This is a genomic window from Pseudooceanicola sp., from assembly GCF_041987405.1.
Classification (GTDB): Bacteria; Pseudomonadota; Alphaproteobacteria; order Rhodobacterales; family Rhodobacteraceae; genus Pseudooceanicola.
Map to the genome: position 1 here is coordinate 115,344 of NZ_JBHIWR010000003.1, position 57,025 is coordinate 172,368.

Annotated in this window: 51 protein-coding genes and 1 pseudogene (2 of these 52 only partly in view); 30 read left to right on the plus strand and 22 right to left on the minus strand. The window is 66.2% G+C overall.

Features of this window, described 5'->3' with window-relative positions:
• A pseudogene (gene arsH, locus ACFC2Y_RS08540) lies at positions 1-617 on the minus strand (arsenical resistance protein ArsH); it reaches 34 nt to the left of the window's first position.
• A gap of 183 nt (positions 618-800) precedes the next feature.
• Between arsH and ACFC2Y_RS08545 the strand changes: the two are divergent.
• The 7 genes from ACFC2Y_RS08545 (at position 801) to ACFC2Y_RS08575 (ending at position 11,891) form a co-directional block, all read left to right on the plus strand.
• Entirely contained in the window at positions 801-1,388 is a 588-nt protein-coding gene (locus ACFC2Y_RS08545; protein ID WP_375174910.1) for a thymidine kinase, read from the plus strand.
• A 43-nt stretch (positions 1,389-1,431) separates the two neighbouring features.
• Positions 1,432-2,388, plus strand: coding sequence for a putative zinc-binding metallopeptidase (locus tag ACFC2Y_RS08550; protein WP_375174909.1), 957 nt, complete (start codon positions 1,432-1,434; stop codon positions 2,386-2,388).
• Positions 2,389-2,657: 269 nt separating this feature from the next.
• Positions 2,658-6,092, plus strand: coding sequence for a DUF2126 domain-containing protein (locus ACFC2Y_RS08555; protein ID WP_375174908.1), 3,435 nt, complete (start codon positions 2,658-2,660; stop codon positions 6,090-6,092).
• Positions 6,093-6,111: 19 nt separating this feature from the next.
• On the plus strand, positions 6,112-8,523 hold the full coding sequence (locus ACFC2Y_RS08560) for a circularly permuted type 2 ATP-grasp protein (protein ID WP_375174907.1): 2,412 nt from the start codon (positions 6,112-6,114) through the stop codon (positions 8,521-8,523).
• Between the two features lie 4 nt (positions 8,524-8,527).
• Positions 8,528-9,406, plus strand: a complete 879-nt coding sequence (locus tag ACFC2Y_RS08565) for a transglutaminase N-terminal domain-containing protein (RefSeq protein WP_375174906.1) — start codon at positions 8,528-8,530, stop codon at positions 9,404-9,406.
• 61 nt (positions 9,407-9,467) lie between these two features.
• On the plus strand, positions 9,468-11,060 hold the full coding sequence (locus tag ACFC2Y_RS08570; protein ID WP_375174905.1) for an FMN-binding glutamate synthase family protein: 1,593 nt from the start codon (positions 9,468-9,470) through the stop codon (positions 11,058-11,060).
• Positions 11,061-11,279: 219 nt separating this feature from the next.
• Complete coding sequence (locus ACFC2Y_RS08575; protein ID WP_375186133.1) at positions 11,280-11,891, plus strand: hypothetical protein; 612 nt, start codon at positions 11,280-11,282, stop codon at positions 11,889-11,891.
• A 113-nt stretch (positions 11,892-12,004) separates the two neighbouring features.
• Here ACFC2Y_RS08575 and ACFC2Y_RS08580 read toward each other — a convergent pair whose 3' ends face one another.
• From ACFC2Y_RS08580 to ACFC2Y_RS08605, 6 genes are all read right to left on the minus strand, one after another.
• Positions 12,005-12,958, minus strand: coding sequence for a 2-hydroxyacid dehydrogenase (locus ACFC2Y_RS08580; RefSeq protein ID WP_375174903.1), 954 nt, complete (start codon positions 12,956-12,958; stop codon positions 12,005-12,007).
• A complete protein-coding gene (locus ACFC2Y_RS08585) occupies positions 12,955-13,293 on the minus strand; it encodes a tRNA-binding protein (protein ID WP_375174902.1) in 339 nt (112 codons plus the stop codon). Before ACFC2Y_RS08585 ends, ACFC2Y_RS08580 begins: the two co-directional genes overlap by 4 nt.
• On the minus strand, positions 13,286-14,098 hold the full coding sequence (gene proC, locus ACFC2Y_RS08590) for a pyrroline-5-carboxylate reductase (protein WP_375174901.1): 813 nt from the start codon (positions 14,096-14,098) through the stop codon (positions 13,286-13,288). The genes ACFC2Y_RS08585 and proC overlap by 8 nt, the downstream gene beginning before the upstream one ends.
• A 54-nt stretch (positions 14,099-14,152) precedes the next feature.
• A complete protein-coding gene (locus ACFC2Y_RS08595) occupies positions 14,153-14,653 on the minus strand; it encodes a YbjN domain-containing protein (RefSeq protein ID WP_375174900.1) in 501 nt (166 codons plus the stop codon).
• Between the two features lie 343 nt (positions 14,654-14,996).
• Positions 14,997-15,404, minus strand: a complete 408-nt coding sequence (locus ACFC2Y_RS08600) for a DUF805 domain-containing protein (RefSeq protein WP_375174899.1) — start codon at positions 15,402-15,404, stop codon at positions 14,997-14,999.
• A gap of 271 nt (positions 15,405-15,675) precedes the next feature.
• Positions 15,676-15,915 (minus strand): accessory factor UbiK family protein, encoded by a 240-nt coding sequence (locus ACFC2Y_RS08605; protein ID WP_375174898.1) that lies wholly within the window; start codon positions 15,913-15,915, stop codon positions 15,676-15,678.
• Between the two features lie 96 nt (positions 15,916-16,011).
• Between ACFC2Y_RS08605 and lgt the strand changes: the two genes are divergently transcribed.
• From lgt to ACFC2Y_RS08630, 5 genes are all read left to right on the plus strand, one after another.
• The gene (gene lgt / locus ACFC2Y_RS08610) at positions 16,012-16,893 is read left to right on the plus strand and encodes a prolipoprotein diacylglyceryl transferase (RefSeq protein ID WP_375174989.1); all 882 of its coding nucleotides are present in this window, start codon (positions 16,012-16,014) and stop codon (positions 16,891-16,893) included.
• A complete protein-coding gene (locus ACFC2Y_RS08615; RefSeq protein WP_375174988.1) occupies positions 16,890-17,972 on the plus strand; it encodes a class I SAM-dependent methyltransferase in 1,083 nt (360 codons plus the stop codon). The genes lgt and ACFC2Y_RS08615 overlap by 4 nt, the downstream gene beginning before the upstream one ends.
• Complete coding sequence (pgeF, locus tag ACFC2Y_RS08620) at positions 17,969-18,724, plus strand: peptidoglycan editing factor PgeF (RefSeq protein WP_375174897.1); 756 nt, start codon at positions 17,969-17,971, stop codon at positions 18,722-18,724. Before ACFC2Y_RS08615 ends, pgeF begins: the two co-directional genes overlap by 4 nt.
• Before the next feature lie 188 nt (positions 18,725-18,912).
• Positions 18,913-19,053: a hypothetical protein gene (locus ACFC2Y_RS08625; RefSeq protein ID WP_375174896.1), complete on the plus strand. Its 141-nt coding sequence runs from the start codon at positions 18,913-18,915 to the stop codon at positions 19,051-19,053.
• Positions 19,054-19,406: 353 nt separating this feature from the next.
• Positions 19,407-20,147: a Hint domain-containing protein gene (locus ACFC2Y_RS08630; RefSeq protein WP_375174895.1), complete on the plus strand. Its 741-nt coding sequence runs from the start codon at positions 19,407-19,409 to the stop codon at positions 20,145-20,147.
• 65 nt (positions 20,148-20,212) lie between these two features.
• Here the strand turns inward: ACFC2Y_RS08630 and ACFC2Y_RS08635 are convergent, their stop codons facing one another.
• Complete coding sequence (locus ACFC2Y_RS08635; RefSeq protein ID WP_375174894.1) at positions 20,213-20,713, minus strand: Lrp/AsnC family transcriptional regulator; 501 nt, start codon at positions 20,711-20,713, stop codon at positions 20,213-20,215.
• A 180-nt stretch (positions 20,714-20,893) separates the two neighbouring features.
• On the opposite strand from ACFC2Y_RS08635, the gene trxB reads away from it, so the two are divergent.
• From trxB to ACFC2Y_RS08650, 3 genes are all read left to right on the plus strand, one after another.
• Positions 20,894-21,877, plus strand: a complete 984-nt coding sequence (gene trxB, locus ACFC2Y_RS08640) for a thioredoxin-disulfide reductase (protein WP_375174893.1) — start codon at positions 20,894-20,896, stop codon at positions 21,875-21,877.
• Between the two features lie 57 nt (positions 21,878-21,934).
• Positions 21,935-23,590: a hypothetical protein gene (locus tag ACFC2Y_RS08645; RefSeq protein WP_375186431.1), complete on the plus strand. Its 1,656-nt coding sequence runs from the start codon at positions 21,935-21,937 to the stop codon at positions 23,588-23,590.
• A gap of 238 nt (positions 23,591-23,828) precedes the next feature.
• A complete protein-coding gene (locus ACFC2Y_RS08650; RefSeq protein ID WP_375174891.1) occupies positions 23,829-25,544 on the plus strand; it encodes a bifunctional sulfate adenylyltransferase/adenylylsulfate kinase in 1,716 nt (571 codons plus the stop codon).
• A 328-nt stretch (positions 25,545-25,872) separates the two neighbouring features.
• On the opposite strand, the gene ACFC2Y_RS08655 is transcribed toward ACFC2Y_RS08650, so the two are convergent.
• Complete coding sequence (locus ACFC2Y_RS08655) at positions 25,873-26,646, minus strand: 23S rRNA (adenine(2030)-N(6))-methyltransferase RlmJ (RefSeq protein ID WP_375174890.1); 774 nt, start codon at positions 26,644-26,646, stop codon at positions 25,873-25,875.
• 174 nt (positions 26,647-26,820) lie between these two features.
• Between ACFC2Y_RS08655 and ACFC2Y_RS08660 the strand changes: the two genes are divergently transcribed.
• From ACFC2Y_RS08660 to ACFC2Y_RS08685, 6 genes are read left to right on the plus strand one after another with little or no spacing between them, the layout of a single operon-like run.
• The gene (locus ACFC2Y_RS08660) at positions 26,821-27,867 is read left to right on the plus strand and encodes a rod shape-determining protein (RefSeq protein ID WP_375174889.1); all 1,047 of its coding nucleotides are present in this window, start codon (positions 26,821-26,823) and stop codon (positions 27,865-27,867) included.
• 21 nt (positions 27,868-27,888) lie between these two features.
• Positions 27,889-28,806, plus strand: a complete 918-nt coding sequence (gene mreC / locus ACFC2Y_RS08665; protein WP_375174888.1) for a rod shape-determining protein MreC — start codon at positions 27,889-27,891, stop codon at positions 28,804-28,806.
• On the plus strand, positions 28,799-29,347 hold the full coding sequence (locus ACFC2Y_RS08670) for a rod shape-determining protein MreD (RefSeq protein WP_375174887.1): 549 nt from the start codon (positions 28,799-28,801) through the stop codon (positions 29,345-29,347). Before mreC ends, ACFC2Y_RS08670 begins: the two co-directional genes overlap by 8 nt.
• The gene (mrdA, locus tag ACFC2Y_RS08675; protein WP_375174886.1) at positions 29,344-31,287 is read left to right on the plus strand and encodes a penicillin-binding protein 2; all 1,944 of its coding nucleotides are present in this window, start codon (positions 29,344-29,346) and stop codon (positions 31,285-31,287) included. Before ACFC2Y_RS08670 ends, mrdA begins: the two co-directional genes overlap by 4 nt.
• A complete protein-coding gene (gene rodA / locus ACFC2Y_RS08680; RefSeq protein ID WP_375174885.1) occupies positions 31,284-32,423 on the plus strand; it encodes a rod shape-determining protein RodA in 1,140 nt (379 codons plus the stop codon). Before mrdA ends, rodA begins: the two co-directional genes overlap by 4 nt.
• Positions 32,423-33,355, plus strand: a complete 933-nt coding sequence (locus ACFC2Y_RS08685; RefSeq protein ID WP_375174884.1) for a 2-hydroxyacid dehydrogenase — start codon at positions 32,423-32,425, stop codon at positions 33,353-33,355. Before rodA ends, ACFC2Y_RS08685 begins: the two co-directional genes overlap by 1 nt.
• A gap of 202 nt (positions 33,356-33,557) precedes the next feature.
• Here the strand turns inward: ACFC2Y_RS08685 and ACFC2Y_RS08690 are convergent, their stop codons facing one another.
• Genes ACFC2Y_RS08690 through ACFC2Y_RS08710 form a run of 5 tightly spaced genes read right to left on the minus strand, consistent with a single transcriptional unit; the run spans position 33,558 to position 37,603 of the window.
• Positions 33,558-34,298, minus strand: coding sequence for an N-acetylmuramoyl-L-alanine amidase (locus tag ACFC2Y_RS08690; RefSeq protein ID WP_375174883.1), 741 nt, complete (start codon positions 34,296-34,298; stop codon positions 33,558-33,560).
• 2 nt (positions 34,299-34,300) lie between these two features.
• A complete protein-coding gene (locus tag ACFC2Y_RS08695; protein ID WP_375186135.1) occupies positions 34,301-35,071 on the minus strand; it encodes a hypothetical protein in 771 nt (256 codons plus the stop codon).
• A 54-nt stretch (positions 35,072-35,125) separates the two neighbouring features.
• Positions 35,126-36,616, minus strand: a complete 1,491-nt coding sequence (gatA, locus tag ACFC2Y_RS08700) for an Asp-tRNA(Asn)/Glu-tRNA(Gln) amidotransferase subunit GatA (protein ID WP_375174881.1) — start codon at positions 36,614-36,616, stop codon at positions 35,126-35,128.
• A 5-nt stretch (positions 36,617-36,621) separates the two neighbouring features.
• Positions 36,622-36,909, minus strand: a complete 288-nt coding sequence (gene gatC / locus ACFC2Y_RS08705) for an Asp-tRNA(Asn)/Glu-tRNA(Gln) amidotransferase subunit GatC (RefSeq protein WP_375174880.1) — start codon at positions 36,907-36,909, stop codon at positions 36,622-36,624.
• Positions 36,910-36,949: 40 nt separating this feature from the next.
• Positions 36,950-37,603 carry a ceramidase domain-containing protein gene (locus tag ACFC2Y_RS08710; protein ID WP_375174879.1) on the minus strand — a complete coding sequence of 218 codons (654 nt, stop codon included), beginning with the start codon at positions 37,601-37,603 and terminating at the stop codon, positions 36,950-36,952.
• Positions 37,604-37,665: 62 nt separating this feature from the next.
• Between ACFC2Y_RS08710 and ACFC2Y_RS08715 the strand changes: the two genes are divergently transcribed.
• A complete protein-coding gene (locus tag ACFC2Y_RS08715; RefSeq protein WP_375174878.1) occupies positions 37,666-38,349 on the plus strand; it encodes a metal-dependent hydrolase in 684 nt (227 codons plus the stop codon).
• A gap of 534 nt (positions 38,350-38,883) precedes the next feature.
• Here the strand turns inward: ACFC2Y_RS08715 and ACFC2Y_RS08720 are convergent.
• The 5 genes from ACFC2Y_RS08720 to ACFC2Y_RS08740 all read right to left on the minus strand — a co-directional run bounded on the left by ACFC2Y_RS08720 (position 38,884) and on the right by ACFC2Y_RS08740 (position 44,733).
• Positions 38,884-40,905 (minus strand): M3 family metallopeptidase, encoded by a 2,022-nt coding sequence (locus ACFC2Y_RS08720; protein ID WP_375174877.1) that lies wholly within the window; start codon positions 40,903-40,905, stop codon positions 38,884-38,886.
• A 23-nt stretch (positions 40,906-40,928) separates the two neighbouring features.
• Positions 40,929-42,005, minus strand: coding sequence for a ThiF family adenylyltransferase (locus ACFC2Y_RS08725; protein ID WP_375174876.1), 1,077 nt, complete (start codon positions 42,003-42,005; stop codon positions 40,929-40,931).
• Positions 42,005-42,463 (minus strand): dUTP diphosphatase, encoded by a 459-nt coding sequence (gene dut / locus ACFC2Y_RS08730; protein WP_375174875.1) that lies wholly within the window; start codon positions 42,461-42,463, stop codon positions 42,005-42,007. The genes ACFC2Y_RS08725 and dut overlap by 1 nt, the downstream gene beginning before the upstream one ends.
• 41 nt (positions 42,464-42,504) lie before the next feature.
• A complete protein-coding gene (gene coaBC / locus ACFC2Y_RS08735; protein ID WP_375174874.1) occupies positions 42,505-43,698 on the minus strand; it encodes a bifunctional phosphopantothenoylcysteine decarboxylase/phosphopantothenate--cysteine ligase CoaBC in 1,194 nt (397 codons plus the stop codon).
• A gap of 156 nt (positions 43,699-43,854) precedes the next feature.
• Positions 43,855-44,733 carry an RNA polymerase factor sigma-32 gene (locus tag ACFC2Y_RS08740; protein WP_375174873.1) on the minus strand — a complete coding sequence of 293 codons (879 nt, stop codon included), beginning with the start codon at positions 44,731-44,733 and terminating at the stop codon, positions 43,855-43,857.
• Positions 44,734-44,859: 126 nt separating this feature from the next.
• Here ACFC2Y_RS08740 and cobU point away from each other — a divergent pair, with 126 nt between their 5' ends.
• From cobU to ACFC2Y_RS08760, 4 genes are all read left to right on the plus strand, one after another.
• Entirely contained in the window at positions 44,860-45,381 is a 522-nt protein-coding gene (gene cobU, locus ACFC2Y_RS08745; protein WP_375174872.1) for a bifunctional adenosylcobinamide kinase/adenosylcobinamide-phosphate guanylyltransferase, read from the plus strand.
• Positions 45,378-45,956: a histidine phosphatase family protein gene (locus ACFC2Y_RS08750; RefSeq protein WP_375174871.1), complete on the plus strand. Its 579-nt coding sequence runs from the start codon at positions 45,378-45,380 to the stop codon at positions 45,954-45,956. Before cobU ends, ACFC2Y_RS08750 begins: the two co-directional genes overlap by 4 nt.
• A gap of 76 nt (positions 45,957-46,032) precedes the next feature.
• Positions 46,033-46,902, plus strand: a complete 870-nt coding sequence (locus tag ACFC2Y_RS08755; protein WP_375174870.1) for a glutathione S-transferase — start codon at positions 46,033-46,035, stop codon at positions 46,900-46,902.
• 142 nt (positions 46,903-47,044) lie between these two features.
• A complete protein-coding gene (locus ACFC2Y_RS08760; protein ID WP_375174869.1) occupies positions 47,045-48,574 on the plus strand; it encodes a YifB family Mg chelatase-like AAA ATPase in 1,530 nt (509 codons plus the stop codon).
• Here ACFC2Y_RS08760 and gshB read toward each other — a convergent pair.
• The 3 genes from gshB to rsmI all read right to left on the minus strand — a co-directional run bounded on the left by gshB (position 48,571) and on the right by rsmI (position 50,956).
• Entirely contained in the window at positions 48,571-49,506 is a 936-nt protein-coding gene (gene gshB / locus ACFC2Y_RS08765) for a glutathione synthase (protein ID WP_375174868.1), read from the minus strand. The genes ACFC2Y_RS08760 and gshB overlap by 4 nt on opposite strands.
• 81 nt (positions 49,507-49,587) lie before the next feature.
• The gene (locus ACFC2Y_RS08770; RefSeq protein ID WP_375174867.1) at positions 49,588-50,049 is read right to left on the minus strand and encodes a YraN family protein; all 462 of its coding nucleotides are present in this window, start codon (positions 50,047-50,049) and stop codon (positions 49,588-49,590) included.
• Positions 50,050-50,095: 46 nt separating this feature from the next.
• Complete coding sequence (gene rsmI / locus ACFC2Y_RS08775) at positions 50,096-50,956, minus strand: 16S rRNA (cytidine(1402)-2'-O)-methyltransferase (protein WP_375174866.1); 861 nt, start codon at positions 50,954-50,956, stop codon at positions 50,096-50,098.
• Positions 50,957-51,052: 96 nt separating this feature from the next.
• Between rsmI and ACFC2Y_RS08780 the strand changes: the two genes are divergently transcribed.
• From ACFC2Y_RS08780 to ACFC2Y_RS08795, 4 genes are all read left to right on the plus strand, one after another.
• Positions 51,053-52,225, plus strand: coding sequence for a penicillin-binding protein activator (locus ACFC2Y_RS08780; protein WP_375174865.1), 1,173 nt, complete (start codon positions 51,053-51,055; stop codon positions 52,223-52,225).
• Between the two features lie 109 nt (positions 52,226-52,334).
• Complete coding sequence (locus ACFC2Y_RS08785; RefSeq protein ID WP_375174864.1) at positions 52,335-55,094, plus strand: [protein-PII] uridylyltransferase; 2,760 nt, start codon at positions 52,335-52,337, stop codon at positions 55,092-55,094.
• Positions 55,091-56,629, plus strand: a complete 1,539-nt coding sequence (gene murJ / locus ACFC2Y_RS08790; protein ID WP_375174863.1) for a murein biosynthesis integral membrane protein MurJ — start codon at positions 55,091-55,093, stop codon at positions 56,627-56,629. Before ACFC2Y_RS08785 ends, murJ begins: the two co-directional genes overlap by 4 nt.
• A 36-nt stretch (positions 56,630-56,665) precedes the next feature.
• Positions 56,666-57,025: the beginning of a phospholipase D family protein gene (locus tag ACFC2Y_RS08795; protein WP_375174862.1), read on the plus strand. The gene runs 1,218 nt beyond the window's last position; only the first 360 of its 1,578 coding nucleotides appear in the window; the start codon lies at positions 56,666-56,668; its stop codon lies off the right edge, out of view.

Sequence of the window (57,025 nt, forward strand, 5' to 3'; positions counted from 1 at the left end):
GCGCGCTCAACCCGCTCCGAATACCGATCGACCATGTAGTCGGCCCGCCCGCGCAGCAGCCAGGTGAATTTCACCAGCTCCTCCATCACATCGACGACACGGCGATAGAACGGCCCCTCCTGCAGGCGCTCGCCCTCGTCGTATTCTAGCGACGCGCGCGGGATCTAGGACTGGTTGGGCACCGTCACCATCCGCATCCAGCGCCCCAGGATCCGCATCTGGTTCACCGCGTTGAACGACTGCGACCCGCCGGAAACCTGCATCAGCGCCAGCGTCTTGCCCTGGGTCGGGCGGATGCCGCCCAGGCTCAGCGGCAGCCAGTCGATCTGCAGCTTCATCGTGCCTGACATCGTCCCGTGCAATTCGGGCGAGGACCAGACCATCCCCTCCGCCCAGATCGCCAGCTCGCGCAACTCCTGCACCTTGGGGTGGTCCTCGTTCTCCGGATCGAAGAGCGGCAGGCCCTTCGGGTCGAAGATCCGCGTCTCGCAGCCAAGCGCGGTCAGGATACGCGCGGCCTCCTGCACGGTCTTGCGCGAATAGCTCTGCCGTCGCAGCCCGCCATAAAGCAGCAGGATACGCGGCGGATGGCGCGGATCACCCGGCGCGGCGAGCATGTCGATGTCAATATCGGGAAGCCGGTCGGCATCCAGCGCGGGCAGATCAGGGTCGGACAATGGGCGCTCCGTTGGCAGCAACTGATCCCCATCTAGGGCGACACGGCTCCGGGTGCACCCCCAAAGGCCACGCCCGGCGGATTGACCTCTGGACAGGCTGCGCCAACCCGGCCTAATTCCCCCATGGCCAAGCTCTACTTCCACTACTCCACCATGAACGCAGGCAAATCGACCGTCCTGCTTCAGGCATCGCACAACTATATCGAACGCGGCATGCAGACCTATCTGCTGACCGCCCGCCTCGACACCCGCGCGGGTGAAGGCCGCATTGCCAGCCGCATCGGCATCGGCGCGGCGGCCGATACCTTCGATCCCGACACCGACCTCTTCGCCCGGATCAAAACGCGGCTGGAGGAGGGCCCCTGCAACTGCATCTTCCTGGACGAGGCGCAGTTCCTGACCCGCGAGCAGGTCTGGCAACTGGCCCGCGCTGTGGACGACCTGAACGTGCCGGTGATGTGCTACGGGTTGCGGGTCGATTTCCTGGGCCACCTCTTCGAAGGGTCCGCTGCCCTGCTAGCCCTGGCCGATGAAATGCGCGAGGTCCGGACTATCTGTCATTGCGGCAAGAAGGCCACGATGGTCGTCCGCCGCGGCCCCGACGGCAAGGCCCTGCGCGAAGGGGCGCAGGTGCAGGTCGGGGGCAACGAAACCTATGTCTCGCTCTGTCGTCGCCACTGGCGCGAGGAGATGGGCGACCCGACTGTGTGACCGACCGCCGGACCCCGGCCAGCCAGAAGGCAGACCCGCGACCATGCAAATCTTCCGCTGCCCCGCCTGCGCCGCGCCGGTCTATTTCCACAACCTCGCCTGCAGCTGCGGTCAACAGCTGGTCTTCGACCCCGAGGCCCAGGTCATGGCGGCGGCCGGGGCCACCTGCGGCAACCGCGCCGATATAGACTGCAACTGGATGGCGGAGGCAGACGGCCTCTGCCGATCCTGCGCCATGACCGAAACCGTGCCCGACCTGCGCGAGGCCATGAATCTGCCGCTTTGGCAGACCAGTGAACTGGCCAAGAGATGGGTGATCGCCAACCTCGGCAGATGGGGCTGGTTCACCCGCGCCGATCCCGGGCCCCGCCCGACCTTCCGAATGCTCTCGGAACAGACCCTCGCCGGGCAGGAAAACGTCACCATGGGTCATGCAGAAGGCACGATCACGATCAATGTGAGCGAGGCCTCCGACGCCCTGCTGGCGCAACGGCAGGAAGACCTGGGAGAACTCTACCGCACCATGACCGGCCATATCCGGCATGAGATCGCCCATTTTCTCTTCCTGCGGCTCGGTCAGAGCGACGCTTTCCTCGCCGATTTCCGGGCGCTCTTTGGCGATGAAACGACGGATTACGCCGCCGCACTCCAGGCCCATTACAGCGACCCCCGGCCAGCGGATCACGATCATATCACCAGCTATGCCACCGCCCATCCGCACGAGGACTGGGCCGAGACCATTGCCCATCTCCTCCATCTCGTCGATCTGATCGACAGCGCGGCAGCGGCACGGCTCTCGCTGCCCGACGGGGTGGTCCCCGGCTATGACGCCTATGCCGATCCCGACACGGACACCGTGATCTCCCGCGCGGTCGATGTCTCCATAGCCGTGAACCACGTAAACCGTGCGCTCGACCTGCCGGATGTCTATCCCTTTGTCCTGCCCGACGGGGTGCGCCGCAAATTTGCCTTTGCGCACGGGCACCTGCGCTTGACGTGACCATGGGGATCAGAAAGCCCCGTCACCCTCGGGCTCGCCCCGAGGGCCTCCCGCCACATGCACCTGCCGCAGGAGATCCTCGGATCAAGTCCGAGGATGACTTGCGCGCCCGTGTCCCGCCCCCGCCCCCAACCCTGCCGAAAAAACCGGCACAGTTGCAAAGACGCGTATGACCTCTATCGTTTCCTGCACTGCCCCCGTGGCGTCGTTCCCCGCCTGGCCTAATCTGGCAGACGCATCCGCGGCCCCAAGCGAAAGACGAAGACCCCATGGCGATCCACGCAAGCATCTACCACCTGACGCATTACAAATACGATCGCCCGGTGACGCTCTCCCCCCAGATCATCCGCCTGCGCCCCGCCCCGCATTCGCGCACCCGCGTGATTTCCCATTCGCTCAAGGTCAGCCCCGGCGGGCATTTCGTGAACCACCAGCAGGACCCCTACGGCAACTGGATGGCGCGGTTTGTCTTTCCGGAACCGGTGCGCGAGTTCAAGATCGAGGTCGATCTGGTCGCGGACATGACGGTCTACAACCCCTTCGATTTCTTCGTCGATGAGAGCGCCGAAACCTGGCCCTTCGACTATCCCGCCGAGCTTTCCGAAGACCTCTCGATCTACCGCAAGCCCGAACATGTCACGCCGAAACTGCAGGAGTTTCTCAACACCATCGACCGGACGGAGGCGCGGACGGTCGATTTTCTGGTGGAGCTGAACCGCAAGGTCTCCCAGGCCGTCGATTACACCATCCGGATGGAACCCGGCGTCTATTCGCCGGAGGACACGCTGACCATCGGGTCCGGCTCCTGCCGGGACAGCTCCTGGCTGCTGGTGCAGGTCCTGCGCAGCCTCGGCTTCGCGGCGCGGTTCGTGTCGGGCTACCTGATCCAGCTGAAACCGGATCTGGAGGCGCTGGACGGCCCCTCGGGCACCGATCACGACTTCACCGACCTGCACGCCTGGTGCGAGGTCTACCTGCCTGGCGCGGGCTGGATCGGCTTCGACCCCACCTCCGGCCTGATGACTGGCGAGAGCCACATCCCCCTCGCCGCCACGCCGCATTACCAGAACGCGGCCCCGATTGCGGGCGGCTATGCCTCTGCCGGGACGCCGCAGGTCGACTTCAATTTCGACATGCAGATCAAGCGGGTGGCGGAACATCCCCGGATCACCAAACCCTTCTCGGACGAGGCCTGGGATCGGCTGAACGCCCTTGGCCGCCATGTCGATGAACGTCTGACAGCCGGCGACGTCCGTCTGACCATGGGGGGCGAGCCCACCTTCGTCTCCATCGACGATTTCGAGAGCGGCGAATGGAATACCGATGCCGTCGGGCCGCAGAAACGCGGGTTGGCTGACACGCTGATCCGCCGTCTGAAGGACCGTTTCGCGCCGGGCGGCTTCCTGCACTACGGTCAGGGCAAGTGGTATCCGGGCGAGAGCCTGCCGCGCTGGACCTTCTCGCTCTACTGGCGGACGGATGGGCAGCCGGTCTGGAAGAACACCGATCTGATCGCGAAAGAGACGGACGACCAGAAACCGACCGCCGAGGATGCGGGCAAATTCATGGGCCGCTTTGCGGAGGCGCTTGGCCTGGACGCCGACTATGCACAGCCCGCCTACGAGGACCCCGCCGAATGGATCCTCAAGGAGGGCAACCTGCCCGCCAACGTGACGCCCGAGAACTCCAAGCTGAAGAACCCCGAGGACCGCGCGCGCTATGCCCGTGTCTTCAACCGCACCCTGACCGAGGCCGCGGGCTATGTCCTGCCGATCCAGCGATGGCAGGGCAAGGCGTCGAAATGGCAGTCCGAACGCTGGAAACCCCGGCGTGGCAAGCTCTTCCTCGTGCCCGGGGACAGCCCCGTGGGCTTCCGCCTGCCGCTCGGCTCTCTGCCCTATATCGCGCCCGCCTATTACCCCTATTCCTACCCCGCCGACACAACGCAGGACCACGCCCCCCTGCCCGATTTCCACGCCGAGGTCGCCGCCCGCCGCAAGGCCGTCGAGGAGGAGATCGCCAGGATCGAGGCGGAAGAGGTCGAGGAACGCGCCCGCCTCCTGCCCGAGGAATCGAAGGACCACGCGCAGAAGGCGGAAACCAAGTCCCAGCCAGAGGGCGAGCGTCAGACCATCATCCCGCAGGGCGCCGAGGTGCCCGAGGGGGAACAGGGCCTTGGCGCGGTCCGCACCGCCATCGCTATCGAACCGCGCGACGGTCGGCTCTGCCTCTTCATGCCGCCCTGCGACCGGCTGGAGGATTACCTGGAACTGATCGCGGCGGCCGAGGAAACCGCCGCCGATTTGGGCCTGCCCATCCATATCGAGGGCTATTCACCCCCCTCCGACCCGCGCCTCAACGTGATCCGCGTCGCCCCCGACCCCGGCGTGATCGAGGTGAACATCCACCCCGCCTACACCTGGGACGACTGCGTCGCCACGACCGAAGCGATCTACGAGGAGGCCCGCCAGTCCCGCCTTGGCGCCGACAAGTTCATGATCGACGGGCGCCACACCGGCACCGGCGGCGGCAACCATATCGTCTTTGGCGGCGCCTCCACCAACGACAGCCCCTTCCTGCGCCGCCCCGATCTGCTGAAGTCGCTGATCCTGATCTGGCAGCGGCACCCCTGCCTCAGCTACCTCTTCTCCGGCCTCTTCATCGGCCCGACCTCCCAGGCCCCCCGGATCGACGAGGCGCGGCACGATACGCTCTACGAGCTGGAAATCGCGCTGTCCCAGATCCACGCCCCGGGCGACGGCACCCCGCCGCCGCCGTGGCTGGTCGACCGCCTGCTGCGCAACATGCTGACCGACGTCACCGGCAACACGCACCGGGCCGAGATCTGCATCGACAAGCTCTATTCCCCCGACGGCCCCACGGGACGCCTGGGGCTGATCGAATTCCGCGGGTTCGAGATGCCGCCGGATCCGCGCATGTCCCTGGCCCAGCAGGTCCTGCTGCGCGCCATCATCGCGCGGTGCTGGGAGGCCCCGGTGAAGGGCAAGCCAGTCAGATGGGGCACGGTCCTGCACGACCGCTTCATGCTGCCACATTACCTGTGGGACGACCTGCTCGACCTGCTCAGCGATCTGCGCGATCACGGCTATGACCTGGACCCGACCTGGTTCGAGGCGCAGGCCGAGTTCCGCTTCCCCTTCTGCGGCCAGATCGAGGCCGAGGGCGTGCATCTGGAGGTCCGTCAGGCGCTGGAGCCCTGGCACGTGCTGGGCGAGATGGGGGCGATCGGCGGCACCGTGCGCTACACCGACAGCTCGGTCGAGCGTCTGCAGGTCAAGCTGACCACTCTGCATCAGGACCGCTACCGCGTGATGTGCAACCGCCGCCCCGTGCCGATGACCCGCACCCTGACCTCCGGCACCGCCGTCGGCGGCATCCGGTTCAAGGCGTGGCAACCGGCGGAGGCGCTGCACCCGACTCTGCCGGTCAGCGCACCGCTGACCATCGACATCTACGACGACTGGACGGGCCGCGCCCTGACTGGCTGCACCTACCACGTCGCCCACCCCGGCGGGCGCAATTACGACACCTTCCCCGTCAACGGGTACGAGGCCGAGGCCCGCCGCCTGGCTCGGTTCGAACCGCACGGCCATGCCCCTGCGCCCTACCGGCCACAACCGGAAACTCCGCATCCGGAATTCCCGATGACCCTTGACCTCCGACGGCCAACAGGATTGGGATAACCACTCTACCGGAGGGGTCATGGACAAACCGACCAAGACCGGCGCGGACAGCCCTCTGCTGCAGGACTACGCGCCGACTGATGGCGTGGCGGACGAGCTGTTCGACCGCGACGGCGCCATGCGTCCGGTCTGGCGCAAGTTCATCGACACCCTGTCCAATTTCTCCGAAGAGGAACTGCGCGGGAAATTCGAACGCGGCAAGCAGTACCTGCGCGATGCCGGCGTCTACTTCCGCCAGTATTCCAGCGATCCGCTGAACGAACGCGAATGGCCGCTGGCCAATATCCCCGTCCTGCTGCACGAAAAGGAATGGGAGACGATCTGCGCGGGCCTCAGCCAGCGGGCAGACCTGCTGGAACAGGTGATGGCCGATCTCTACGGTTCGGCCACCCTTCTGTCTGGCGGCCAGTTGCCGCCCCGGCTGATCACCGAAAACACCCATTTCAAACGCCCCATGGTCGGCGTCCCCCCGCGCGGCGGGCATTACCTGCATTTCCTCGCGTTCGAGCTGGGCCGCTCCCCCGATGGGAGCTGGCTGGTCCTGGGGGACCGCACGCAGGCCCCTTCCGGCGCGGGCTTTGCGCTGGAAAATCGCATGGCCATGCGGCGGGTCTTCCCCGAGGATTACCCCCGCGCCTATACGCACCGCGTTGTCGGCTTCTTCGAAGGCTTCCGCGCCGCGCTCCAGAAACTGGCCAGCGACAATCGCAGCCAGCCGCATCAGTTTGGCCTGCTGACGCCGGGCCGGGCCAATGACGCCTTCTTCGAACACCTCTACATCGCCCGGTACCTCGGCCTGCTGCTGCTGGAGGGCGAGGACATCATCGTGCAGAACGGCCAGGCCATGGTTCGCACGATCGAGGGGCCGGTGCCCCTTGGCCTGCTCTGGCGGCGGATCGACACCAGCTTCTCCGACCCCCTGGAATTCAACCCCGAAAGCCGCATCGGCGTGCCCGGGCTGATGGACGCGGTGCGCAGCGGCAACCTGGCCATGGTCAATGCGCTCGGCTCCGGCATTCTGGAAACCCGCGCCCTGATGGCCTTCCTGCCGCGCATCTGCAGGACCCTGACCGGTCAGGCGCTGGCCCTGCCCAATATCGCGACCTGGTGGTGCGGCGACGACACCGCCCGCACCTATGTCCGCGACAATGCACACCGCATGATGATAGCCCCGGCCCTCTCGGTCGATCTGCCCTTCGACAGCAATTCCGAAACCGTCCGCGGCGCGGAGCCGGAGATCTTCGACCTGCTGGACGGCCCCGCGCCGGATCTCGTCGGGCAGGAGGCCGTGGCCCTATCGACCACCCCCGCATGGATGGAAACCGAGGAGGGCCCCCGCCTCGCCCCCTGCCCGATGACGATCCGCGTTTTCGCCGCCCGCACCGATCAGGGCTGGACCTTCATGCAGGGCGGATATGCCCGGATCGGCCCGCCGGGCGATGCCACCGCCCTCGCCATGCAGCGCGGCGGCAGCGTGTCCGACGTGCTGATCCTGTCAGACAAACGCGTGCCCGAACCCGGTAGCCTGCAGGCCACCCATGACGCCACCGGCCGCCGCATGGTCCGGACAGAGGCCGTCGCCCTGCCCGCCCGCGCCGCCGACAACCTGTTCTGGCTGGGCCGCTACATCACCCGGTTCGAGGACGCCGCCCGCCTGCTGCGCGCCTACCACCTGCGCCTGGCCACGACCGACAGTGCAGATGATCCGATCCTGTCGCTCATCGCCAACTACCTGGAACCGGTCGGCATCGACGTCGAGGATGCCATCCCCCAGGGCCTGACCGACCGTCTGCTCTCGGCCCATAACTGCGCCGCGCGCATCCGCGACCGGTTTTCCACCGATGCCTGGTTTGCCCTGAACGACCTGGTCAAGACCGTGCGCCAGATGACCGAAACCGCCCGCCCCGGCGATGATGCCGCCCGCGCGATGAGTGTCCTGCTGCGCAAGACTGCGGGCTTCTCCGGCGTGGTGGTCGAAAACATGTACCGCTTCTACGGCTGGCGGTTCCTCAACATCGGGCGGTCGCTGGAACGCTGCGACACCCTGGCCTCGATCCTGCAGAGCTTCGCCGACCCCGACGCGCCGGACGGCGCGCTGGACATTGCCTTGGGCGTGGCCGACGGCGCCATGTCACACCGCCGCCGCTATGCGCTGGAACCCTCGCGCGACACGGTTGTCGACCTGCTGGCCCATGACGCCGGCAACCCGCGCTCGCTGCTGTTCCAGCTGCGCGAGTTGCAAGGCTTTGCCGAAGGGCTGCCCGGCGCGACCGGCTCCGCCCGCCCCTCCGCCCTGGTGCGCGAACTGCTGCCCCTGCGCACCCGGCTGGAGGTCGAACTGCCCGAGGATGTTTCGACCGAGGCGCTGACAGATTTCCGCGCGGCGCTGTCGCGCATGTCCGATCGCCTGGCCGAGGCCCATCTGCGGTGATCCGATGAAATACGACGTCACCCTCAAGATCGACTACAGCTACAGCCAGCCGACCAGCCACACGCGCAATCTGCTGCGCCTGCTGCCGCGCGACTTGCCGGGGCAACAACAGATCGAGGACTGGACGCTGGCCCTGTCGCCGCGCCCCTCCGAACAGACCTGGTTCACCGATTTCTTCGGCAACTCCGTCACCTCCGCCGCCTGGCACAGCCCGATAGAAGAGGTGAAGATCACCCTGACCTTCCGCGCCGAATGCCACGGCGACGCCCCGCGCCTGGCCCTGTCCAGCCCGCTGGAAAAGCTGCCCGCCGATCTCATTGCCTGCCGCGATCCGGGGCCGGACTCGCCCCTGCATTTCACCGCGCCCTCACGCCGCGCGCCCGTCCTGCGCGACATCACCGCCTTCGCCCACGACCTGCTCACCCCGAACATGTCCACGCTGGAGGCGGTGCAGACCATCGGCCACGCCATCCACGAGACCATGACCTTTTCGACCAAGGCCACCCATGTGGACACCCCGGTGCAGGAGGCCTTCGCGGCCCGCGCCGGGGTCTGCCAGGATTTCGCGCATATCATGATCTCGGCCCTGCGCGGGGTCGGCATCCCGGCGGGGTATGTCTCGGGCTTCCTGCGGACCTTCCCCCCGCCCGGCAAGGAGAAGCTGGTCGGCGTGGACGCCATGCACGCTTGGGTCCGCGCCTGGACCGGGCCGGAAATGGGCTGGGTCGAGTTCGACCCCACCAACGACCAGCCCGCCGGAACGGATTACATCGTGATCGGCTACGGACGCGACTACGACGACATCGCCCCGGTGCGCGGCGCCATGCGCGGCGCGGGCGAACAGGACAGCGATCAGAGCGTCGACGTAGCCACCGTCGCGTGACCCGGAACGCTTGACCCCGCGGCAGACCTTCGTGCTAGACCTGTTTCAGGGAGTGAGGGTTATGCGGTATTTACCCCTGATTGTCGCCCTGTTGACGATACCTGTCGGGATGATCCTCGCGGCATGGGTTCCGTTCTGGGGTGGGGTGGTGACCGGTCTTGCGGCGCTGATGGCGGCCGTGGGGCTGTATGATGTGGGCCAGACCACCAGCGCGGTGCGCCGCAACTATCCGATCGTCGCCCGCCTGCGCTTCCTCTTCGAACACTTCCGGCCAGAGATCCGGCAGTATTTCCTGGAAAGCGATCACGAGGAGACGCCGTTTTCCCGCGAGCAACGCTCGCTCGTCTACCGCCGCTCCAAGGGGATGGAGGGGGTCCGCCCCTTCGGCACCCTGCGCAACGTCAACGACATCGGCCACGAATGGATCAACCATTCCATGGCCCCGGTCCATCTGCCGGACGCGCCCTTCACCACCACCTTCGGCGGACCGGACTGCAAGAAACCCTACGAAGGCTCCGTCCTCAACATCTCCGGCATGTCCTATGGCGCCCTCTCGCCCAATGCGATCGAGGCGCTGAACAAGGGGGCCAAAATCGGTGGCTTTGCCCATACCACCGGCGAAGGCTCCATCTCCGTCTTTCATCGCAAACATGGCGGCGACCTCGTCTGGCAGATCGGCAGCGGATATTTCGGCTGCCGCACCAGCGATGGTCGCTTTGACCCCGAAAAATTCGCCGAAACCGCCGCCGATGATCAGGTCAAGATGATCGAGATCAAGCTCTCCCAGGGGGCCAAGCCCGGTCACGGTGGCATCCTGCCCGGCCCCAAGGTGACCAAGGACATCGCCGAGGCCCGTGGCATCCCGCTCGGCGTGGATTGCATCAGCCCCGAGGCCCACAGCGCCTTTTCCACCCCGCTGGAGCTTTGCGCCTTCATCAAGCAGCTGCGCGACCTGTCGGGCGGCAAGCCCGTCGGCTTCAAGATGTGCGTCGGCCATCCCTGGGAATGGTTCGCCATCGCCAAGGCGATGCTGGAGACCGGGATCAAGCCCGACTTCATCACCATCGACGGCTCCGAAGGGGGCACCGGCGCAGCCCCCGCGGAATTCGCCGACCACAAGGGCGCACCGCTGCGCGAGGGCCTGATGCTGGTGCACAACACGCTGGTCGGGCTGGATCTGCGCGACGACATCCGTCTCATCGCCTCGGGCAAGCTGATCAGCGCCTTCGATCTCTGCCGCATGTTCGCCCTGGGCGCGGATGCCTGCAACATCGCCCGCGGCTTCATGTTCGCCCTGGGCTGTATCCAGGCCCAGGCCTGCCACACCGGCAAATGCCCGACCGGCGTCACCACCCAGGACCCCGGCCGCTACAAGGCGCTTGAGATCGGCAACAAGAGCGACCGGGTCGCCAATTTCCACCGCAATACGCTGATCGCGCTGAAGGAGGGGGTCTCCTCCTCCGGCCTGACACACCCCTCCCAGTTCACGCCGCACCACCTGGTCATCCGCATCAACAGCCGCGAGGCCCGCTCCGCCGCAAGCCAATACCTCTGGCTGGAAAAGGGCGAGCTGCTGTCGAACGAGGCCATGCACCCCGCCTTCGCCAAATACTGGAACCGCGCGCAGACCGGGTCTTTTGCTGAAGTGGCTTGAGTGCCGGGGCCGTGGTTTGGTCGGGTTGGGCCTGGGGGGTGTGAGAGAGTGTGGGGGTGGGAAGCAGGGGCCGCTTTGCGCCCATTATAGCTGATCGTGCGACGTACGGTGAACCTCGAAAGGAGCAATGCTCTTTGGCACAAGGCAGTTCTTTCGTAGGAACGTACGCGTTAAAACGCCGCTGTTGGTGTTTGGAAAATGACCAGGGGATATGAGTAAATGCAAAGCAAGTTCCGAGGAATTTTCCATCGGCCCGATGAGGACCCCGGGAATAGAAGCGCAAAGTTTCTCTCCCGAATGTTCGGTATCTTTTCCGAAAAGATCGTCGATGTCTGGGCTCGTGATACACGCGCACCGTACGTGGGCCTCGGACGGCCAACGCTCCGCTTCCCCGGCGATGTGCGTGGTCACACCCTCGACTTTACCCTGCTACATCGGAATTCCGAATTGATCTTCGCCGCCGAAATGAAGTGTGAGATCGAGTATATGAATTTTCGTTACTTCGTGCTTGAGAGCGCGCAGCAGCTCGACCATCACTCCAAGCCAGCCTTCGAGGCATTCCTGAAAGCGGCTAAGACACCGGAGTTGGCGGCTGCAAAAGTGGCACGGAAGCCGATCCGGATTGATGGTGCAATACTGGTATGGGGGGCAATCGACGCCGACGCCGTCGAACAGATCAAACAAGAGGTTGGCTTTTACGACATTTTGTCAATCGAGGAGATCTGCCGAGACTTGGCTACATGGGAAAATAAGGAATACCTCGATCTCATCGAGCAATACCGGTCTTGGTCCAACCGACTCTTCGATGGCCTCATTACCGGGACAAGCTAACCGACTGAAAGTCCACTAAATTGGCGCGCGGCAAGTCGGATGAGGCAAAGGTTTGCACGTCACCAGACAATTCCAGCCCGCGCTCACCTCTCCCCCCCTCATCTCCCCCCCCATCAAGCAACCTTGTTCGGCACCTCTTCCCCGGCGAAATAGGCGCGGAGGTTGGAGACCGCCATCAGCCCCATGTCCTCTCGCACCTCCAGCGACGAGGTTCCGAGGTGCGGCAGCAGGGTGACATGCTCCATCTTCAGCAAGCCGGGGCTGACCTTCGGCTCGTGCTCATAGACGTCCAGCCCCGCCCCGCCGATCGCCCCCGATTGCAAGGCCGCCACCAGCGCCGCCTCGTCGACGATATTGCCGCGCGCCACGTTGACCAGGATCGCATGGCCCTGCATCGCCTCCAGCACGGCGGCGTCGATCAGATGCTCCGTCTCCGGCCCGCCCGGCGCGGTGACGACCAGGACATCGGCCTTCGCGGCAACCTCCGTCAGGGGCATCTGCTGCGCCGGGAAATCCACCGTCTTCTCCGAGCGGTTGGCATAAAGCACATCCATGCCGAAGCCGAAATGGCAGCGCCGCGCCACCGCCTGGCCGATCCGGCCCATGCCGACGATGCCCACGGTCCGCCCGCTCAGATGCAGGCCCAGCAACTGCGTCGGATGCCAGCCCTCCCAGGCGCCCGATCGGACCAGCCGCTCGCCCTCGCCCGCGCGGCGCGCGGTCATCAGCATCAGCGTCATGGCAATATCGGCGGTCGCATCCGTCACGGCGCCCGGCGTGTTGGAGACGGTCACCCCATGCCCGGCACAGGCCTTCACGTCGATATGGTTGAACCCCACCCCGAAGTTCGCGACCATCCGGCAGCGGGGGCGCCCGAAATCGGCCAGGATATCGGCCGAAATCACATCGCCAAGCGTCACCATCATCCCGTCATAGACGGCAAACCCGGCGCGGATTTCGCCCGCTGTCATCGGCTTGTTCGATCTGCGGACCTCCACGTCGAACAGCTCCTCGGCGGCGGCCAGCGTCTGCGGCGGCATCGGGCGGCTGATCAGTACGCGTTTCAATGCATCCGCTCCCCTGGTGCAACGTCCTTGTCCGGGCTTACCAGCACGATCCCGCCCTCGGCATCCGACACGCCAAGCGTCAGCACCTCGGACATGAACCGGCCGATCTGGCGCGGCGGGAAGTTGACCACGGCCATGACCATCTTGCCGACCAGCGCCTCCGGCTCGTAATGCGCGGTGATCTGGGCGGAGGTCTTCTTCTCCCCGATCTCCGGCCCGAAATCTATCCAGAGCTTGATCGCGGGCTTGCGCGCTTCCGGGTAGGGTTCGGCCTTCACCACACTGCCCGCACGGATATCAACCTTGAGGAAATCGTCATAGGTGATCTCAGCCACGGCTCAGCTCCTTCGACCGGTCGGCCGCGGCCTTCACCGCGCGCCGCAACAGCGCCGGGAAGCCCGCGTCCTCGTCCATCAGAACCTCCAGCGCCGCCTGCGTGGTCCCGTTCGGCGAGGTCACGTTCACCCGCAATTGCGCCGGGTCCTCCTCCGCCTGTTCGGCCAGATCGCCAGCCCCGCCGACCGTCGCCTTGGCCAACGCCATGGCGAGGCCCGGGTCCAGCCCCTCGGCCTCCCCCGCGGCGGCCAGGGTTTCGATCAGGTGGAACACATAGGCCGGGCCGGAGCCGGAGACGGCCGTGACCGCATCCATCTGGCCCTCATTCTCCAGCCTCACCACCTGCCCCACGGCCGACAGCAGATCTTCGGTCAATGTCATATGCGCCTCGGTCACCGCCGAATTTCCGATAATGGCGGTGATCCCGCGCCCGATGGCGGCGGGTGTGTTCGGCATGGCCCGGATCACCGGCGTGCCCGGCCCGAAGACCTCCTCGAAAGTCGAAATCGGCGTCCCGGCGGCGACCGAAATCACCAGCGTCCGCCCCCCGCCAAGCGCTGCGACAGCAGGCAGCGCATCGCCCATCATCTGCGGTTTGACCGCGATCAGCGCCACGGCGGGCGCCTCGGGATAGTCAGCGTTGATGTGAACCCCCGCCCCGGTCAGCCAGTCGGCGGGATAGGGGTCCGTGACCCAGACGCTGGCAGGCGGCAGACCGCCCTTCAGCCAACCGGAGAGCATCGCGCCCCCCATTTTTCCGCATCCCATCAGGACCATGCCCTGACGGGCCACAGTATCCAACATGCCTTGCCTCCTGTGTCAGGGGCGCTTCAGGGCGCGCCCCCGTTCACCGGGACACTAGGCGCGGCCGTAGGCCTCTGCAATGGCCACCTGCAACGCATCGGCAGGGCTCTGCCCGCCCCACAGATGCAACTGCATCGCCGGGTAATACCGCTCCGCCGATCCGACGGCGGCGGCGATCATCGTGTCGATCTGCTCGGGGCTGGCCATCTGCTCGCCCCCCAGGATCAGCCCGTAGCTATAGACGCAGAGTTTGTGCTCGGTCCAGTAGGTGAAGGACCCCGCCCAGCACTGGTCATTGACCAGGTTGAGAAGCTCGTAGAGCCCCGGAAGCTTGTCCTCCGGCGGCTCCATCTCGAAGGTGCAGACCAGACGCAGGGTCTCGTCATAGGGCGACCATGCCAGCGTCACCGAATAGGTCCGCCACTGCCCCTCGACAGCCATCGCGATCTGGTCATCGGCGATCCGGTCGAAGTCCCACTCATGGTGCTCGGCCAGGTGTTCGACGATGTCGATAGGATGAAGCTCTTCGGTCAGAAACTGCTCGGACAATGCCATTGCGCCACCTCTTTTTGGTTGTAGCGCGAAGGGCGGATAAGCGCCCCTAGCGCTAGGTGCCTGCTCTAGGGGCTGGGCGATTTCCCGGTGCCCCTACGAGATATGGTGAGGGGACCGGGGCCATGTGGCAAGCAATTTGTTGGGGATATCTGCAAGTAATTGTGGATTAGCCCAAGAACATCACAAGAATAGTTCCTGGACACACTGGATATGACAAGTACATGACAAGATCAAACAGCGTTTGCCTCGAATCCCGGAGCTTGCATAGGCGCATGACGCCGTCGCCCCGCCAGGGGCGCGGCCTGCGGATGCGCGAAGCACCTACACTCCAGCCAAACGGCGATTACGCCTGCGGATCTTCGCCGTATTTGTTGCTGCCGGTGGTTCCCTTGCTCGCGAACCAGACGATCAGGATGATGATACCGACCAGCGGAATCAAACCGAGCCAATACCACCACCCGCTACGACCGGTGTCGTGCAGGCGACGGACTGCGACCGAAATATAGGGGAGCAGGATCAGCAGACCGAAGATCGTGGTGAAAGGTGTGAAATCGGTTTCCGATCCCACGCTTGCGCCCGTGTCCGTCACCGCCGTTGTCGATTCACCGAAGAGGACGAGGTCGATCACGCCTCCGATGACAATGACCAGGAAAAAGAACAGAACAAACCACCAGAATTCCGGTCGGGTGGCGCGCCCCGAAAAGGTAACGTATTTCCGAAGGCAGGTCTTGACCGCTTCACTAAATCCCATGGCACTCGCTCCTGTCAGGTCCATTGGATCTTACCGCAAATACCGAAGATGTCGCAAAAAAATTCTCAGCCTCGGCCTCTCAACGGCCAGACTGCGGGGGACGTGCTATGCCACTCCGTCATTTGTGCGCTTCTTACAGCAGCGCCACCAAAGCTCACGCGTCACTCTGAACGGGCTGACGAAAAGCGCACACCGCCCATAGGCTTCGCGTCGGTGCAAACGGCCAGCGCGACGGAAGTCGCCCGGGCAAGGGCACGACACGAGGGTCGTGTCACTTGCCTTCCAGCGCCTCGATCCGGGCCTTCAGCGCCTCGTTCTCCTCGCGGGCTTTCTGCGCCATGGCGCGCACGGCGTCGAATTCCTCGCGGGTCACAAAATCGCGATCCGCCAGCCAGCGGTCCAGCATGCTTTTGAAGGCCGTTTCGGCCTCGTCCTTGGCCCCCTGCGCCACGCCCATTGCGTTGGTCATCAGTTGCGACATGTCGTCGAAGAACTTGGAACGGGTCTGCATCTCGGTCTCCCTTCTGGGTTTCCCCCTATATGGGCCGGATCATGGCCGCTCACAAGGTTGACTTCCCCCCCGCGCCCCGGCCAAGTCACGCCCATGATCACCGCCGTCCTGCCCTTCCCCGACATCTCGCCCGAGATCTTCTCGATCTCGCTCGGCGGGTTCGAATTTGCCCTGCGCTGGTATGCGCTGGCCTATATCGTCGGGCTGGCCCTCGGTTGGCTGATCGCCCGGACCGCGCTGAACCGCCCGCAGCTCTGGCGCGCCGACAGCGCGCCGATGAGCCAGCCCCAGATCGAAGACCTGCTGACCTGGATCATCCTCGGCGTGGTGCTGGGCGGACGGCTTGGCTTCGTCCTTTTCTATCAACCGGGCTATTACCTCTCCAACCCGCTGGAGATCCCGATGATCTGGCAGGGCGGCATGTCCTTCCACGGCGGGTTCCTCGGCGTGGTCGCGGCCACCTGGATCTGGTGCGCGCGCAATGCCGTGCCGAAACTGCCGACGGCGGACCTGCTGGCCCTGGCCGCGCCCGTGGGCATCCTGCTGGGCCGCATTGCCAACTTCATCAACGGCGAGCTCTGGGGCCGCCCGTCGGATGTCCCCTGGGCCGTGATCTTTCCCGGCCGTGGCGCGATGTGCGACGGGCTGCCCTGCGCCCGCCATCCCTCGCAACTCTATGAGGCGGGGCTGGAGGGGCTGGTGCTGGGCCTGATCCTGCTCTGGCTCGCCTTCGCCCGGGGCGCGCTGAAGAAACCGGGGCTGATCGCCGGGCTGTTCTTCGCCGGATACGGGCTGGCCCGCGCCTTTGTCGAGTTCTTCCGCCTCGCGGATGCGCAATACATCACCCCCGACAACCCCTATGGCCACGTCCTGCGCCTGACAGACGGCCTGGGTCTGACCATGGGGCAGATCCTTTCGCTGCCGATGGTGGCGATCGGGGTGGTCGTCATCCTGATCGGCCGCCGCCAATGGCGATGACCCCGCTCAAGGAAAAGCTCCTGCGCCGGATCGCCGCAACCGGTCCGATGACCCTGGCGGATTACATGCAAAGCTGCCTGCTGGATCCCGAGCATGGCTATTACACCACCCGCGACCCCTTCGGCCGCACCGGGGATTTCATCACCGCGCCGGAAATCAGCCAGATGTTCGGCGAGCTGATCGGCCTCGCCCTGGCGCAGAGCTGGCTGGATCAGGGTGCGCCCAGCCCCTTCACTCTGGCCGAAGCCGGGCCGGGCCGGGGCACCTTGATGGCCGATATCCTGCGCGCCACCCGCGCCGTGCCCGGCTTCCACGCCGCCGCCCGGATCACGCTGATCGAGGCCTCCCCCACCCTGCGGGACATCCAGCGCACGGCCCTGGCCGATTACGACGTCACCTGGATCGACACCGCAGCCGATCTGCCCGACGCCCCCCTCTGGTTCATCGCCAACGAGTTTTTCGACGCCCTCCCGATCCGCCAGTTCCAGCGCGCGGGCGATGGTTGGGCCGAACGCGTCGTCACGGCGCAGGGAGAGGCGCTCACCTTCGCCCTCGCCGCCCCGCAGCCCTATCCCGCCCTGGACCACAGGCTGGCCGACACCCGGGAGGGCGATGTCGTCGAAACCTGCGCCCCCGCCCTGCCGATCGCCGCCACCCTGGGCGCGAAGATCGCCGAACACGGCGGCGCGGCGCTGATCGTGGATTATGGCGGCTGGCACTCCCTCGGCGACACCTTCCAGGCCCTCACCGCCCATGAACCGGTGGACCCGCTGGCGGCCCCCGGACAGGCCGATCTGACCGCCCATGTCGATTTCGAACGCCTCGCCCAGGCCGCCGCCCCGGCCCGCGCCGCGCCCTTGACCCCGCAGGGCGTTTTCCTTGAACGGCTCGGCATCACGGCCCGGGCGCAAGCCCTCGCGACGCAATTGCGGGATGACGCCCTTGCGTCCCATATCGCCGCACATCGCCGCTTGACCCACCCCGAGGAAATGGGGACGCTCTTCCATATCCTGGCCCTCACACCGCCTGATGCGCCGATGGTGCCGGGAACCGCAGACCCCGGACGAGCAGCCGAATGACCCTGGAAATCATCACATCGCCGCTCCTCGATCCCCTGCGCCACGGGTTCTTCACCCGGCGCGGCGGTGCCTCCTCGGGGATATTCGCCGGGCTGAACTGCGGCCCCGGATCGTCCGACCAGACCGAGATTGTGGAGATCAACAGAACCCGCGTCGCCCGCGCGATGGAGGTCGAGGACCGCGATCTGATCACCGTCAGCCAGGTGCATTCCGCCACCGCGCTTCCCCTGACCGCGCCGCCCGAGGGCAAGCCCGAGGCCGATGCCGTCGTCACCGCCACCCCCGGCCTGGCCCTCGCCATCCTCACCGCCGATTGCCAGCCCGTGCTCTTTGCCGATGCGGAGGCCGGGGTGATCGGCGCCGCCCATGCCGGCTGGCGCGGCGCCCTCGACGGGATCCTGGAGGCGACGATCGACGGCATGGAATCCCTCGGCGCCAGACGCGCGCGGATCCGCGCCGTCATCGGCCCCACGATCAGCCAGCGCGCCTATGAGGTCGGGCCCGAATTCCTGGACCGCTTCCTGGAGGAAGACCCCGAGAACGCCAATTTCTTCGCCGGGGGGGACGGCGACCGGGTGCATTTCGATCTCCCGGCCTATGGTCTGCATCGCCTGCGCGCCGCCGGGATCGCAGAGGCCGACTGGACCCGCCACTGCACCTACAGCGACCCCCACAGATTCTATTCCTTCCGTCGCACGACCCACGCCGGCGAAGCGGACTACGGACGGCTGATTTCTGTCATTCGTTTATAAACGCCCGGATTTCGCCCCGATTGTTTCCAAAAACACTGTAAGCCCCGCCTTTTCGGCGGGATTGCCCGCCAGAAAATACACAGAAGTTAACGCTAAATTGCCCTTATTTGCCCCGCCCCCGCCCAAAAGCAGGGGGATAGTCAGCCTATCGCCGAACTACGGTGAAGCAGACCGCAAAGGACAAAGCGATGACCGCAAAGCAGAAACGCTGGATCAAGTCCCTGGTGGACACCGCCCGGAAGACCGAGACCAAGCTGCCCTACCAGCGCGGCCAGCGCACCGAGGTTGCCGCCCGCCTGCGCGCCGCTGCAAAACGCCAGGCAGCGTGAAGAGATATCGAATTCGGCGTCGTCGTGCCTGAGACGCCGTGGCGGCGGCTTTCATCCCCGTAGCCGCCGCAAGGGGAGAGACTGCATCTGCTCGCGCAGTCTCTCCCTCCCCCTTCCGGACAAGGCGCCGTTTGATTCGCCTTTCCCCCGCCGCAATTGTGGCCCCACTCTCCCCCTCCCGAGAACAATCCAGCCGTCTCTGGGCCGATTACCCGCAGGCCACGACCAATCGATGCGGATTTTTGACAAGTCCACCTCCGAACGTGCACATTTTCCCCATCTGATCCACAGAGTCCGTCTCGTGTTGTCGGTGGGGGCCGACGCAGATGTGACGCCATTAAGAGGTGTTGCTGATGTCTGGTCCTTTCTCGCCCAACCCGGGCGATTTTTCTGCTATTTCGAGTGTCAGCCAGTCGCTGCCGACCATGCGGCGGTACATGACCTCTTATCTCACCCCCGAGGGAGACGTCTGGTACGATGACGTGCGCGCGCCCGCGACGCCCGAATTCCAATGTGCATTCAACGCCCTGGCCCATGGCTCTCTGATCGCCACCACCGAAGGCGAGGTCGCGATCGAGGATCTGCGCCCCGGCATGAAGGCCATCACCATCGAACACGGCGCGCAACCGATCCTCTGGATCGGCTCCATGACCCATATGCCCGACCCGAACGGCGCCCGCTTCCTGACCCGCGTCACCGCGGACCGTTTCGCCGCCGGCGCCCCGCCGATGGATCTGCTCTGTGGTCCCGGCGCGCGGCTACTGCATCGCCCGGCCCGCCTGCGCAGCCTGGCAGACCACAGACCGGTCTACACGCCGCTGCGCGATTTCATCGACGGCGACAGCGTCATCGCCATCGCACCGCGCATGGCCATCGACACCTACCACATCGCGCTGCAGCGCCATGCGACGATCCGTGTCGGCGGGCTGGATCTGGAGACCTTCCACCCCGGCATGACGGTGCTGGACCAGATGGGCAACAACACCCGCGATCTCTTTGTCTCGATGTTCCCGCATATCCGCCGCGCGACGGATTTCGGCCCGCTGGCCCACCCCCGCGTGACCATGCGCTCGATCGAGGATGCGGCGGCCTGAGCCAGCGCCAAACATGTCAATGAAAGCAAAAGGGCAGCGGCCACCCCGGGCGCTGCCTTTGTCGGTCAGGCGGTCCGGCTTAGCCGTTCTTCGAGGATGTCGAAGGGCACGCCTGGATCATCCTTGGCACAGCGGATGACCAGAGAGGTCTTCACGCTGGCCACGTTGTCCGCCGCCGTCAGCTGCCCGGTGAGGAAGCTCTGAAAGGTCGACAGATCCGGCGCGACGCATTTCAGGATGAAATCCACCTCGCCGTTCAACATGTGACACTCCCGCACCAGCGGCCACTCCTTGCAGCGCGCCTCGAAGGCCGACAGGTCCGACTCGGCCTGGCTCACCAGCCCGACCATGGCAAAGACCTGCACCTCGAAGCCCAGCTCCCGGCTGTCCACCTGCGCATGATAGCCCTTGATGAACCCCGCCTCTTCCAGCGTGCGCACCCGGCGCAGACAGGGCGGGGCCGAGATGCCGACCCGCTTGGCCAGCTCCACATTGGTCATCCGACCATCGGCCTGCAATTCGGCCAGGATTTTTCGATCGATCGCGTCCAGACGGGTGCCCGCCATACTCGCCTCCCAAATTTGCGTTTGTTATATCAGCGCCGCCAGCCTGCGCAATAATCTTTCGCGTGCGCGCAACATCCGGTCGCGACGTCAGCCGCAAACGAATGCTTTGCCACTTGGTTGCAGCCCCTTGCCACGCGGCTTACATACACTCAACCATCCGTCACCCCGGGGAGCAACGCCATGTCCGACACCCGCCACACCAAGGTCCTCATCATCGGCTCCGGCCCCGCGGGATACACCGCCGGCGTCTATGCCAGCCGCGCCATGCTGAACCCGATCCTCGTTCAGGGGATCGAGCCGGGCGGCCAGCTGACCACCACGACCGAGGTCGAGAACTGGCCCGGCGATACAGAGGTTCAGGGCCCTGATCTGATGGTCCGGATGGAGGCCCACGCCAAGGCCATGGGATGCGAGATCGTCGGCGACATCATCATTGATCTCGACCTCTCCAAACGTCCCTTCACCGCCAAGGGGGACAGCGGCACGACCTACACCGCCGACGCCGTGATCCTCGCCACCGGCGCCCGTGCCAAGTGGCTGGGACTGGACAGCGAAGAGGCCTACAAGGGCTTCGGCGTCTCCGCCTGCGCCACCTGCGACGGTTTCTTCTATCGCGGCCAGGAAATCGTGGTGATCGGCGGCGGCAATACCGCCGTGGAAGAGGCGCTGTTCCTCACCAACTTCGCCACCAAGGTCACCCTGATCCACCGCCGCAACGAGTTGCGCGCCGAAAAGATACTGATTGACCGCCTGATGAAGAACCCCAAGATCGAACCCCTCTGGGATCATGTGCTCGAAGAGGTCGTGGGCGAGGACAACCCCAAGGGCGTCTCCGGCGTGAGGGTCAAGAACGTGAAGACCGGCGAGATCAGCGAGATCTCGGCCAAGGGCGTCTTTATCGCCATCGGACACGCCCCGGCCAACGAACTGGTCATGGACCAGCTGGAGCTGCACAACGGCGGCTATGTGAAGGTCGAACCCGGATCGACCCGCACCTCCGTCCCCGGCGTCTTTGCGGCCGGCGACCTGACCGACCATGTCTATCGTCAGGCCGTGACCTCGGCCGGGATGGGCTGCATGGCCGCGCTGGATGCCGAACACTGGCTCGCCGCGCAGGTGGACGAGGCGCCCGCCGACCTGAACGTCGTGACCGCCAACGCCTGATCGCGCGCGATCATGGGCCGCCCCGGATACCCCCGCCCCGCCGCCAGGTCCCGCCTGGTGGCGCTGCCGGGTCTCCTGGCCCTGATCCTCGCCCTGCTGGCCTCCCCGGCGCTGGCCCAATCCCGACTTGCGGGCGGCATGCCTGGCGCCCTGCCTGTCGATGGCGTCCTCACCCCGGACGGTCCCAAGATCAGCTGGACGGATGCGACCCCCAAATTCGCCGGATCGGTGGAGGTCAGCCGCCGCCCCCTCGGCGCCAATGGCACCGCCAGTTGGCAGGTCATCGCCCCCGGCCTCGGACCAGTCCAGGCCTATCTGGATCGCACCGCGACCGACGGCACAGCCTGGGAATACCGCGTCCGGCGGTTTGGGCGCGAGGTCGTCGATCAGGGCTACTGGACCGGAGGGCGCGACGTGGCCACCCCCGATCACCGCGGCCTCGCCGTTCTGGTGATCGAAGACGCCATCGCCGCCCCCCTTGCTGCGGAGATCGACCGTTTCACCGACGATCTGACCGGTGACGGCTGGCTGGTCCGGCACCTCTCCTCCCCCGCTGCGCGCGACGAACAGGGCCCGGTCCGCCTGCTTAGCGCGCTGGAATTGAAATCCGCCCTCCGCCAACATCGCGCCGATCATCCCGACGGCGATATGGCGATCATCCTGCTCGGCCGCGTGCCCATGGTGGCCAGTGGCCTCGTCGCCCCCGACGGGCACAAGCGCATGCCCCATTCGACCGATCTCTTCTATGCCGATCTCGATCAGCGCTGGCCCGCCACTGCCGAGGGCCTGCTGACCCCGCACCAAATCCCCGACGGCCGGATCGAGGCGATGATCGGGCGCATCGACCTCTCCAATATGGGCGCACTGGACCGGGAGACCGAACTCGACTGGCTGCGCGACTACCTGACCCGCAATCACGACTGGCGCCATGGCCGGATGGGCGATCTGCGCAACGGCTACGCCGCCCATGCCAACCACCTGTTCGTCGAACACCACGGGCTGGCGGCGATCATCGGCAAAACGGCGATCACCGAAGGCGGCCATGCGCAGGCCGGGCAACAGGGCCAATGGCTCTTCGGTCTGGATTTCGGCCCGGCGGGGGGCGACGCCTATTTCAACGACTTCTCCGCCAATCCCGTCTTCGCGATCAACTTCGGCAGCCACAAGCAAAAGATCGCCCGCTTCCGCAATCCGATGAACGCGCTGATGACGCCGCCGAACGGCGCCCTCGCCGTGGCCTGGGGCGGCCGCCCGGCCTGGCGCCTGCATGGCATGGCCATGGGGGAAACGATCGGCGCCGCACAGATGCGCAGCGTCAACAACGGCCCCGCCCGGGGCAACGACCTCTCCACCACCGATTACCTGCCGACGGGGCGCTACCCCTTCCTGCATCCAATTTGGGGCAACCTTCTGGGCGACCCGACCCTGCGCGCCTTCCCGATCCAGCCGCCCGGCCCGGTCACCAGCAGACCCGAGGCAGACGGCCAGCGGATCACCTGGCAGGCCAGCCCCCAGCCCGGCGCGCGCTACCGGGTCTATCGCCTGGCCGAAACCGGGCCGACACAGCTGCTGGCCGAAACGCCGGACCACGCCGCCGGTGTCCTCGACCCCGATGGCACGGAAGACAGCCGCTACATGGTCCGCACCCTCGCCCCGCTCGACGTCCCCGCCGGCAGCCTGATGACCCTCTCCCAGGGGCGCTTCACCGACTGAGTCTCTCGACCGGCCCTCCGCGCAGCTCCAACCCGTTCTTCAACCATCGCCCGATCCGGAACAATCGCGCCGAGGGGCCGGAATTATCCGGGATGACATCCGCCAAAACCGACGGAATGCACCAATATCTCCTCGTTTTTGCGGAAAACTGACCTACGGCTTGCCTTTTCACCGCCACAATCGTTAGGGAAACCGCACTTGCTGCCCCGCAGCGAATTTCCGTCCCGAGGTAAACCCGATGTCCACCGCCAATCTCGCTCCGATCCCCGAGCTGTTTGTTTCCTATGACTCCGCCCAGAAGCTGAAAGTCGAAGCTGCTGACCTGACCAGCTGGGATCTCTCCCCGCGCCAGATCTGCGACCTCGAACTGCTGATGAACGGCGGCTTCAACCCGCTCAAGGGGTTCCTCTCGGAAGAGGACTACAACAGCGTGGTCGAGACCATGCGCCTTGCCGACGGCACCCTCTGGCCCATGCCGATCACCCTGGATGTGTCGGAGAAATTCGCCGAAAGCATCGAGATCGGCGAGGACATCGCCCTGCGCGATCAGGAAGGCGTGATCCTGGGCACCATGACCGTCACCGACCGCTGGACCCCGAACAAGGCCATCGAGGCCGAAAAGGTTTTCGGTGCCGACGATCAGGCGCATCCGGCCGTCAACTACCTGCACAACACCGCTGGCAACGTCTACCTCGGCGGCCCCGTTACCGGCATCCAGCAGCCCGTGCACTATGATTTCCGCGCCCGCCGCGACACCCCGAACGAGTTGCGCGCCTATTTCCGCAAGCTGGGCTGGCGCAAGGTCGTGGCCTTCCAGACCCGCAACCCGCTGCACCGCGCGCATCAGGAACTGACCTTCCGCGCCGCGAAAGAGGCTCAGGCCAACCTGCTGATCCACCCCGTCGTCGGCATGACCAAACCGGGCGACGTCGACCACTTCACCCGCGTCCGCTGTTACGAGGCCGTGCTGGACAAATACCCCGGCTCGACCACCGCGATGTCGCTGCTGCCGCTCGCCATGCGCATGGCCGGCCCGCGCGAGGCCGTCTGGCACGGGCTGATCCGCAAGAACTACGGCGTGACCCACTTTATCGTCGGCCGTGACCACGCAGGCCCCGGCTCCAACTCCCAGGGCGAAGACTTCTACGGCCCCTATGACGCACAGGACCTCTTCAAACAGCACGAAGAGGAAATGGGCATCACCATGGTTCCGTTCAAACACATGGTCTACGTGCAGGAACGCGCCCAGTACGAACCCAATGACGAGATCCTCGACAAGGACGACGTCACCATCCTGAACATTTCCGGCACCGAACTGCGCCGCCGTCTGGCCGAGGGGCTGGAGATCCCCGAATGGTTCTCCTTCCCGGAGGTCGTCGCGGAACTGCGCAAGACCCGCCCCCCGCGCGCCAAGCAGGGCTTCACCGTCTTCTTCACCGGCTTCTCCGGCTCCGGCAAATCGACCATCGCCAACGCGCTGATGGTCAAGCTGATGGAGATGGGCGGCCGTCCGGTCACCCTGCTCGACGGCGACATCGTGCGGAAGAACCTCAGCTCCGAGCTCGGCTTCTCGAAAGAGCACCGCGATCTGAACATCCGTCGCATCGGCTATGTCGCGTCGGAGATCACCAAGAACGGCGGCATCGCCATCTGTGCCCCGATCGCGCCCTACGCCGCGACCCGCCGCGCCGTGCGTGAGGATGTCGAACAGTTCGGCGCCTTCATCGAGGTCCACGTCGCGACCACGATCGAGGAATGCGAACGCCGGGACCGCAAGGGGCTCTACAAGCTCGCACGCGAAGGCAAGATCAAGGAATTCACCGGGATCTCCGACCCCTACGACGTGCCGGCCAACCCGGAACTGCGGGTCGAAACCGAAGGCACCGATGTCGACAACTGCGCGCATCAGGTGATCCTGAAGCTCGAAAGCATGGGCCTGATCGCCGCGCACTGATCTGAATGACTTACGGAAACGGCCCCGGTTTCGGGGCCGTTTTTTGTGCGGCAGATGCCGTGGCGGCGCGTCACCTTATCCGGTTTCAACGAAGAGCAGCGCCGTCCCGCGGGGTGGCGCTATAGCGCCGCCCGTCACGCCAGAGGCGTGCCAGACTATTCCGGCGCACCTTTGGTGCGACGGGGGCGGGCCCCTCCCGGTGTTTGCCTGCAAACATCTGCCGGTCAATGCGGCGCTGCCCGGCGAGCCGCCGGGCGGTACACTCGATCAACGCCCCAGAAATTATTTATTCAACCCAGAACACCGCCGCCCGACGTACACCCAGCATCTATTCCGCAAACATCCCCGCGATCCGCTCCGCCTCCTCCGCCAGGCCGAAGGGCGCGTTCACCACATACAGGCCAGAGCCGACCATCCCGTGCCCCTCGCGCACCGGCGGAAAGCTCACCTCGCTGCGCACCACCCTGGGCAGTTGCAACGCCTCTAGCCCCCGCAGCATCCCGCGGTGCCGCCCGTCCTTCAGGATCGGATACCACAGCGCGATCACACCTACGTTCCAGGCCCGGTGCAACTTGCCAATGAACGGCGGCAGCGCCTCATACTCCGTCTTGATCTCGTAACTGGGGTCAATGACCAGCACCCCCCGCCGCGGCTCCGGCGGGCAGAGCGACATGGCCAGCTCCAGCCCGTCCGCCCGATGCACCCTGGCCCGCCCCCGCATCGCCACGCGCAGCGCCTCGTGCTCCTGTGGATGCAACTCTGCCAGATGCAGCTGATCGTCGGCCCGCAACAGATGCGCCGCAATCCAGGGCGAGCCGGGATAGGCCGTGCTCCCGGCCTCCGCCCGCAGCGCCTCCACCGCCTTCCGATAGGGGTGATCGGGGGCGAATTTTCCAAGCATCCGCCCGACACCCGCCGCCGCCTCCCCGGTTTTCAGCGCCTCGGCAGAAGACAGGTCATAGACCGCCCGACCGGCGTGGGTTTCCAGATAACTCAGCGGTTTCGGCTTCTGGGAAAGGCGATCCAGCATCCAGGCCAGAATTGCATGTTTGTGAATATCCGCCGGGTTTCCCGCGTGATATGAGTGCTGATAAGAGAGCATGACTTACACAATCCTGACATTTCTCGCGCCTCCGCCCCGCCCCCTCCGGGCGGATTGGCGCTGATTTGCATCTTGATGCACTTTCACCCTGCCTTACAGCCCGTTAAAAGGGCCAAACGTCCGCCTCGGCCCGAGTCGCGGACGATTGGGGTATTTGGCAGGACGAATTGAGCAATGGCGATTTGGGACAAACTACCGGGGCTGTTTTCGTCTGACATGGCGATCGACCTGGGGACCGCGAACACGCTGGTCTATGTGAAGGGCAAGGGCGTCATCCTCTCGGAACCCTCTGTGGTCGCCTACCACGTCAAGGACGGGGTGAAAAAGGTGCTCGCCGTGGGCGAAGACGCCAAGCTCATGCTCGGCCGGACCCCCGGCACGATCGAGGCCATCCGCCCGATGCGCGAAGGCGTCATCGCGGACTTCGACGTTGCCGAGGAGATGATCAAGCACTTCATCCGCAAGGTGCACAAGCGCTCGACCTTCTCCAAGCCCAAGATCATCGTCTGCGTGCCGCATGGCGCGACCCCGGTCGAGAAACGCGCGATCCGCCAGTCCGTTCTGTCGGCCGGCGCCCGCAAGGCCGGACTCATCGCCGAACCCATTGCCGCCGCCATCGGTGCCGGCATGCCCATCACCGACCCGACCGGCAACATGGTTGTCGACATCGGCGGCGGCACGACTGAGGTCGCGGTCCTCTCCCTCGGCGACATCGTCTACGCGCGCTCGGTCCGCGTCGGCGGCGACCGCATGGACGAGGCGATCATCAGCTACCTGCGGCGTCAGCAGAACCTGCTCGTCGGGGAATCCACGGCTGAACGGATCAAGACCACCATCGGCACCGCCCGCATGCCCGACGACGGCCGGGGCGAGAGCCTGCACATCCGTGGTCGCGATCTGTTGAATGGCGTGCCCAAGGAAACCGAGATAACCCAGGCCCAGGTTGCCGAAGCTCTCTCGGAACCGGTGCAACAGATCTGCGAAGCGGTCATGACCGCGCTCGAAGCCACGCCCCCCGACCTCGCGGCGGATATCGTCGACCGCGGCGTCATGCTGACCGGCGGCGGCGCGCTTCTGGGCGATCTGGACCTGGCGCTGCGCGAACAGACCGGCCTGGCCGTCTCCATCGCCAACGAGAGCCTCAACTGCGTGGCCCTCGGCACCGGAAAAGCACTGGAATTCGAGAAGCTTCTGCGCCACGCGATCGACTACGACAGCTAACCCCGGCCCGAAGGGACCCTCTTGGCAAAGGACCGCAGACAGGAAGAAGACTATCTCACACCGCTCCGCCGTCTGCTGGCAAGCGTGGTGATTCTTGCGCTCTTCGGACTGTTCCTCGTCTGGCGGATCGATAGCCCCCGCGTCGAACGCTTCCGCGCGCAGGTTGTCGATCAGGTGGTGCCGTCCTTCGACTGGGCCATGGCCCCGGTCAACGGGATGCTCAACATCCTGCGCGATTTCCAAAGCTATACCCGCATCCACCAGCAGAACCAGGAACTCCGCCGCGAATTGCAACAGATGAAGGCCTGGAAAGAGGCCGCGCTGCAGCTGGAACAGGAAAACGCCCGGCTGCTCGACCTCAACAAGGTGCGCCTTGACCCCCGCCTGACCCATGTCACCGGCGTGGTCATGGCCGACAGCGGCAGCCCCTTCCGCCAGTCCGTCCTGCTCAACGTCGGGGCGCGCGACGGGATCGTCGATGGCTGGGCGACCATGGACGGCATCGGCCTCGTCGGGCGCATCTCCGGCGTGGGCGACAAGACGTCCCGCGTGCTGCTGCTGACCGACACGTCCTCCCGCCTGCCCGTGACCATCCAGCCTTCCGGCCAGCGCGCCCTGATCGAGGGCGACAACTCCGGCGCGCCGCCCGTCGACTTCCTCGAAGCGCCCGAGCTTGTCCGCCCCGGCGACAGCGTCGTCTCCTCCGGGGATGGCGGGGTCTTTCCGGCGGGCCTGCTGGTCGGGCGCATCGCCCAGGACCCGGGCGGCCGCCTGCGGGTCCGGCTGGCGGCGGATTTCGAACGGCTGGAATACCTGCGCGTGTTGCGTCACCTCGGCACCGAGAACATCCGCGACCCCGGCAGTCTGATCGAACCGGACCCGCAGGACGGGCCCCGCCCCGGCGTCGACCTCAGCAGGACGGAGCCGGGCGATGGCTGAACATGCCGCCACCTCTCCGACAAAGGTCTGGGCCATGCGCGCAGTCTATGTGCTGATCTCGCTCGGCATCCTGCTGCTCGAACTGCTGCCGCTGCAGACCCAGCCCCGCAGTTTCGCCGGGCCGGACATGATCCTGCTGCTGACCTTCACCTTCGCCCTGCGCCGCCCCGAATACGTCCCCCCCGCCGTGGTGGGCCTCGCCATGGTGTTGGCCGATCTGCTGCTGCAGCGCCCGCCCGGCCTGATGGCCGCGCTGACCGTCCTTGTCACCGAAACGCTGCGCGCCCGCTCCGAAGGGCTGCGCACCCTGCCCTTCACCGTCGAATGGCTGACCGCCGCCCTCGGCATCGTCGCGGTGATGATCGGCTATCGCATCGTTCTGGCCATCTTCCTGATCCCGCAGGCGCCGATGCTTCTGGCCCTGTCACAGCTGCTCTCCACCGCCGTGGCCTATCCGGTCATGGTGCTCGGCGCCGTCGCGCTCTTCGGTGTCCGCCGCGTCGCCCCCGGTGAGGTCGACACACTGGGGCACCGGATATGAGACGCCCGCCCAAGGATACCGCCGAAAGCAACCGCAAGCTGTCGCGCCGCGCCCTGATCGTTGGCGGGGCGCAGGCCGGGTTCATGGGGCTGCTCGCCCTCCGCATGCGCTACATGCAGGTGGAGGAGGCCGACAAGTTCCGCCTCCTCGCCGAGGAAAACCGGATCAACATCCGCCTGATCCCCCCCGCCCGCGGCGAAATCTTTGATCGCAACGGCATTGCCATCGCGGTCAACGACCCCTCCTACCGCATCACCCTCACGCGGGAGGACGCGGGCGATGTCGATCTCGTCCTCGACCGGCTGAAAACCCTCATCAACCTGAACGACGAGGATCTGGAACGCGCGCGCACCGAACTCAAACGCACCCAGCCCTTCCTGCCGGTCACCGTGGCGGATCAGGTCGACTGGGACGATGTGACCAAGATCGCCGTCAACGCCCCCGCCCTGCCCGGCGTCACCCCCGAGGTAGGCCTGACCCGCGCCTATCCGCAAGAGGCCGATTTTGCCCATATCGTGGGCTATGTCGGGCCGGTATCGGATTACGACCTCTCCAAACTCGAGGCGCCGGACCAGCTGCTGCTGATCCCCCGGTTCCAGCTGGGCAAGGTCGGCGTCGAGGCGAAGCTGGAGGAAGACCTGCGCGGCAAGGCCGGTGCCCGCCGGGTGGAGGTCAACCACGTCGGCCGTGAAATGCGCGAACTGGACCGGCGCGAAGGACAGCAGGGCGAGAACCTGCAACTGACCATCGACGCCCGCCTTCAGGCCTATGTCCAGGCCCGGCTGGAGGGCGAAAGCGCCGCCGCCGTGGTTATGGATGTGCGCAACGGCGATCTTCTGGCCATCGGCTCCGCCCCCTCCTTCGATCCCAACCTCTTTGTTCGCGGCATTTCCGTCGCCGACTACAGGTCGCTGACGGACAACAAATATCGGCCCCTCGCCGCGAAATCCGTCCAGGGCATCTACCCGCCCGGCTCCACCTTCAAGATGGTGGTCGCTCTCGCCGCGCTGGAACACGGGCTGATCGGGCCCGAAGACACCTTCTACTGCGGCGGACATCTGGAGGTCTCCGGCCGCCGCTTCCATTGCTGGAAACGCGGCGGACATGGGCATGTGAACCTGGACAAATCCCTGCGCGAAAGCTGCGATGTCTTCTATTACGAAATCGCGCTGGAGCTGGGGATCGAAAGGATCTCCGCCATGGCGACCCGTCTTGGCCTGGGCGAACGCCTGGACCTGCCCATGTCCGCCGTCGCCTCCGGCCTGACCCCGACCAAACAGTGGAAACGCGCCGCCCGCGGGCAGGACTGGGTGATCGGCGACACCGTCAACTCCGCCATCGGTCAGGGTTATGTACTGGCCTCGCCGCTGCAACTGGCGGTGATGACGGCGCGGATCGCCTCCGGCAACGCGGTCACGCCCCGGCTCATCAAGAAGATCAACAGCATCGAACAGCCCGACGGCGCGGGCGAAAGCCTGGGTCTGAACGAAAACCACCTGCGCCAGATCCGGCGCGCGATGTACTCTGTGGTCAACGACCGCAAGGGCACCGCCTATGGCAGCCGCATCATCGCCGAGGATATGCGCATGTCCGGCAAGACTGGCACCAGCCAGGTCCGCAACATCACCGCCAAGGAACGCGCCGCGGGTGTCCGCTCCAACGCCGACCTGCCCTGGGAACGCCGCGACCACGCGCTCTTTGTCGATTTCGCCCCGGCCGATAACCCGCGCATCGCGGTCGCCGTGGTGATCGAACACGGCGGCGGCGGCTCCTCGGCCGCAGCTCCGGTCGCCCGCGACATCACCCTCCAGGCCCTCTATGAAGGCGAGCCGCCACTGGACGCCTATCCGCAGAAGGACCGCCCCCGCATTCGCGAGTTGCAGAAGGACCTGCGTGAACATCAGCCCGTGACCGGCTCCGACCTGAAGAGCCGCGCATGAGTTTCCTAGAGTACAACGTCAAGACCACGCCAAGCGGCATCCGCAAGGTTCTCTACCTCAACTGGCCGCTGACGCTGCTGCTGGCGGCCGTGGCGGGCTTCGGCTTCCTCATGCTCTATTCGGTTGCCGGCGGCTCCCTCTCGCCCTGGGCCGAACCGCAGATGAAGCGCTTCGTCCTGGGCATGGCGGTGATGATGGTGATCGCGATGGTGCCGATCTGGCTCTGGCGCAATCTCTCGGTCGTGGCCTACCTCGGCTCGCTCGTCCTGCTGCTGGCGGTGGAGTTCTTCGGCGCCGTCGGCATGGGGGCGCAGCGCTGGATCGACCTGGGCTTCATGCGGCTGCAACCCTCGGAGCTGACCAAGATCACCCTCGTCATGGTCATGGCCGCCTATTACGACGCCCTGCCCCTGAACAAGACCTCCCGTCCGCTCTGGGTCATCATCCCGGTCATCCTGATCCTCGTGCCGACCTATCTGGTGCTGCGCCAGCCCGACCTCGGCACCGCCCTGCTGCTGATGATCGGTGGCGGCGCGGTGATGTTCCTGGCCGGGGTCCACTGGGCCTATTTCGTCGCCGTGATCTCCGCCGGGATCGCCACGGTGGCCGCGGTCTTCCAGTCGCGCGGCACCGACTGGCAGCTGATCAAGGATTACCAGTTCCGCCGGATCGACACTTTCCTCGATCCCTCCAACGACCCGCTCGGCGCGGGCTATCACATCACCCAGGCCAAGATCGCCCTCGGCTCCGGCGGCTGGACGGGGCGCGGTTTCATGCAGGGCACACAGTCGCGGCTGAACTTCCTGCCCGAGAAGCACACCGATTTCATCTTCACCACCCTGGCGGAGGAATTCGGCTTCATCGGCGCCTTTTCCCTCCTCGCCCTCTACGCGCTGATCCTCATCTTCTGCGTCATGTCCGCGCTCGCCAACAAGGATCGCTTCGCCTCGATCCTGACGCTTGGCATCGCGGTCACCTTCTTCCTCTTCTTCGCGGTGAACATGTCGATGGTCATGGGCCTGGCCCCCGTCGTCGGCGTGCCGCTGCCCCTCGTTTCCTACGGCGGCTCTGCCATGCTGGTCCTGCTCGCAGGTTTCGGCCTCGTGCAGAGCGCCCATGTCCACAGGCCCCGCTGATGCCCGTAAACGTCCTGTTCGCCGCCACCGAAGAGCGCTGGCACGACTATGAAACACCCCTGCGCACCGCGCTGGAGGAGGCCGGGGTCACGGCCACCCTCGCCACCGACCTGCCGCCCGAAGAGGTCGACTACATCGTCTACGCCCCCAATAGCGATGTGCAGGATTTCACCCCCTTCACGCGCTGCAAGGCCGTGCTGAATCTCTGGGCCGGGGTGGAGAATATCGTCGGCAATCCGACCCTGACCCAACCCCTGGCCCGCATGGTCGACCCCAGCCTGACCCAGGGCATGGTCGAATGGGTCACCGGCCATGTTCTGCGCCACCACCTCGACATCGACTTCTTCCTCGCCCGCCAGAACGGCAAATGGGAGCGTTACATCCCCCCCATTGCCAGCGAGCGTCCCGTGACCATCCTCGGCATGGGGGAACTGGGCACTGCCTGCGGTCAGGCCCTCGCTGCCCTCGGCTTCCCCGTCACCGGATGGAGCCGCTCGCCCAAGCAGATCGAGGGTGTCACCTGCCTGCACGGGACCGAGGGGCTGACCCGGGCGCTGGCCAGGGCGCAGATCCTCGTCCTGCTGCTGCCCAAGACGCCGGAAACCGAGAGCACCCTCGACGCTGCCGCGCTGGACGCGATGCCTGAGGGCGCGGTGGTCATCAACCCCGGACGCGGCCCGCTGATCGACGACGACGCCCTGCTTGCTGCACTGGACCGCGGCCACATCCGCCATGCCACGCTGGATGTCTTCCGCGAAGAACCCCTGCCCGCCGACCACCCCTACTGGGCGCATCCGCAGGTGACGGTCACCCCGCATATCGCCTCCGAAACCCGCCCCGACACCGCGTCCCGCGTGATCGCCGAAAACATCCGACGCGGCGAGGAGGGCGAGCCGTTCCTCCACCTCGTCGACCGCGATCAGGGGTACTGAGGGCCCCTCCCTGGCCCTCCCCATGAATGAGGAGGGGAAGCCGGTGCGCTTTGGTGCGACGGATCGCCATAACGCGCAATCCCCTCCCCCTCCCAGGGGGAGGGCCAGGGAGGGGGTCCACCCGCCAACAATAAATAGCCGACACACACCCAAGCACGACAGATCCCCTCTCCCCCCGGGGGAGAGGGCTAGGGTGAGGGGCTCACCCCCCCTCGCCCCGCACCGGAAACCGCCCCGCAAGATCCCGCGCCACGCGGCAATCCTCCGCATCCAGCGCCGTCCGCCCCTCCGCCACCCACGGCCGGAACCGCAGCCGAAACGCCCAGAGCATCAGCGCCTCCACATCCTCGACCTCCGGCTGCCGATAGCCGATCCGCTCCAGATCCTGCATGAACTGCGCCGCATCGACTCCGACCGAAGGCCCCGCCGACGGCCAGACAGCCAACCCGCGCCGCGCCAGACGCTGCCAGTCGAACCGTGGCCCCGGGTCGGACTTGCGATGCGGGGCCATGTCCGAATGCCCGATCACCCGCTCCAGCGGGATCGACCAGCGGGACAAGATCCCCGGCAAAAGCCCTTCAAGAACAGCCATCTGCGGCTCCGGATAGGGATGCGAGGATGTATTCGCCAGTTCGATCCCGATCGAGTGCGAATTCACCTCCTCCACATCGCCCCAGGCCCCCTGCCCGGCATGCCAGCCACGATCGGCCTCGTCCACAATCTGCCACAGATACCCCGTCTCCGAGATCAGGTAGTGGCACGAGACCGGCGGCAGCCCCTCCGGCGGGTCCGTATCGCAGAGCCGCGCCAGGGCCGCCTCCGCGCTTTCCATCGCGGTGTGATGCAGGATCACCAGATCCGGACCGCCCCCGTGGCGGCGGTGATTGGTATTGGGGGAAGGATGCCAGCAGGCCTCCGGATGCCGGAACCGCGGGACGGCCAAGGTCAGCCGCCTGCCGCCTTGCGGAAGGGCCGCGGATCCCACTGGCAGGCAAAGCCGTCGCCATCCGGATCGACGCCCTTGCGGTCACGCTCCGGCCCGCCGGATTTCAGGAAATCGGTCTGCGCCAGATCGGGCGAGGCATATTTGGCGCAGGCCCGCTGGAACCGCCCCTCCACGCCGGGAAGGTTGCTGCGCCGATACTGCGACACCCCCGGGTTATGCGTGGTTTGCAGGGCATAAGCGACGATATTGGGCCCGGTGTCCGTGCGCGTCGGCAGCGCCTCCGGCTGGACCTGGGTGTAATTGGCCCTGTTCCGCTCGATCAGCGCCTTGTCCTCGGCGATGGAGCGTTGCTCGTCCACAGCGGAAAAGTCGTTTTCGTTGGAGATGCCGACCGAATTCACCGCCACCGGCGGCGGGTTCGACGGGCTCGCCTGTAGCGGCTCGCCAGTGGCCGCCCCCGGAGTGAAATCCGCCGGTCCGTTCGCCGCATCCAGCGCCGCGCGGGTCTGGGCGGCGATGGCTTCGGGCGTATCAGCCGCAGCGCTCTGCGTCCCGCCCGTGGCATTCAACGGTTCGGAGGAGATCTGGCTGGCCGGCGGCAGCGATTGCGCCACCCGGCCCGACAGCTGCGCCTCGCGCTGGCGCTGATATTCGGCGTAATCGCCAAAACCCACGCCCGCCCCGCTGTCCGGAACCGGGGGCTGACAGGCCGCAAGCCCGATGAGCGCCAGCGCGGCCAGTCCAGGCCGCCAATCCATAATCATTGTCATCCGTCGATACTCACTGCTCAGCGCGCCGGACATGCCGGTCTCGTTCAGATCAACCTACCACCATTTGGCGGGCTTCGCCACAAAGCCGGCCGCACGTTCCAGTGCGTAGGCCGTGTTCAGCAGATCGCCCTCTTCCCAGGGACGCCCGATCAGCTGCAGCCCAAGGGGCAGCCCCTGTTTGTCCAGCCCCGCAGGCAGGGCGATCCCCGGCAGACCCGCCAGGTTCACGGTCACGGTGAAGACGTCGTTCAGATACATCTGGACCGGATCCGCATCCTTCATCTCGCCCAGCCCGAATGCCGCCGACGGCGTCGCAGGCGTAAGGATCGCATCCACGCCCTGCGCGAACACATCCTCGAAGTCCTTCTTGATCAGCGTCCGGACCTTCCGCGCGCGGTTGTAATAGGCGTCGTAGAACCCGGCCGACAGAACATAGGTCCCGATCATGACCCGCCGCTGCACCTCGGCGCCAAAGCCCTCGGCCCGGGTCTTTTCGTACATCTCGGTGATGCCATCGCCCTGCGCCAGCTTGGCCCGGTGGCCATAGCGCACCCCGTCATAGCGGGCCAGGTTGGAGGACGCCTCAGCCGGGGCGATCACGTAATAGGCGGGCAGCGCGTATTTCGTGTGCGGCAGCGTGATATCGACGATCTTCGCCCCCGCGTCGGCCAGCATCTCCTTGCCCTTGGTCCACAGGTCCTCGATCTCCTGCGGCATGCCATCCATATGGTATTCCTTGGGAATCCCGATGGTCTTGCCGCGGATGTCACCGGTCAGCGCGGCTTCGAAATCCGGCACGGCCAGCTCGGCAGAGGTGCTGTCCTTCGGGTCGTGCGAACACATCGCCTGCAGCATGATCGCCGCATCGCGCACGTCCTTCGTCATCGGACCCGCCTGGTCGAGCGAGGAGGCAAAGGCGATCGTGCCCCACCGCGAACACCGCCCGTAGGTCGGCTTGATGCCCGTAATCCCGGTAAACGCCGCGGGCTGGCGGATCGACCCGCCCGTATCCGTCCCCGTCGCCGCCAGACACAGATCCGCCGCCACCGCCGAGGCCGAGCCGCCCGAAGACCCGCCGGGCGTCAGCGCCGTGTCGTCATTGCCGCGCCGCCAGGGGTTCACCGCATTGCCGTAAACGCTGGTCTCGTTGGAGGAACCCATGGCAAACTCGTCCATGTTCAGCTTGCCCAGCATGACGGCGCCCGCATCGATCAGGTTCTGGCTGACGGTGGATTCATACTCCGGCGCGAACCCCTCCAGGATCCGCGAGGCGGCCTGAGAGGCCACGCCCTTGGTGCAGAACAAATCCTTGATCCCCACGGGAATGCCGCACATGTCCGGCGCATCGCCCGCCTTGAGCCGCGCATCCGCGGCCGCCGCACGCTCCCGCGCGATCTCCGGCGTCTTGTGGACAAAAGCATTCAGCGCGTCGGCTGCGTCGATCGCACTCAGACAGGACTCCGTCAATTCGACAGAGGTCACATCGCCCTTGCGCAGCGCATCCCGTGCGCCCGCAATCGTCAGTTTGGTCAGTTCACGGCTCATCGCGATTACTCCACCACTTTCGGCACGGCGAAAAAGCCCTCGCGCGCATCGGGCGCGTTCTTCAGGATCGCCCCCTGCTGATCGCCCTCGGTCACCACGTCCTCGCGCCGCTTCAGCCGCATGGGCGTGACGCTGGTCATCGGTTCCACGCCCTCCACATCGACCTCGTTCAGCTGTTCGATAAAGCCGAGGATGGTGTTGAATTCCTGTGCGAGCACGGGCAGATCGGCCTCTTCGACCTTGATCCGGGCCAGCTTCGCCACGCGGGCGGCGGTGCCTTCGTCGATGGACATGCGTCCCCCTCTCTTCAGGGTGTCTTGAATCCGGGTCGGTTTACCCCCGCGCGCCGCGCCCCGCAAGGTGCCGCCTGAGCACCTCTGCCATCCATCCCAGCATCACCGCGTTCAGCAGGTGCCAGAAGATATGGGTGCCCAGGGGAAAGGCACTGCACAGCGGCCCGTCCAGCGACCGGAAGAGGATCGACACGCAGAGCACCGCCGCCCCGATCGCCAGCCCGCGCGCCACCTCCGGCAGACTCTGCCGCAAGAGCACCGCATAGGCGAAGATCAGCAACGGCACCGGCGCATAGCCTGCCGAGGATCCGAGGCCGGGCACCATGGCGAACAAGGGAACCGTCGCCGCCGCATAGGGAAAGAAGACAGCCGTCCCCACCCCGGCCCACAACCGCGACAGCCCCCAGAAATATCTGTTCGCAAAGTAGATATAGGCCAGGATATAGATCAGGATCGGCAGAACATCCGCCACCCCCGCCCATCTGGTGGCAAAGGTATGGAACAGCCCCGATCCCACCCCGATGGCAAAGAGCACCGCCGCCAGCACCCGCACTGGTGCCAACCCGCCCGACCGCCGCCAGACCCAGATCGCCGCGATGAGGAAGGCCAGGTTGGTCACCGCATTCAACGGTTCCGCCCAGAGCCCCGGCGCCAACCGCTCGCAATAGCCGTCAACCTGCGCAGTCCAGTCCATTGGCTCTTTCCTTGTCACATTCCCGCGCTAGGCTTGCCTGCAAAGACACAAGGAGGAAACCCATGAAAATCACCTGGCTCGGCCATTCCGGCTTCAAGATCGAGATCGCGGGCGAAGTGCTGCTGATCGACCCCTTCCTGACCGGCAACCCCGTCTTCCCGCAGGAACGCAAGGCCGAAGCGGTCGAAGGCGTCACCGCCATCCTCGTCAGCCACGGCCACGGCGACCACGTGGGCGATGTGATCGACACCGCCAAGGCGGGCGACCTCCCCGTCTACACCATGGTCGAACTGGCCGGCTGGCTGGGCACCAAGGGGGTGGAAAATGTCACCGGTTTCAACAAGGGCGGCACAGTTTCGATCGGCGATGTGAAGGTCACGCTGGTGCACGCCGTGCATTCCTCCTCCAATCCCGAGGGCGGTTATGCGGGTGGCGAGGCCGGGTTCATGATCTCGGGCGAGGGCCACACGATCTACTTCTCCGGCGACACGGACGTGATGGCCGACATGAAGATCTTCAACGACCTGCACGCCCCGGACATCGGCCTGCTCTGTTCCGGCGGCTTCTACACGATGGACATGCGCCGCGCCGCCTATGCCGCAAAAACATTCTTCGATTTCAAGACGCTGATCCCCTGCCACTACAAGACCTTCCCGGTCCTGGAACAATCCGCGCAGGAGCTGATTGACGCCCTCCCCGGCGTAAACGTGGTGGAGCCGGAGGTGCTGCAAGCCATCGAGGTCTGAGCCGCATCCGAAACGCATCCCAAGCCACGCCCCGGCCCCCGCGCCGGGGCCCCGTGATCCTATGCAATCACCTGTCCTGCCGATACGTCACGCGGTCCCGGCGCAAGGCCGGGACATCATGGCTCACGCTCAACGCCATGCCCCGGCCCCCGCGCCGGGGCTCCGTGATCTTCTGCAATCACCTGTCCCGCCGATACGTCAGGCGGTCCCGGCGCAAGGCCGGGACACCTCCGCGCACTATGCCCCGGCCTCGCGCCGGGGCCCCGCGATCCTCTGCAAATACCTATCCCGCCGCATCGTCACGCGGTCCCGGCGCAAGGCCGGGACACCACCACCGCACATCAAACACCATGCCCCGGCCTCGCGCCGGGGCCCCGCGATCCTCTGCAATCACCTATCCCGCCGCATCGTCACGCGGTCTCGGCGCAAGGCCGGGACACCTCCGCGCACCATTCCCCGGCCCCCGCGCCGGGGCCTCATCTCCATCGACAGCCAACCGTGCGCCGATACCTCACGAGATCCCACCGCTACCCATCACGCCACCAGGCCACGCCCTTTCAACAGGGCCTCGACCCCCGGCAGTCGCCCCCGGAACCGCTCGTACAACTCTGCCGCCTCGACCGACCCGCCCTTGGAGAGGATATTCTCCTCCAGCGAGGCCGCCACCTCCGGATCGAACGCCCCGCCCGCCTCTTCAAAGGCGGCGAAGGCATCGGCATCCATAACCTCGGACCACATGTAGGAATAGTAGCCCGAGCTGTAGCCATCCCCTGAAAACACATGCGCGAACTGCGGCGTCGCATGCCGCATCGGGATGGCCGAGGGCATGCCAAGCTTCTCCAGCACCTCCGCCTGCCTCGCCATCGGATCGGTAGGCGCCGCGCCGTCGTGGAACTCCAGATCGATGAGGGCCGAGGCGACATATTCCACCGTCTGGAACCCCATGTCGAAATTCGCCGCACCCAGAACCTTGTCGAGCATCGCTTTCGGCATCGGCTCACCCGTCTCCGCATGCGTGGCGAATTTCTGAAGCACCTCAGGCACTTCCAGCCAATGTTCGAACAGTTGCGACGGCAGTTCGACAAAATCCCGCGCGACCGAGGTGCCCGAGACGCCCTCCCAACGCACATCCGACAGCATCTGGTGCAGCGCATGCCCGAACTCGTGAAACAGCGTCCGCGCGTCGTCATAGCTCAACAGCGCCACCCGCCCCTTCGGCGGCTTGGCAAAGTTGCAGACGTTCACCACCACCGGCGTCTGTTCCCGCGGCCTCACCGCCTGCGACCGGATCGCAGAACACCAGGCGCCGGACCGTTTGGTCCCCCGTGCGAAATAGTCGCCCAGGAAGATCGCGACATGCTTGCCATCCCGCGTCACCTCGAACACCCGCACATCCGGGTGGTAGGAGGTCATATCCAACTCCGAAAACTCCAGCCCGAACAGGCGATTGGCGCAGTCGAAGGCGGCCGCGATCATCTTGTCCAGCTGGAAATACGGCTTCAGTGCCGCCTCATCCAGATCATGCTCCTCCTTCCGCCGTTTCTCCGCATAATAGCGCCAGTCCCAGCCCTCGATCGGTCCGTTGACGCCATCCTCCGCCGCCATCGCCGACAGAACATCCTGATCCGCCAGGGCCTGACGTTTCGCAGGCTCCCACACATCCATTAACAAAGCGCGAACGGCGGCCGGTTCGCCCGCCATTTCCGTATCCAGCTTGTACCGCGCGAAGTTCTCATACCCCAAAAGCTTCGCCCGCTCCTCCCGCAGCGCCAAAACCTCAGCCGCGATGGCGCGGTTGTCGGTCTCCCCGCCGAAGGCCCCCCTCGACACCCAGGCTTTCCAGGCCTTTTCGCGCAGCTCCCGCCGTGGTGAAAATTGCAAAAACGGCACAATCAGCGACCGCGAAAGCGTGATCACCGGCCCCGGCCTTCCCTTTTCCTCACCAGCGGCGCGGGCCGCATCCACCAGGAACTCCGGCAGCCCTTCCAGATCCGCCTCCGCCAGATCCATGGACCAGTCGGCCTCGTCCTTCAGCAAATTCTGCGTGAACGAGGTCCCCAGAACCGCCAGCCGCTCCTTGATCGCCTTCATCCGGTCGGCCTCCGCCCCGGTCAGCGCCGCGCCCGCCCGCACATAGCCGCGATGTACCAGAAACAATTGCCGCGCGTCCTGATCGTCCAGCCCCAGCTCGTCGCGCTTGTCCCAGACCGCCCGGACCCGTGCATATAGATCAGGATTGGCCGATATCTCCGCGAAATGCTTGGCCAATTTCGGCGAGAACTCGCGCTGCAACTCCTGCCGCCGCGGCGTCGCATCCGCCCCCGCCAGCGCAAAGAAGGGCGACAACACCCGGTCCAGCGCCTCGCCCGAGGCTTCCAGCGCGGCAATCGTATTCTCGAAATCAGGCGCAGCCTCCTGTGCGACAATCGCCGCGATCTCCGCGTTATGCGCGGCCAGGGCCTCCTCCAGCGCGGGGGCGTAATCCTCGTCCGAAATCCGGTCGAAGGGCGGCAGGTCAAACGGCGTGTCCCAGGGGGCGAGCAACGGGTTGGTCATGGCATGTCTCCTTTGCCGGAAACCTAGGCCCTGCCCGCATCCTCCGCCAGCCCCGCCCCCGATTTTTGGCCGTGGCACACCGGACAATCCGCCCGCGGTTTCACCCGGATCTTCCGCGTCTCGCCCCAGAGCGCATCATAGATCATCATCTCGCCACGCAGCGGTGCCCCCGCCCCGGTGATCACCTTGACCGCCTCCACCGCCATCAGCGACCCAACGACCCCCGGCAACGGCCCGATCACCCCCGCCTCGGCGCAGGACGGCGCCAGCCCCGGCGCCGGCGCCTCGGGAAAGACGCATTGGTAACAGGGCGCGCCGTTGGCCGGATCGAAGACCGAAACCTGCCCCTCCCACTGGGTCAAAGCGCCGGAAATCAATGGCTTGCCCAGGGCCACCGCCACCCGATTGGCCAGGTAGCGAGTGTCAAAGTTATCCGTCCCGTCCAACACCAGATCATAGTCGCCGATCAGCGCCTCCGCCTCCTCCGCGACCAGCCGCCGGGCATAGGGGCGCACCTCGATAAATGGGTTGATCGCCCGCATCCGGTCGGCCGCCGAATGCGCCTTGGAGCGGCCGATATCCGCATCGCCATGGATCACCTGCCGCTGCAGGTTGGTCCCGTCCACCTCGTCGTCGTCGATCACTCCGATGGTGCCCACGCCCGCCGCCGCCAGATACATCAGCGCGGGCGAGCCCAGCCCCCCGGCACCAATCACCAGCACCTTCGCCTGCTTCAGCTTGACCTGCCCCGGCCCGCCCACTTCGCGCAGGATGATATGGCGCGCATAGCGCCGCAGCTCAGCCTCGCGGAAGGGCCCCTGGGCCGATTCGTCCACCACCGCCGTCTGCGCCCGGGCGCGAAGTCTTAACAGCACCGTACGGTACCCCCAGACCAGCAGAACGACCCCCGCCAGCATCAGCCAGGGTGCCGCGCTGCCCCCCGTCGCGACCCTTATTTCATTGCCGTCCGGCAGGATCAGATGGGCCAGCACAACACCCGCCCACAAAAAACTTATCGCCCAGCCACGCAACACCCTTGGGGTCCGGGTTATACTACCGGCCCCCCAAATCACGGCAGCGATAATGAAAACAAGAAGCATCAGCCCCGCCCGGTCGACCCGAACCCGCCCGCACCCCGCGCAGTGTCATCCAGCCTTCCCACAACGGAAAAGCGCGCCTGCTCGACAGGGGCAACAATCATCTGGGCAATCCGCTCCCCATGGATCACGACAAATGGCGCATCTCCCAGGTTCACCAGGATCACACCCACTTCGCCGCGATAGTCGCTGTCGATGGTCCCCGGCGCATTCGCCAGCGTCACCCCATGTTTCAGCGCCAGGCCCGAGCGCGGGCGCACCTGCACCTCATAGCCATCGGGTATTCCCATGCGCAGCCCCGTGGGCACCAGCGCCCGCGCTCCGGGCTGCAACGCGATCGACCCGCGATCGGCAAAATTCGCCCGCAGATCGGCGCCCGCAGCGCCAGGGGTCGCATAGCCGGGCAGCGCCATCTCCCGATCCGCGCCCTCGACCCATGCCAGCTCTATCCCGATGCTCATACCTTTTCCTGTTCTGCCCGGTCCCACGGACCGCTCCGCCTCTAGCTGACAGCGGCCGCGATCCGGTCCGCCAGCCGCTCCGCCACGTCCTGCTTGCCCATGCGCGGCCAGTCCTCGGCCCCCGCGTCGGAGATCAGCACGACGGCATTTTCCGTCCCGCCCATGATCCCCGTCTCGGGCGAGACGTCATTGGCCACGATCCAATCGCAACCCTTGCGCGCCCGCTTGGCCGTGGCATGGGCAACCACGTCATCGGTCTCCGCGGCAAAGCCGACGACCAGCCCGGGCCGCCCCTCCGTCATCTGCGAGACCTGCGCCAGGATGTCGGGGTTTTCCTCGAACTCCAGTACCGGCAAAGCGCCCTTTACCTTCTTGATCTTGCTGCCCGATTCCGACTTGACCCGCCAATCCGCCACAGCCGCGGCCATCACCGCCACATCGGCGGGCAGGGCGGCCTCGACCGCCGCCAGCATCTGCCGCGCGGACTGCACCTTGACCACCTCGACCCCCTCGGGCGGGGCCACATCCGCCGGACCGGTGACAAAGACCACCTCCGCCCCCCGCGCCGCCAGGGCGCGCGCAATCGCCGTCCCCTGCGCCCCGGAACTGCGGTTGGCGATATAGCGCACCGGATCAATCGGCTCATGCGTCGGGCCGGAGGTCACGATCGCCCGCTTGCCCGACAGCACCCCGCGCGCCAGCCGGGCCTCGACCGCCGCGACAATCTCCATCGGTTCCGCCATCCGGCCGGGCCCGTATTCGCCGCAGGCCATGTCGCCCTCATTCGGGCCGACAAACCGCACGCCATTGTCGCGCAGCCAGGCCAGGTTGCGCTGGACGGCATAATGCTCCCACATTCGGACGTTCATCGCGGGCGCCATCAGCACCTCGGTATCCGTCGCCATCAACAGGGTGGAGGCCAGATCCCCCGCCAGCCCGTTCGCCACCTTGCCGATCAGATCCGCCGTCGCCGGAGCCACCACGATCAGATCCGCCGCGCGCGACAGCTGGATATGCCCCATTTCGGCCTCGTCGGTCAGATCGAAAAGGTCGGTATAGACCTTGCCCCCCGCAAGCGCCGAAACCGACAGCGGCGTCACGAACTCCCCCGCTGCGCCAGTCATTACCGGCACCACGGCCGCGCCCCGCTCCTTCAGGCGCCGGATCAGCTCCAGCGACTTGTAGGCCGCGATTCCGCCGCCGATGATCAGAAGAATGGTCTTTCCAGAGAGCATGATAGGCCCCTCGTCCCGAGTGCAGGAGACCCTAGGCCGACCCCGCCCGCAAGACAAGCGTATCGGGGACGGACCCGCCGGTTCCGCCCCCCTTCTTCTAGTGGGAATGATCTGGGAATAGGCCGCAGGCCGGGGGCAAGGCCCCCGATCACGGGACTAGGCCAGCAGCGCCTCGGTTTCCGGCCCGCGCTCGCGCAGGTGGCGGCGCATCTTGGTAAAGGCGGCCGCTTCGATCTGGCGCACGCGCTCCTTCGACAGGCCCAGTTCCTGTCCCAGGCTTTCCAGCGTGCGCGGGCTGTCGCGCAGCTGCCGCTCGCGGATGATCAGGGTTTCGCGCTCGCTCAACAGCGCCATCGCGTCGGCCAACCATTTGCGCAGGCGCTCACGGTCGTGCCGCGCCTCTATCACCTCGGCCGCCTGATCGCCGTCGTCCTCGATCGTCTCGATCCATTCACGCCCTTCATCGTCCACCGACTGCGTGGCATTGAGCGAGAAGTCGGAGCCGGACAGACGCCCATCCATCATCTCCACATCGCGCAGCGGCACGCCGACCGCGGTCGCCACCAGCTGATGCATCTGATGCTGGTCCAGCGTCTCGCCCCGGCCAAGCGCCTCGCGCTCCAGCTGCGCCTGAACCCGGCGCATGTTGAAAAACAGCGACTTCTGGGAGGATGTCGAGCCGGTCCGCACCATGGACCAGTTGCGCATCACATAGTCCTGGATCGAGGCCTTGATCCACCACACCGCATAGGTCGAAAACCGCACACCGCGATCCGGGTCGAACTTGTCCGCCGCCTTCATCAGGCCCAGCCCCGCCTCCTGGATCAGGTCGTTCATCGGGGCGCCGTAGCGCCGGTATTTCGACGCCATCGAAACGGCAAGTCGCATATAGGCCGTGATCAGCCGGTGCAGCGCCGTCTCGTCCCGGTGGTCCCGCCAAGCGTAGGCCAGCGCGCGTTCCGTCTCTGCATCCAGAAGTTCCGCCTTCATCACGCGCCGCGTCAGCGTCTGGTCGTTGGAATAATCGAGTGCCATGGATCCCCCCGGGGTTTCCGCGGTTGGGCCGCCGACAGATCGGACCAGCCGTCGCGATTGTTTTCCTGTTCTACTGAGCTATACGCACGAGACCCCTATAAGGTTCACGGAAAGGTCAAGAAAAGTATGGCAGCTTCCCTGACATTCCTCCTCGGCGGCGCCGCCTCGGGCAAGTCCGCACTGGCCGAAACCCTCGTGCGGCAAACCGGCCGCCCGCTGACCTATATCGCCACGGCCCAAGCCTTCGACGCTGAAATGAAAGCGAAAATCGCGCAGCACCGCGAGGATCGCGGCACGGGGTGGATCACGATAGAGGCCCCGTTGGACTTGGCCGCGGCGGTGCGGCAGGCCAGGGGTGATCACGGGATCTTGATTGATTGCCTGACGCTCTGGCTCACGAACCTCCTGCTCGCCGAAATGGAGATCGCAGAGGCGGAAACCGCGTTTTTCGACGCGCTCGACCAGTGCGATGCGCCGGTCGTCGTGGTGTCGAACGAGGTCGGACAGGGCATCGTGCCCGAAAACGCCCTCGCCCGCCGCTTTCGCGAGGCCCAGGGGCGGCTCAACATCCGCATGGCGGCCAAGGCCGATACGGTGATCCAAGTCACGGCAGGACTTCCCAACGTGCTCAAGGGGCAGATGCCATGACCACCTTTCATCTCGTCCGCCACGGTCCCACCCATGAAAAGGCCTTCGTCGGTTGGCGCGACGTCCCCGCCGACCTCTCCGACACCGCCGCCATCGCGCGGCTGAACGCGGGCCTGCCGGAGACCGCGCTGCTGATCTCCTCCGACCTGACGCGCGCGATCCAGACCGCCGACGCCCTGGCTCCGGGCCGCATCCGCCTGCCCCATGACCGCAACCTGCGCGAGTTCGACTTCGGCGACTGGGACGGGCGCATCTTCTCCGAAGCCGCCGCCACCCACCCCGAGTTGTCCCGCAGCTTCTGGGAAACCCCCGGCGATGTCGCCGCCCCGAACGGTGAAAGCTGGCATGACGTGGCCCTCCGCACCGCCCGCACGCTCGACCGCCTGCACGCGGATCACACCGGCGCGGATATCGTCGTCGTCGGCCATTTCGGCATGATCCTCACCCAGCTCGGCCGCGCCCGCGCACAGGAGCCCGCCCAGACCCTCGCGCAGAAGATCGACAACCTGTCGGTCACCACCCTGCGCCGCCACGACCGGGGTTGGGACATCCCCCGGATCAATCACATTTTCTGAAGCAAACCCGCACAATCATTCATTTTGATTGATGCTTCGGCGCGCCTAATCTCGCCTCGATGCAACGGAGAGCCCCATGACCTACACACTCTATATCGGCGACCGGACCTTTTCGTCGTGGTCCCTGCGCGGCTGGTTGATGTTCGAAAAGTTCGATCTGCCGGTGCGGGTGAAGATGGTCGGCCTCTACACCGGCACCATGGCGCGGGATCTCGCCGATCTGGCCCCGGCCCGTCTGGTGCCCGCCATGACCACGCCCGAGGGCATCGTCGTGGGCGAAACCCTCGCTATGGGCGAAACCCTGGCCGAGCGTCACCCCGAGGCCGGGCTCTGGCCCGCCGATCCCGCCGCCCGCGCCCTGGCCCGCTGGATGGCGGCGGAAATGCACGCAGGCTTCGGTGCGCTGCGCGGCGACTGCCCGATGCAGCTTCTCCATCAATATCAGGGCTTTGCCCCGTCCGAGGCAGTGCTCAAAGACCTCGCCCGGCTGGAGGAGCTCTGGACCCTCGCCCGCAGTCGCCATGGCGGTGACGGCCCCTGGCTCTTCGGGCAGTACAGCCTGGCCGATGTCTTCTTCGCCCCCGTTGCCGCGCGGATCGCGGGCTATGCCCTGCCCGTCGGGCCGGTCGCACAAGCCTATGTCGCCGCCCATCTCGCCGACCCGGCCTTCCGCCGCTGGCGGGCGGAGGGGCTGACCGTCAGCTACGACCCCGTCCCCTACGCCATGGACCTGCCGACGACCCCCTGGCCCGGCCCCACCCCGCGTCTGGCCCGCGCAGTCAGTGAGGGCGTGGCCGAAAACGCCACCTGCCCCTATTCCGGCAGACCCGTCACCGACCTGATCGAGGTTGACGGCCGCATCTTCGGCTTCTGCAATCCGGGCTGCCGCGACAAGACGGTGAACGACCCCGAGGCCTTCCCGAAGTTCATGGCCCTGCTTGCCTGAGCTCACCTCGAGCGAGCCCTACGCCACCCGCGTCCCCTCCCCCCGCCGGGGGGAGGGCCAGGGAGGGGGCTCGTCACCAACATCGCCCCTGTTAACCATCTGGCAACCCTTCCCCCGTTAACCATGACCGGAGAGGGGCCGGATGATCGCAAAAGCCTATACAGTCGCATTCGAGGGGGTGGAGGCCCACCCGGTCGAAGTGCAATGCGCCGTGACCCTCGGCCTGCCCGCCTTCTCCATCGTCGGCCTGCCCGACAAGGCGGTGAGCGAGGCGCGCGACCGCGTCCGCACCGCCCTTACGGCCCTGCATATCGCGCTGCCCTCGAAACGGATCACGGTCAACCTGTCCCCCGCCGACCTGCCCAAAGAAGGGTCACATTTCGACCTGCCCATCGCCCTTGCGCTGCTGGCCGCCATCGACATCCTGCCCCGCGACGCGGTGGAAAACGCCGTCGCCCTGGGCGAGCTGTCGCTGGACGGCGCTCTGGTCCCGGTGCTCGGCTGCCTGCCCGCCGCCGTCGCTGCGGCGGAGGACGACCGTGCCCTCTTCTGCCCTCAGCCCTGCGGGGCGGAGGCCGCGTGGATCGACACCACCCAGGTGATCGCTCCCGCCACACTCGGCGATCTGATCCGCCACCTCACAGGCCAGGCGCCGCTGCCCCCCGCACAGCCCGGCGAAGTCACGCAAGAGGGCGTCGCGCAAAAGGACCTGCGCGACGTCAAGGGTCAGGAACGCGCCAAACGCGCGCTGGAGATCGCGGCGGCCGGGCGGCATCACCTCTTCCTTTCCGGAACGCCGGGATCCGGCAAATCCATGCTCGCCGCGCGCCTGCCGTCGATCCTGCCCGACCTGACGGCGGAGGAGGCACTGGAAACCTCGATGATCCACTCGGTCGCGGGGCTGCTGACCGACGGCGGCATCTCGCGCCGCCGCCCCTTTCGCGAACCGCATCACACGGCGTCGATGGCCGCCATCGTCGGCGGCGGGCGCGGCTCGAAACCGGGCGAGATCTCGCTGGCCCATAACGGCGTGCTCTTCATGGATGAACTGCCGGAGTTTCCCCGCACCGTGCTGGAAACTCTGCGCCAGCCGATCGAGACAGGCGAGGTCACCGTCTCCCGCGCGAATGCGCATATGCGCTATCCCTGCCGCTTCCTGCTGATCGCCGCGGCCAACCCCTGCAAATGCGGCTACCTGCCCGACCCGTCGCGCGCCTGCGCCAAGGTGCCCCAATGCGGGCTCGACTACCTCGGCCGGATCTCCGGCCCGATGATGGACCGCTTCGACCTGCGGATCGAGGTCCCGCCGGTGCCCTTCACGGATCTCGACCTGCCCCCCTCCGGCGACAGCTCGGCCCAAGTCGCGACCCGGGTCGCCCAGGCCCGCGCCCGCCAGGCCGCGCGCTATGCGGGCCAATCCCACACCCGGCTCAACGCCGATGCCGAAGGTCGGATCCTGGAGGAGATCGCGGCGCCGGACAGCGAGGGCCGCGCCATGCTGCAAACCGCCGCCGACCGCTTCGGCCTGACGGCGCGCGGTTATCACCGCATCCTGCGTGTGGCTCGCACCATCGCCGATCTGGAGGCCAGCGAGATAGTCGCGCCACCCCATATCGCCGAGGCGCTCAGCTATCGCCTGGCGGTGGAGCGCCCTGTCGACAGCGCCGCCTAGGCGCGGCGGCGCTCGATGGCTTCCCAGATCTTCGCGGTGATGTTCACCCCGTCGAAGCGCTCCAGCTCCTGAATGCCGGTCGGGGAGGTCACATTGATCTCCGTCAGCCAGTCTCCGATCACGTCGATGCCGACAAAGACCTGCCCCTTCTCGCGCAGCAAGGGCCCGATGGCGGCACAGATCTCGCGGTCCCGCTCCGTCAGGCTCACTTTCTCGGGACGCCCGCCCACATGGATGTTCGACCGCGTCTCCCCCTCCGCCGGAACCCGGTTGATCGCGCCGACCGGTTCGCCATCCACCAGGATCACCCGTTTGTCGCCCTTGGAGACGGCGGGCAGGAATTTCTGCACGATCAGCGGCTCGCGCGAGAAGCCGGTGAACATTTCGTGCAGCGAGGCCAGGTTGCGGTCCTCCGGCGTGACGCGGAAGACCCCGGCGCCGCCGTTGCCGTAGAGCGGCTTGACGATGACATCGCCATGTTTCGCACGAAAGGCCTTGAGCGTTTCGAGATCCCGGGCAATCGCCGTCGGCGGCGTCAGATCGGGGAAATCCAGCACCATCAGCTTTTCGGGATAGTTGCGCACCCAGAAGGGATCGTTCACCACCAGCGTTCCCGGCGCCAGCCGGTCCAGCAGATGCGTCGTGGTGATGTAGAACATGTCGAAGGGCGGGTCCTGGCGTAGCCAGACCACGTCGAACTCCGACAGATCCACCTCCTCCATCGGGCCGAGATCCGCATGGTTCCCCTGCTCGCGCCGCACCTTCAACGACTGCCCCCGCGCCATCACCCGCCCCTCCTGGTAGGAGAGCATCTCCGGCAGGTAGTAGAACAGCGTATGACCGCGCGCCTGTGCCTCCTCGGCAATGCGGAAGGTGCTGTCCGCCTCGATATTCACGGACCCGATCGGGTCCATCTGGATCGCCACTTTCATTGCCGGGGCTCCTTTGCGTCGTCCCGGCTTTGATGACCGATCCCGGCGGAAGGGGCAAGCGCCCCCGATCCCCGCGACGGGTCACCACCAGCCCGAAAAGGCATTCTCCAGCACGGCGATCCGGCCCTGCTGATCCACCAGGGCGACATCCATCCGCATATCGGTCAACCCGCCCCGGGCGAACCGGTCAAGATAGGCCTGGGCCGAGGCCGCGATCCGGTCGGCCTGCCGTTGCCCGATGCGGGACGCTGCCGCCTCATGGCTTGCTGCCGCCTTGACCTCGACAAAGATGATCCGGTCACCGTCGCGGAAGATCAGGTCGATCTCCCCGCCGGGGCCACGCCAGCGCCGGTCCAGACAGGTCATCCCGCATGCCGCATAGTGCCGTTCAACCGATGATTCCGCCGCCAGCCCCGACAGATAGGCCACCCGGCCCCGGCGTTGCCGCCGACCCACGGGCGGCTGGCCGACCGGCACCTCTGCAGACGGCGGGGAAACCGGCTGGGCCGCCGTGAAATCGAACTCATATTGGGAATGTCGCATTCTGCCCCCGGTGACGCCCTGATCCTCGCCCCCGGTCTATCGCGAGTCAGTCACGATCCAGTGAGAGCGCCAATTGATACACTTTCCGCCGGGGCCAGCCGGTGCCCTCCGCAACCCTGCTGGCTGCATCCTTCACCGAAGCCCCTGCCTCGCGTTCCTGTTGTAGCGCATCAATCACGAATTTTTCGCTAACATCCGCCTTTCCCCCCCGCGCGATCAGCACCACCACCTCGCCCTTGACCGGCGTCTCGGAAATCTCCGCGGCAAGATCGGCCAGCGTTCCCCGGCGCACCTCTTCGAATTTCTTCGTCAGCTCCCGGCAGACCGCCGCCTCGCGCGCCTCACCCAGCACCTCCGCCGCGTCGCGCAGGAACTTGCCCAGGCGTTTCGGTGATTCGTAGAAGACCAGCGTCGCCTGCACCGCCCCCAGCTCCGCCAGGGCATCGCGCCGGGCCTTTGTCTGGTTGGGCAGAAAGCCCCCGAAGAGGAACCGGTCCGTCGCCATTCCGGCCAGCGACAGCGCGGCGATCACCGCCGAGGCCCCCGGCGCCGTGGTCACCCCATGCCCCGCCTCGCGCGCGGCGCGGGCCAGATCATAGCCGGGATCGGCGATCAGCGGCGTGCCCGCCTCCGACGCATAGGCCACCGACTGTCCCGCCGCCATCGCGGCCAGCAGCCGGGGCCGTGCCGCATCGCCATTGTGGTCGTGATAGGCCACCAGCGGACGCTCGCCGAGGGGGATGCCATGGATCTCCATCAACCGTCGCAACGAGCGCGTGTCCTCCGCCGCCAGCACATCCGCCCCGCGCAGCACGTCCAGCGCATGCAGCGTGATGTCCCGCGCCGCGCCAATGGGAACCGCGACGAGCGTCAGCCCCGGCGCGGGTTTGCCTGTTTGCTGATTCAAAACTGGACCCTCGTTTCAGGGCGGCTATGATCGCCGCAACTACCGCCACCACCGGGCGCGGCCCCGTGCCGGACGCCACTACCCGAGGAGACAGCCATGTTCGCCTTTCTGCGCGCCACCCGCAAGGCCGGAGCCCACTTAGCCGCGGCCCTGGCCGTTGTCGGCCTCGCCGCCTGCGAGCCGATCGCCATGGGAAATACCGGACCTGCGATCGACACGTCCAAGCCGGTCGCCGTGGCCCTGCTGGTCCCACGCAGCGGCGGATCGGGCGATGCCATCGTCTCCTCCGCGCTGGAAAACGCGGCACGGCTGGCCATTTCGGACCTGAACGGCGCCAAGATCGACCTGCGGGTCTATGACACCGCCGGAAACGAGGCCACCACCGCCGAGGTGACGACTCAGGCGGTCAATGACGGGGCCAAGATCATTCTCGGCCCGCTTTACGGCAGCAACGCCAATGTCGCCGGTGTCGCCGCGGCGCGGGCCGGGGTCAATGTCCTGGCTTTCACCAACAACAGCTCGCTCGCGGGCGGCAATGTCTTTGTCCTGGGCCAGACATTCGAGGATACGGCGAACCGCCTGACCTCCTATGCCGCGCGTCAGGGCAAGCGCCGGATCGTCACCGTCTCGGCCCAGACCACGGCCGGCGAGCTGGGGCGTCAGGCGATCACCAGTGCCGCCGCCGCCAATGGCGCCTCGGTCGTCGGCAATGTCGTCTACAGCTATTCTCAGCAGGGCGTGATCCAGGCCGCGACCGAGGTGAAGGATGCGGTCCGCTCCGGCAATGCCGATACGGTCTTCCTGGCCTCCAACACCGATGCGGCCCTGCCCTTCTTTGCCCAGCTTCTGCCCGAGAACGGCGTCGATCCGGCCGTCACCCAATATGTCGGGCTGACCCGTTGGGACGTGCCCGCCCAGACGCTGGACCTGCCGGGCATCCAGGGCGGCTGGTTCGCCCTGCCCGATCCGGGTCTGAACGCCCAGTTCAACGCCCGCTACAGTGCCGCCTATGGCACGCCGCCGCATCCGCTGGCCGGGCTGGCCTATGACGGGATCGCCGCCATCGGCGCGCTGGTGCAGCAGGGCAACCGCGACGCCCTGACCGCCTCGGCCCTGACCCAGGGTGCCGGGTTCCAGGGGGTCAACGGCATCTTCCGCTTCCGCCCGAACGGCGTCGCACAGCGCGGGCTGGCCGTGGCCACGGTGCGCGAGCGCCAGGTCGTGGTCATCGACCCCGCGCCGCGCGCCTTCGGCGGCGCGGGCCTCTGATCCGCGACCCTCGCGTCAGCGGCAGAAATGCAACGGACCGGGGGCGCCGCGCCCCCGGTCCCTGCATTTACCGCTTGGCAAATGACCGCGCCTGCCCACAAGAAGCGCCATGAAAGACGAACTCTCGCTGCCCGATGACCTGATCCTCCCGGCCGAGGAGATCGCCGACCCCGCCAGCCTCAAGGCGGCCATCGACGTCGCCCGCAAGACACACAGCGCGGACAAGGCCTTTCGCCAGGCCGTGGTCGATCTGCTGAATGACGCCAAGGACCAGGGCCGCGCGCGGATTGCCGAGGCCTTCGAGGCCAGCCCGCGGAATTCCGCCCCCACGACCCGCGCCTACTGCTGGCTGACCGACTGCCTGGTCGATGCCGCCCTGCATGCGGCAACCCATCACCTTTCGCCCAAGGATGCCAAGCCGGGGCCCTTCGCCCTCTGCGCCGTGGGAGGCTATGGCCGGGGCGAGATGGCACCGCATTCGGATGTCGACCTGCTCTTCCTCGCCTCCACCAAGATCGCGCCGGATCTGGAGGCGCTGATCGAGATTGTTCTCTATCTGCTGTGGGATCTGCACCTCAAGGTCGGCCATTCCAGCCGCACCATCAAGGACTGCCTCAAGCTGGGCGCGGAGGACTACACGATCCGCACCGCCTTGCTGGAAATGCGGTTCCTGACCGGTAAGCGATCGCTCGCCTCCGATCTGGAGGCCCGGCTCTGGTCGGATCTCTTCAGCGGCAGCGAAAAGCAGTTTGTCGAGGCCAAGCTGAACGAACGCCAGGCCCGTCACACCCGCCAGGGCGGCCAGCGCTACATGGTCGAACCGAACGTGAAGGAAGGCAAGGGCGGGCTGCGCGACCTGCAGAGCCTCTACTGGATCGCGAAATACGTGCATGGGGTGTCCAATACTTCGCAGCTTGTCACCCTGGGCGTCTTCACCAAGGAGGAATACGCCGGCTTCCGCAAGGCCGACGATTTCCTCTGGGCGGTGCGCTGTCATCTGCATCTGATCGCCGACCGGGCGATGGACCAGCTGACCTTCGACATGCAGGTCGAGGTCGCGGACCGCATGGGCTATCGCGACCGGGCCGGGCGCCGCGCGGTGGAGGTCTTCATGCAGGAGTACTTCCGCCACGCCACCGAGGTGGGCGAGCTGACCCGCATATTCCTGACCAAGATGGAAGCGGCCCATGTGAAGAGCGAACCACTGCTCGACCGTGTGTTCCGCCGCCGCCCCTCGGTCGGCAAGGGCTATGAGGTCGTGATGAACCGCCTGGCGGTCAAGGACGAGGCAAGCTTCCTCAAAGACAAGCTGAACATCCTGCGGCTCTTCGACGAGGGGCTGCGCACGGGGATGCTGATCCACCCTGATGCCATGCGGATGATCACCGCCAACCTCGGTCTGATCGACGACGAGATGCGCAACGATCCCGAGGCGGCCAAGATCTTCATGGGGACGCTGCTGAACCACGGCAATCCCGAACGCGCCCTGCGTCGGATGAACGAGCTGGGCCTGCTGGCCGCCTTCATCCCGGAATTCGAGCCGATCGTGGCGATGATGCAGTTCAACATGTACCACCACTACACGGTGGACGAACACACGATCCAATGCCTGCGCCACCTGGCCCTGATCGAACATGGCGACCTGAAGGAGGAACTGCCGGTCGCCTCGACCATTCTCAAGGAGGGGGTGAACCGCAAGGTCCTCTATGTCGCGCTCATGCTGCATGACATCGGCAAGGGGCGGGAGGAGGATCATTCCATCGTCGGCGCCCGCATCGCCCGCACGGTGGCGCCGCGCCTGGGCCTGAAGCCTGCCGAATGCGACACGGTGGAATGGCTGGTGCGCTATCACCTGCTGATGTCCGACATGGCGCAGAAACGCGACATCGCCGATCCGCGCACCGTGCGCGATTTTGCCAAGGCGGTGCGGACGCGCGAGCGGCTGGATATGCTTTGCGTGCTGACGGTCTGCGACATTCGCGGCGTCGGCCCTGGCACCTGGAACAACTGGAAAGCGGCGCTGCTGCGCGCGCTTTACCGTCAGACCCGCAGGGCGCTGGAAACCGGGCTGGAGGATCTGAACCGCCAGTACCGCGAACGCGAGGCCCGCAAGGCCCTGCGCGAAGCCCTGCCGGAGTGGGGCAAGGGGGAGCTGGACCGCGAGATCCGCCGCCATTACCCGACCTACTGGCAGGGGCTGCATGTCACCGCCCACGCGCAACTGGCCGAAATGCTGCGCGAGCTGCCGGAGGATGAGATCCGCATCGACCTGCACCTGGACGATGAACGCGACGCCACCCGGGCGCTCTTTGCCATGTCCGACCATCCCGGCATCTTCTCCCGCCTTGCGGGGGCGCTGGCGCTGGTCGGGGCGAACGTGGTGGACGCGCGGACCTATACCACCAAGGACGGCTTCGCCACGGCGGCCTTCTGGATCCAGGATGCCGACGGCCACCCCTACGAGGAAAGCCGCCTGCCCCGGTTGCGCCAGATGATCACCAAGACGTTGAAGGGCGAGGTCATCGCCCGCGAGGCGATCAAGGACCGCGACAAGATCAAGAAGCGCGAGCGCGCCTTCAAGGTCAACACCGCCATCAGCTTCGACAACGAAGGGTCGGAGATCTACACGATCATCGAGGTCGACACCCGCGACCGCCCCGCCCTGCTGTTCGATCTGACGCGCACCCTGGCCGCCGCCAATGTGCAGATCGCCAGCGCGGTCATCGCCACCTATGGCGAACAGGCGGTGGATACCTTCTACGTCAAGGACATGTTCGGCCTGAAACTCTATAGCGAGAGCAAGCAGAAATCCCTGGAGGCCAAGCTGCGGCAGGCCATTTCCGAGGGTCAGGAGAGGGCCGGATCGTGAAGCCGATCCGCCTGATGCGCGGCTTTCTGACGGTCGGGGTCTGGACCCTGGCCAGCCGGATCCTGGGCTTTGTCCGCGACATCCTCTTTGCCGCCTACCTCGGTGCCGGCCCGGCGGCGGAGGCCTTTGTGGTGGCCTTCTCCCTGCCCAACATGTTCCGCCGTTTCTTTGCCGAAGGGGCGTTCAACATGGCCTTCGTGCCGCTCTTCTCCAAGAAGGTCGAAGGCGGCGAGGATGCCCGGGACTTTGCCGAACAGGCCTTTTCGCTGCTGGCGACGGTGCTGATCGTGCTGACGGTACTGGCCTCGCTCTTCATGCCCGCGCTGGTCTATGCCATGGCCTCCGGCTTCGCGGGCGACGAACGGTTCGACCTGGCGGTGGATTATGGCCGGGTCGCCTTCCCCTATATCCTCTTCATCTCGCTGGCCGCGCTGCTGTCGGGCGTGCTGAACGCCACCGGCCGCTTTGCCGCCGCGGCCGCCGCGCCGGTGCTGCTGAACATTATCCTGGCCGGCGCGATGATCGCCGCAGCCAAGGCCGGATGGGACATCGGGCAGGCGCTGGTCTGGGGCATCCCCTTTGCCGGGATCGCGCAGCTGGCGCTGGTCTGGGTCGCGGCTTCCCGCGCGGGGTTCGCGCTGCGCCTGCGCCTGCCCCGCCTGACGCCGGAGATGCGCAAGCTGGCCATTATCGCCGCCCCCGCCGCTCTGGCGGGCGGCGTGGTGCAAGTCAACCTGCTGGTCGGGCGTCAGGTCGCCAGTTTCTTCGAAGGCTCGATCCAGTACCTCAACCTCGCCGACCGCCTGTATCAACTGCCGCTTGGCGTGGTGGCCATCGCCATCGGTGTCGTCCTGCTGCCCGACCTCTCGCGCCGCCTGCGCGCCGGGGACGAGGAAAACAGCCGTCACGGCTTCAACCGCGCAGCCGAGTTCGCCCTCTTCCTCACCCTGCCCTGCGCCGTCGCCCTCGTGGTCATACCAGAGCCGATCATCTCCACCCTTTTCCAGCGCGGCCGGTTCACGCCCGAGGATGCCCGCGCCACCGCCCTGGCGGTCGCGGTCTACAGCGCGGGCCTGCCCGCCTTCGTGATGCAGAAGGTGCTGCAACCGCTCTTTTACGCACGCGAAGATACCAAGAGCCCCTTCCGCTATGCCCTGGTGGCCATGGTCATCAACGCCGTGATCGCCATCGGCCTGGCCCCGGTCATCGGCTATATCGCCGCCGCCTGCGCCACCACCCTGGCGGGCTGGGCGATGATGATCCTGCTGTGGCGCGGGTCGCGACACATGGGAACGGCGGTGCACCTTGACGAACGGCTGCGCCGTCGTATCTGGCGTATTATCGTCGCGAGCGCCGGGTTGGGCGCGATCCTGTGGGGCCTGGAACAGGCGCTGGCCCCGCTGTTCGAGATCACCCGCCCCGTCGCACTCACGCTGCTGATCCTGGGCGGCACCATCGGATACTTCATTCTGTGCAGTATCCTGGATGCCTTCCGGCTGTCAGAATTGCGCAAGGCGATGAAACGCGGCGGCTAGGCTCTCTGCCCGCCATGCAGATCAGGTGCGGAACAGATGCGGACGGACGGCAAGGCAGAGACAGAGCAGACAGGCGCGGGCCCGGAGGGGCACGGGGATGTGCTGCGCCCGCTGATCACCGCGGCGGAGATGTTCCCGACCCTGGAAAATCTGGTGCTGGAGGCGCAGAGCGAGGTCCTCGTGGCCTTCCGCGTGTTCGACGCGACCACCGCCCTGCACAGCGGCAAGGCGAAAGACCTCGGTCTGACCACCTGGGCCGACCTGCTGGACCATGTCGCGCAGCGGGGCGTCACCCTGCGCCTGCTGCTGTCGGATTTCGACCCGGTCTTCACCCCCGACCTGCACCGCGATGCCTGGTACAGCGCCGGGCGCTTTGCCGCGCGGCTGGCCGAATTC

Bases quoted from the DNA above. Each gene is read 5' to 3' on its own strand.
- ACFC2Y_RS08545 (WP_375174910.1), top strand. From the start codon at position 801: ATGGCCAAGCTCTACTTCCACTACTCCACCATGAACGCAGGCAAATCG.
- ACFC2Y_RS08550 (WP_375174909.1), top strand. From the start codon at position 1,432: ATGCAAATCTTCCGCTGCCCCGCCTGCGCCGCGCCGGTCTATTTCCAC.
- ACFC2Y_RS08555 (WP_375174908.1), top strand. From the start codon at position 2,658: ATGGCGATCCACGCAAGCATCTACCACCTGACGCATTACAAATACGAT.
- ACFC2Y_RS08560 (WP_375174907.1), top strand. From the start codon at position 6,112: ATGGACAAACCGACCAAGACCGGCGCGGACAGCCCTCTGCTGCAGGAC.
- ACFC2Y_RS08565 (WP_375174906.1), top strand. From the start codon at position 8,528: ATGAAATACGACGTCACCCTCAAGATCGACTACAGCTACAGCCAGCCG.
- ACFC2Y_RS08570 (WP_375174905.1), top strand. From the start codon at position 9,468: ATGCGGTATTTACCCCTGATTGTCGCCCTGTTGACGATACCTGTCGGG.
- ACFC2Y_RS08575 (WP_375186133.1), top strand. From the start codon at position 11,280: ATGCAAAGCAAGTTCCGAGGAATTTTCCATCGGCCCGATGAGGACCCC.
- proC (WP_375174901.1), bottom strand. From the start codon at position 14,098: ATGTTGGATACTGTGGCCCGTCAGGGCATGGTCCTGATGGGATGCGGA.
- ACFC2Y_RS08595 (WP_375174900.1), bottom strand. From the start codon at position 14,653: ATGGCATTGTCCGAGCAGTTTCTGACCGAAGAGCTTCATCCTATCGAC.
- ACFC2Y_RS08600 (WP_375174899.1), bottom strand. From the start codon at position 15,404: ATGGGATTTAGTGAAGCGGTCAAGACCTGCCTTCGGAAATACGTTACC.
- ACFC2Y_RS08605 (WP_375174898.1), bottom strand. From the start codon at position 15,915: ATGCAGACCCGTTCCAAGTTCTTCGACGACATGTCGCAACTGATGACC.
- ACFC2Y_RS08615 (WP_375174988.1), top strand. From the start codon at position 16,890: ATGACCCCGCTCAAGGAAAAGCTCCTGCGCCGGATCGCCGCAACCGGT.
- pgeF (WP_375174897.1), top strand. From the start codon at position 17,969: ATGACCCTGGAAATCATCACATCGCCGCTCCTCGATCCCCTGCGCCAC.
- ACFC2Y_RS08625 (WP_375174896.1), top strand. From the start codon at position 18,913: ATGACCGCAAAGCAGAAACGCTGGATCAAGTCCCTGGTGGACACCGCC.
- ACFC2Y_RS08630 (WP_375174895.1), top strand. From the start codon at position 19,407: ATGTCTGGTCCTTTCTCGCCCAACCCGGGCGATTTTTCTGCTATTTCG.
- ACFC2Y_RS08635 (WP_375174894.1), bottom strand. From the start codon at position 20,713: ATGGCGGGCACCCGTCTGGACGCGATCGATCGAAAAATCCTGGCCGAA.
- trxB (WP_375174893.1), top strand. From the start codon at position 20,894: ATGTCCGACACCCGCCACACCAAGGTCCTCATCATCGGCTCCGGCCCC.
- ACFC2Y_RS08650 (WP_375174891.1), top strand. From the start codon at position 23,829: ATGTCCACCGCCAATCTCGCTCCGATCCCCGAGCTGTTTGTTTCCTAT.
- ACFC2Y_RS08655 (WP_375174890.1), bottom strand. From the start codon at position 26,646: ATGCTCTCTTATCAGCACTCATATCACGCGGGAAACCCGGCGGATATT.
- ACFC2Y_RS08660 (WP_375174889.1), top strand. From the start codon at position 26,821: ATGGCGATTTGGGACAAACTACCGGGGCTGTTTTCGTCTGACATGGCG.
- ACFC2Y_RS08670 (WP_375174887.1), top strand. From the start codon at position 28,799: ATGGCTGAACATGCCGCCACCTCTCCGACAAAGGTCTGGGCCATGCGC.
- mrdA (WP_375174886.1), top strand. From the start codon at position 29,344: ATGAGACGCCCGCCCAAGGATACCGCCGAAAGCAACCGCAAGCTGTCG.
- rodA (WP_375174885.1), top strand. From the start codon at position 31,284: ATGAGTTTCCTAGAGTACAACGTCAAGACCACGCCAAGCGGCATCCGC.
- ACFC2Y_RS08685 (WP_375174884.1), top strand. From the start codon at position 32,423: ATGCCCGTAAACGTCCTGTTCGCCGCCACCGAAGAGCGCTGGCACGAC.
- ACFC2Y_RS08695 (WP_375186135.1), bottom strand. From the start codon at position 35,071: ATGACAATGATTATGGATTGGCGGCCTGGACTGGCCGCGCTGGCGCTC.
- gatA (WP_375174881.1), bottom strand. From the start codon at position 36,616: ATGAGCCGTGAACTGACCAAACTGACGATTGCGGGCGCACGGGATGCG.
- gatC (WP_375174880.1), bottom strand. From the start codon at position 36,909: ATGTCCATCGACGAAGGCACCGCCGCCCGCGTGGCGAAGCTGGCCCGG.
- ACFC2Y_RS08710 (WP_375174879.1), bottom strand. From the start codon at position 37,603: ATGGACTGGACTGCGCAGGTTGACGGCTATTGCGAGCGGTTGGCGCCG.
- ACFC2Y_RS08715 (WP_375174878.1), top strand. From the start codon at position 37,666: ATGAAAATCACCTGGCTCGGCCATTCCGGCTTCAAGATCGAGATCGCG.
- ACFC2Y_RS08720 (WP_375174877.1), bottom strand. From the start codon at position 40,905: ATGACCAACCCGTTGCTCGCCCCCTGGGACACGCCGTTTGACCTGCCG.
- ACFC2Y_RS08725 (WP_375174876.1), bottom strand. From the start codon at position 42,005: ATGCTTCTTGTTTTCATTATCGCTGCCGTGATTTGGGGGGCCGGTAGT.
- dut (WP_375174875.1), bottom strand. From the start codon at position 42,463: ATGAGCATCGGGATAGAGCTGGCATGGGTCGAGGGCGCGGATCGGGAG.
- coaBC (WP_375174874.1), bottom strand. From the start codon at position 43,698: ATGCTCTCTGGAAAGACCATTCTTCTGATCATCGGCGGCGGAATCGCG.
- ACFC2Y_RS08740 (WP_375174873.1), bottom strand. From the start codon at position 44,733: ATGGCACTCGATTATTCCAACGACCAGACGCTGACGCGGCGCGTGATG.
- cobU (WP_375174872.1), top strand. From the start codon at position 44,860: ATGGCAGCTTCCCTGACATTCCTCCTCGGCGGCGCCGCCTCGGGCAAG.
- ACFC2Y_RS08750 (WP_375174871.1), top strand. From the start codon at position 45,378: ATGACCACCTTTCATCTCGTCCGCCACGGTCCCACCCATGAAAAGGCC.
- ACFC2Y_RS08755 (WP_375174870.1), top strand. From the start codon at position 46,033: ATGACCTACACACTCTATATCGGCGACCGGACCTTTTCGTCGTGGTCC.
- ACFC2Y_RS08760 (WP_375174869.1), top strand. From the start codon at position 47,045: ATGATCGCAAAAGCCTATACAGTCGCATTCGAGGGGGTGGAGGCCCAC.
- gshB (WP_375174868.1), bottom strand. From the start codon at position 49,506: ATGAAAGTGGCGATCCAGATGGACCCGATCGGGTCCGTGAATATCGAG.
- ACFC2Y_RS08770 (WP_375174867.1), bottom strand. From the start codon at position 50,049: ATGCGACATTCCCAATATGAGTTCGATTTCACGGCGGCCCAGCCGGTT.
- ACFC2Y_RS08780 (WP_375174865.1), top strand. From the start codon at position 51,053: ATGTTCGCCTTTCTGCGCGCCACCCGCAAGGCCGGAGCCCACTTAGCC.
- ACFC2Y_RS08785 (WP_375174864.1), top strand. From the start codon at position 52,335: ATGAAAGACGAACTCTCGCTGCCCGATGACCTGATCCTCCCGGCCGAG.